A 57,671-nucleotide genomic window follows, 5' to 3' on the forward strand; every position below is an offset into this window, starting at 1 on the left:
TAGGGCACGCGCTTCGCTGACGCAGGGGAGTTAGGGCACGCGCTTCGCTGACGCAGGGGAGTTAGGGCACGCGCTTCGCTGACGCACGCGAATATCCCCGCTACCGACAGTCGAGCGCATAGTACCTACCCGTTCGGGTAGGTAATCACCTCTCCTTGGGTGGGTGTTTCCGATTCGATGCCCGCGTACTCTCGGACCCGGCGCCTGTTAGGCAGATCACAGTCTCGGCGTCCTGAGAGAGGAGAGTGGGAGCCGTGTCGGTGGACGCTCCGGACGCCGTGAACAGTCGTGACAGTTCCGGCCGTGCAACTAGTGCTCGCCTGGTGAAGTTTCATGCTCCCGAGATTGTGTTCGGTATCGGTTCGCTCGTCGAGGCGGCGCATGCAACTCTCCGTTTCGGCGGTTTCCGGCCGCTTCTCGTGACTGATCCGGGCCTGATCGAGGCAGGGTGGGTCGCGGAACTCGAGGCGCACCTGGCCGAACAGGGATTGCGTGCGTGCGTGTGGGCAGGGTTGACACCCAATCCCAAGGACTTCGAGATCGCAGCAGGCTTCGAGGTGTATCAGGAAGGCGAGTGCGACGTCATCATCGCGCTCGGCGGAGGCTCCGTCATCGACGCGGCCAAAGGTGTAGCTGTACTGGCGGCGAACGGTGGCAACATCCTCGACTACGAGGGTGTGGATCAAGCCACCAAACCGATTCCGCCACTGGTCATGGTGCCCACGACTTCGGGTACGGGTGCTGATGTCTCGCAGTTCTGTATCGTCACCGATACTGCCCGAGGTACCAAGATCACCATCATCGGCCGTGCTTTGGTCCCCGATGTCACGGTCATCGATCCTCGTTTGCTGACCACGATGCCGGAGTGGCTCAACGCAGCAACGGGATTGGATGCATTGACGCATGGAATCGAGGCTTTCGTCTCGCTTGCCCACAATCCGCTGACCGACCACCACGCGCTGCGAGCGGTCGGGTTGGTCACCGAGAACCTGGTGCGCACAATCCGTGATCCTCTGGAGATGGATGCCCGATCGGTAATGGCGCAGGCCAGCCTCGAAGCAGGATTGGCGTTCACCAACGCAATTCTCGGTGCGGCCCACGCGATGAGTCATCAGGTGGGCGGAATGCTCGACCTGCCGCACGGCGTCATCAACGGCATTCTGCTGCCCCATGTCATCCGCTTCAACTCGACGACGGACGCAGCGCCGTTCGTGGCAATTGCTGCCGCGCTCAATCTTCCGGAGCAACGCGGCGGTGCCGAGGAAGCAGCACTGGCGGTGGCAGATCGCGTCGAGCGACTTGCGCGGGAAGTCGGTGTTCCGAAAGGTTTGGCAGAGTTGGGCGTTCGTGAAGAAGACTTGAGCAGGCTCGCGAGCTTTGCGTTGCGGGATGCCTGCATGTCCACCAATCCGCGTGAAGCCACGCAAGAACAGATGGTGGCATTGTTCCGGGGCGCACTGTGAATCGGGTGCGAGGGCGCACTGTGAATCGGGTGCAGTCATGACCGCAGACCTGTCGCGGCTCACTGGATTGCGTTCGGGGAAAAGTTCCTTCTATCCCCAGTATCGCGGAGCGGCCGAGCGTCTCGAGCGCGTTGTGCATGCCTTGGAATTGATTTCGCGGGCGCTGGTTCGAACTGTCGACGGTCCGGAGACCCTGATTTGTGCTGTCGCGGAGGCTGCACGGGCTCACTTGAGTGCGCAGTGGATTGTGTTCGCGTTGGCCGACGGAACGCTTCCCGACGCCGGGCCGAGACGGTTGGTTCTCGGACCCGATGCCACTCCTTTTCTGGTGGGTAACGTGGAAGGTCCGCCGCTGCCCGACGACGTCGTCGGTTGTCTCGACGATATCCGCTGCGGCAGAATAGAATCCAATTCGGTGATCGACCCGCACTATGCGTTCGTTCCGATTGTCCTCGGGGGTGGGGTGGTTGGTGCATTTGCGGCCTGGACATCACAAGATCGGATTCTCGACACTACCGATGGTGCTGTCCTGAGTATTCTGGCCAGTCAAACTGCTGTCGCGCTCCAGAACTCGGCGCTGTATCAGCGAGGGCAGTTGCTCCTCGAACGAGCGGAAGACGCGTTTGCCGAGGCCAACAGGACTGCGGCTGACCTGGCGGTTCGAAACCGTGAGTTGGAATCGACTCAACGTCAACTCGGGGTGGCGCACCGCCATCAAGTGGTTGACGACGAACGCCATCGCATTGCTCGTGAACTCCATGACAGCGTGACGCAGGCCGTGTTGTCGGCGGGTATGCAGATCGAAGTGTGCCGCAGCGATATCCCGGAAGCCGAAAGAAGTGAAAGACTTGATTTAGCAAAGGATTTGACCAGGCGAGCGGTAGAGCAATTGCGGTCGGCGATCTATGCGCTCAATCATTCGTCGGACGAGGGTCGGACGTCGTTGCCGGAATTGCTCGAGCAACTGAGCGTGGTTCACATGCCCGACGAGTTGGCAGTGAGTCTGCGCGTCGGCGGCACACCGGCCGAGCTTCCCAGCGGCACGGAACATGCATTGTTGCGCATTGCCGGAGAAGCGTTGTTCAATGCTGCAGTCCACGCTCACGCCACTCGGGCGGTCCTACGGTTGACGTATCGACCTGATTCGGTGATTTTATCGATTTCAGACGACGGCGACGGCGATCCCGCGCGTATGAGATTGATCCTCAAGCTTGCTGCGAGCAACGACGTCGACGGACGGCACCGAGGTTTGGCCAACATGCAGTCTCGGGCACGCGAGTTGGGCGGCACGCTCGAGGTTCGGCGTGCGAGGATCGGGGGAGTTCAAATCATAGTGCGAGTTCCGTTTTCGGGGCAGTGAAATGACGAAGGTATCTGTCCCACAACCGAGATCGAGGAACGATGACATCTGCACGCCCCATCTCCGCCGACGTTCTCCGTCCTACCGAACGTAGTGTCATCCGCATCGTGCTGGTCGACGATCACGCGATGCTGAGGCAAGGTCTGCGGTCGGTGCTCGAACGCGAGAATGATCTACGCATCGTTGGTGAAGCATCGTCGTTGGCAGAGGCACTCGCGGTCGTAGATCGGGTCGGCCCCGACATCGTACTCATGGATTTGAAGCTCTCGGCCAGTTCGGACTACGAAGGTCTGACGTTGTGTGCGCAACTGTCATCGGCACATCCCGAACTCGGATTGCTGGTTCTCACAACCTTTCTCGACGACCACCTAGTGGTGCGAGCGGTTCACGCCGGGGCGCGCGGCTATGTCGTGAAAGATGTCGACACTACGGAACTGGTGCGCGCGATCCGTGCGGTGTCTCGGGGTGAAAGTGCTTTCGACTCACGCAGTGCCTCGGCGGTGGTGCGCTCGCTGAACCGACAGTCTTCGGCCAAGGATCGGTTGACGGACCGCGAACTCGAAGTTCTGCGATTGCTTGCAAACGGATTGTCCAACATCAAGATCGGAGAGAGGTTGTACATCTCACCGACTACGGTCAAGTTTCACGTCAGCAATATCATGCGCAAACTCGAGGTGAGTCGCCGTGCCGAGGCGGTGTATGCGGCGAGTAAGCAGGGGCTCATCTGAACGGAGAGGTATGAGGGTCACGGCGTTGGTCGACGGTCAGTTCGCCGGTCAACGCGTCGCCTGGACGCAGGGGGCGGAGGAATTGCACGTCGCGCATGCTCTTGCCGGCTATGACGTTCCAGTGGTCGTAGATGCTTTCGACCACGAGTTTCTGGCAGATCGCGAGTGTATGTATTCCGCTGCCGATCAACCCGCCGAAGACACCGGATTCGGCTGCTTCCTTGTCGGTGTGGAACCACTGGGGATCCCACCGCGCCGCGAACTCCAGGATTCTGTCGTATCTCCGGCGGGCGTGGCGTGATACTCGAAACATACGCCACGGGTACCTGGGGTTAGCTCGCCATTAGAATCGGAGCATGGTCAACAATGCTCGGGTCGATCCGAAAGCACTGGTCGGGGAGTGGAACTTCGAGCGAACAATCGTCGACCGCATCGGTGGGTCGACGAAGCGGGTCGTTGGGCAGACTGCCATCGAGGAAAAAATTGACGGTCGACTCCGGTGGTACGAGAGTGGCACGCTGTTCGACGGCGACCTCGAACTGGCGGTATTCCGGACATTGTTCATCGAGCAGCAAGACGGCAACTGGGCGGTGACGTTCGAGGACGGCCGCGAGTTTCACGAGTGGAATCCAGGTCAGGATGTCGAGCATCTATGCGGCGCCGACACCTACCGTGGACGGGTCGACATCGAGGCCGCAACTGAAGGGTGGTCCGTCGAATGGACCGTGTCAGGGCCGAGTAAGGACTACACGATGACGACGTACCTCACTCGGCACTGAGAATTTTGCTACTCGACGAATCTCGCTACTCGACGCCGATGGTGACTTCGGTGGATTTCACGAACACCGTCGCTGGTTGACGGTTGCCATTACGGTACCGAGGTTGACCGCGGTGATAGTGCCGGTCAACTGGTTTCGGGTGGGCAGTCGAATCGGCATCCCCCTGCTTTTCGGGTGTATCTCCTGAGAATAGGGGATTGCCGCAGTAGATTCCCGAGTATGAGTGAACCGGTGAAGGGCCCTGCGTCGTATTTCCCGTCGATCGAGAAGAAGTACGGTCGGCCGATCGGTGAGTGGCAGGCCATGATTCGCAGTTCCGAACTGACCAAGCACATGGAGTTGGTCGATTGGTTGAAGTCGGAACACAGCATGGGACACGGTCATGCGAATGCGCTTGTCGCGCATACTTTAAAGGAAGACGCGTAAGAATTCGCGCCTACTGTGCGTCGAGTACCAACCAACCGCCGTGGTGCTCGAAGACCTCGAATGGGGCCCCTGTCTTCTCGCCCACAACGCGCAGCGATTCGAGATCGAAAGTCCGAATGTGACCGTGGCAGGCAGTGGCCTCGTCCTCGAACGGCACAGCGATCACAACGCGCTGCCGGGCGATTCGCAACGCCTGGGCGATCACCTTCTCGCCCACAGTGTCGTCCACGTGTTCGAGGAGGTGGATTGCAGTGACGGTATCGACGCTCTTGTCCGGGGCAGGCACCTCGCCGGCATCGCAGATCAGAGTCTTGATGTCGATGCCGAGTTCGGGGGCCACTGCGTCGAGCAGAATCATGGTTCCGGGGTGAATGTCGGTGGCAGTCACGCTCATTCCGGCTTTCGCGAGCCGCAACGGGAAGAAACCGAAGCACGATCCGAGATCGAGGACGCTGCCCCGAACCCATTCCTGCGCTTTCTCGTGAATCGGTGCAAAATCGGCACTGCCGTCGAGTAGTTCGTTCAGCGAGTTCCGATAGTAGGTGGTCCAGGCTTCGAGGGCTCCGTCGACGGTGGAGCGAACCAGACCCACCATGGTGAGCTCGAATTCGTCTTGACCGAAGTCTGCGTCCTCGATCGACGCGGTGACGCCGGCAACGAGGCGCTCGCTCAGATCGGCGGCGGTCAGTGAATGCCGCACCAGCAGTCCGTCGCCGTTGCGGCTGAGCACCAGGGGGCCCGACTTCACGCGTTCGACGGTGACATGCCCGAACGACCATTGCCCCGGCGCCGAGGGTGCGAGTGAATCCATGACTGCGGGTGTCGAGGTAGCCATCAGTGTCTTTCGCTAGATGCTGATACCGGTGCGCAAGGCCTGCGTTCCGGTTCGCAGAAGTTCGGGTAGTTCCAGAGCGTCGTCGGTGAGCCACTGTTCGTACGCGGCCATCGCGACACCGAGCAGAAGGTAACCCACGGTACGTGGACCGTGGTCGGTCGGTTCGAGATTCATTCTCCGAGCTGCGTACTCGGCGACCACATGCCGCCAACCTTCGTGCATCACCACCGAGTATGCCTGAAGAGTGGGCACAGTAAGGATGAGTTCCATCCGTTTGCGGTGCACGGCAGTCTCTTCGGGCGGAAAAGTGTTGAAGGTCAGGAGTGCGGATTCGAGTGCGTCGACCAGTGGCAGTTCTTCGGGGAGCGAATCGAGGTGTGCACGCATCTCGTCGAGGTGGGCGTCGAAGTCGCCCCAGGGGACGGCGTTCTTGGAGGGAAAGTAGCGGAAGAACGTCCGCCGGGCGATGCCGGCGGCGTCGGCGATCTGGTCGACGCTGACGTCGTTGAAGCCGAGTGTGGAGAAAAGTTCGATGCCGATTTTGCTGATCCCCTCCCTGGTCGTGGAGGGGCGGCGACCTATCCGAGCGGACGGGTTTTTGCGGCTACGCATTCTTTTTTCGCTCCATGTCTGTCATTGTGCACTCGATGCCATTACAGTGGTGAACCGAGTCACAGTGAAACCCCACTCGTGACCACAGATTCAGGAGGAATCCATGTCCGATCGTGACAATAAGGCACTCGACAACGACCTGATCGAAGAATCGCTCGTTGAAGAGGTCTCCATCGACGGCATGTGCGGCGTGTACTGACCGTGCCTGCTCTTGATCTCGATGCGGGGTGGAAACTCCACCCGCAGGTAGCGCTTCGCCCCGAACCTTTCGGGGCGTTGCTCTACCACTTCGGAACGCGCAAGCTCTCGTTCCTGAAGAACACGACCATCGTTGCTGTGGTCAAGGCGTTGCCAGACCATCCTGATGTCCGATCCGCACTGCGTGCGCAGGGCATTGCAGATGACGCGGCTCCCCAATATGCCCGTGCGCTGAGCACTCTCGCCGATTCGCACATGATTGTGCCTGTCTGATCCAGACGATTCCTGTCTGATCGGTTTGCTCGCTCCACCGTGCGGAACAGCCCTTCTGCACGTTCGCCCGCTTCATACTTCGCGAGGACACAGCCATGACCTCAGTTCTTGAACATTCCTCCACGCCGGCACCGGTGGGTCGCCTTGTCGATCAGTTCGAACTCGGACTCGACGCACCCATCTGCCTGACGTGGGAACTTACCTACGCCTGCAACCTTTCCTGCGTGCATTGCCTCTCGTCTTCGGGTCGCCGTGACCCCAACGAGCTCAGCACCGAACAGTGCAAGGCCATCATCGATGAGCTGCAGCGCATGCAGGTCTTCTACGTCAACATCGGCGGCGGCGAGCCCACCGTGCGCTCCGACTTCTGGGAACTCGTCGACTACGCGACGGACCACCAGGTGGGAGTCAAGTTCTCCACTAACGGCGTCAAGATCGACAAGAAGGTCGCCGAGCGTCTTGCGGCCAGCGACTACGTCGACGTGCAGATTTCCATCGACGGCGCGACCGCTGAGGTCAATGATGCTGTGCGCGGACCGGGTTCGTTTGCCATGGCAGTGCGCGCGCTGGAAAACCTGAAGGAAGCCGGCTTCAAAGACGCCAAGATTTCGGTTGTCGTCACCCGCCACAACGTCAGTCAGCTCGACGAATTCAAGGCACTCGCGGACATGTACGACGCGACCTTGCGCATCACCCGTCTGCGTCCCTCGGGTCGTGGCGCGGACGTGTGGGACGATCTGCACCCCCGTCCGGAGCAGCAGCGTGAGCTCTACAACTGGCTGGTTGCCAACGGTGAAGGCGTCCTGACCGGTGACTCCTTTTTCCACCTCTCCGCTTTCGGAGATGCTCTGCCGGGTCTGAACCTGTGCGGTGCCGGTCGCGTTGTCTGCTTGATCGACCCGGTCGGTGACGTGTACGCCTGCCCGTTCGCTATTCACGAGCAGTTCCTTGCCGGAAACATCGTGAAAGACGGTGGCTTCCAGCATGTGTGGCAGCATTCGGATCTGTTCCAGGAACTGCGTTCACCGCAGACCGGTGGCGCGTGCGCAAAGTGCGACCACTACGACTCCTGCCGCGGCGGCTGCATGGCAGCCAAGTTCTTCACCGGACTGCCGATGGACGGCCCCGATCCCGAGTGCGTCATCGGTAACGGCGAGATGGCGCTTGCGGGTGCCGGTGAGGTTCCCAAGTCCAGCGTCGACCACTCGCGGTCCGGGCAGCGCAAGACTCCTCGCGCGTCGGTTCCCTTGACACTGATGATGCGTCCCCCTTCCAAGATCTGTGACGAAAACCCGCTTGCGGGAATGTAAGTAGCTTTTCGCTACTTGCGCTACGAGAGGTTTGTTTGATGGCTAAGAATGCTTTCTTCGAGACCGTCGCTGAAGCTCAGCGACGTGCCCAGAAGAGGTTGCCCAAGTCCGTGTATGCGGCGTTGGTGGCTGGGTCTGAAAAGGGCCTGACTGTCGACGATAACGTTGCTGCATACAGCGAATTGGGTTTCTCACCGCACGCGGCGGGTTTGCCGAACGAGCGCGACATGTCCACAACCATTATGGGGCAGGATATTTCGCTCCCCGTGATGATTTCACCGACGGGCGTGCAGGCTGTGCATCCCGACGGTGAGGTTGCTGTTGCGCGGGCCGCTGCGGCACGAGGAACGGCCATCGGACTGAGTTCCTTTGCCAGCAAGTCCATCGAAGAGGTTGCTGCGGCCAACCCGCAGACCTTCTTCCAGATGTACTGGGTCGGAAGCCGCGACGTGCTCCTTCAGCGCATGGAGCGCGCTCGCGCCGCCGGCGCCAAGGGCCTGATCATCACCACCGACTGGTCCTTCGCGTACGGCCGCGACTGGGGCAGCCCGTCCATCCCCGAAAAGATGGATCTCAAGGCGATGATCCAGTTCGCACCCGAGGGCATCATGCGCCCGAAGTGGTTGTTCGAGTTCGCCAAGACCGGCAAGATCCCGGATTTGACGACGCCGAACCTCGCCGCACCGGGCCAGGCTGCGCCGACGTTCTTCGGTGCCTACGGCGAATGGATGCAGACCCCGCTCCCGACATGGGAAGACATCGCGTGGCTGCGCGAGCAGTGGGGTGGCCCGTTCATGCTCAAGGGCATCATGCGTATCGACGACGCGAAGCGTGCCGTCGACGCCGGAGTCTCCGCGATCTCCGTCTCCAACCACGGCGGTAACAACCTCGACGGCACCCCGGCACCGATCCGCGTGCTCCCGGGTATCGCTGCAGCGGTGGGCGATCAGGTGGAAGTTGTTCTTGACGGCGGTATTCGACGCGGCGGCGACGTCGTGAAGGCACTTGCTCTCGGCGCCAAGGCCGTCATGCTGGGTCGCGCTTACCTGTGGGGCCTTTCGGCAAACGGTCAGGCCGGTGTCGAGAATGTTCTCGACCTTATGCGTATGGGTATCGACTCGGGCCTGATGGGTCTCGGACATGCCTCCATCAGCGAGCTCAGCCCCGCTGACCTGGTGATCCCGGAAGGTTTCACCCGCACGCTGGGCGCCTGACCCTCGCCTGGTGATCGAACTGTGAAGTGAGTATCGACGAACACACAACCCTGGCCGGACGCACAGTCCGGTCCAGGGTTGTTTTCGGTCCGCACGAGACCAATCTCGTTGTGGGACGGTCATTCTCGGATCGGCATCGTGGTTACTACCAGCGCCGGGCCGAAGGTGGCGCCGGGATCATCGTCACCGAAGTTGCCTCGGTTCTGGAGAACGACTGGCCGTACGAACGGGCGCCGCTGGCATCGTTGTGCGGTCCGGGTTGGCAGTCGATCTCGGCGGCATGCGCTCCGCACGGCACTCTGGTTCTTGCCGGGCTGGGGCACACCGGAATGCAGGGTTCGAGTGCCTACTCACAATCAGTGTTGTGGGGGCCGTCGCGGGTAGCTGATCCGGTGACACGCGAGTTGCCGATCGCGATGGAGCAGTCCGACATCGATGAGATGATCGCAGCTTTTTGTTCCTCCGCGGCGCTTGCAATGGCGTCGGGGATGGCCGGAGTCGAGATTGATGCCGGCCCTCGAAGCATTCTGCGGCAGTTTCTTTCAGGGCTGACCAATACTCGCACCGATCGATACGGAACCGATCGAGTGGCACTGCTGCGCGAGGTGGTTGCGGGGATTCGTGAGGCGGTGGGGCCTGCCGCAGTGATTTCCCTGCGGCTGTCCTGCGACGAGTTGGCGCCGTGGGCGGGCGTGACGCCGGAGTTGGCGGCTGGATATGTGGCTGAACTGGAGCAGTACCTCGATCTGCTCGTAGTGGTGCGCGGTGGTCTCTACTCGGTTTCGCAGTACCGCCCGGACTTTCACGAAGCGCCGAACTTCAATCTGGATTTGTGCTGCGGTGTGAAGGGTGCGGTATCGATTCCTGTTGTTGCACAAGGCAGTATCGTGGACGTCTCCGACGCCCGCGAGGCGTTGAGTGTGGCCGATTACGTCGAAATGACCCGGGCCCAGATCGCCGACCCGGACCTGGTTCTCAAATCTGTCCGCGGCGATCAGCCGCGGCCATGCGTGCTCTGCAATCAGACATGCCTGGTGCTCGACTCCCGCAATCCGGTGGTCACATGCGTCGGCAATCCCAGCGCAGGCTTCGAGACGGTGGATCCTGATGAGCGAGAGAAGGATCCGGTGTCGGGAGCCGCACTAGTTGTGGGCGGCGGACCAGCAGGGTTGGAAGCAGCAAGAATTCTGGCTGGGCGGGGTTGTTCGGTGACCCTCAACGAGCGGTCGTCAAGGTTGGGCGGCATGATCGGAAATTTTGCGCAGGGAGTTGGGCGAGCACGGTTCGGATTGCTGTCGAAGTGGCTCGAGGACGAATGCCGGGCGCTCGGGGTGGTCCTGTGGACCGAGACAGAGGCGGGATCGCAGGACATCGAGGATGCGCGCGCACAAGGTGAGTTGGTAGTGATTGCGACGGGTAGCGTTGTCAGGCCCCCGACGTACCCCGTGGATTCCTCGGTTCGCTGGATGGACGCGTCGGCGGCTCGGGAGCTAGTCGACGTGAAAGGCCCTGTCGTTCTGGTCGATCCACTGGGTGGGCCGATTGCAGTTGCCATCGCTGAGACACTTGCCGAGCGGGGCCTCGCTGTGTCGATAGTCACCCCCGACACGATCATCGGTTCGCGGTTGGGGATGAGCGGGGATCTGGTGGGCGCCAACACCCGAATCCAGCAGGCCGGAATTGTGCGGGTGTGTTCTTCTCGGGTTGTCGCGGTCTCCGACGGTGCTGTGGTTGTCGAGAATGTCTACACGGGCGTGGAGACGCAGTTGTCGTGCGCCGTGGTGGTCGACTGCTCACCCCGTCTGCCTGATGATTCCATCCAGAATTTCGCGAGTATGCACGTCGGAGATGCAATTGCTCCGAGAACTGTTCTCGAATCCATGCGCGAAGGACGCTCCGCAGGGTTTACTGCTAGAACAAGTTTCAATTCCGATGAGAGGGTCAACCCATGACACAGGCACGTTCACTCGAGGGCCGCGTTGCATTCATCACCGGCGCAGCGCGCGGTCAGGGCCGCTCGCATGCCATCCGCCTGGCTCGTGAAGGCGCGTCGATTATTGCCGTCGATGTGTGCGCGGCAGTCGCGGCCGACAACACCTATGAAGCAGCGACGGCAGACGATTTTGCCGAGACCGTGCGTCTGGTTGAAGCAGAAGGCTCAAAGATCTTTGCCCGTGAGGCCGACGTCCGAGACGGCGCGGCACTCGCAGCCGTCGTCAAGGAAGGCGTTGAGCAGTTCGGTCGACTCGACGTCGTCGTAGCGAACGCCGGTGTCTGCAACTGGAACCGCTTCTGGGAAATGTCGGACGAGCAGTGGGAAACCCTCATCGACATCAACCTGACCGGTGTCTGGAAGACGCTCAAAGCTGCGGTTCCCACCATGATCGAGGGTGGCCGCGGTGGATCGATCGTCGTGATCAGTTCCGTTGCCGGGCTCAAGGCCATGCCCGGCCAGGCTCACTACGGTAGCGCGAAGTTCGGTCTCGTCGGACTCACACAGGCTGCGGCAAAGGAACTGGGGGAGTACAAGATTCGCGTAAACTCCATCCATCCGTACGGCGTGAATACACCGATGGGCACCGATCAGGGTGCCCTGGCGATTTTTCAGAACTACCCGCAGTACCTGCCCAACTTTGCACCCATCCTCACCGACACCGCGTTCGCGGAGCCGGAGGAGATTTCCGATACCGTCGCGTGGTTGGCTGGCGACGGATCACGCACCGTGACGGCAAGTCATTTCGCGCTCGATCAGGGCAACTCCAAGGTCTGATGACGCCATACCGTCGACTCTTCGCGCCATTGCGCTTGGGCAACCTGACTCTGCGTAACCGGGTCGTGTTCTCCGCACACCTGACTAACTATGCCGCGGACGGTTTGCCTACAGCGCAGCACGCCGCGTATTACGGGGCGCGGGCAAAGGGCGGGGCCGGGCTGATCATCAGTGAGGAACATTCGACTCATCCGTCGGATCGACCGTACGAGAAGATGATCGAGGGCTATCGGCCCGAGGTGGTCGAGGGGTATCGCAGGATCACCGAATCTGTGCACGTGCACGGTTCGGTGATCCTGGCGCAGATCAATCACAACGGCGGGCAGGGAGCCGGAACATACTCGAGGCTCCCGCTCTGGGCGCCCAGCGCAATCGCGGATCCACTTTTTCGTGAAGTCCCCAAAGCTGTTGACGACGCAGACATTGCAGAGATTCTCGACGGTTTCTCACTGGTAGCGCGCAACTGCATAGCCGGCGGTTTCGACGGCGTCGAATTACAGGCGTCGCAGTCGTCGATAGTCCGCGCATTTCTGGCACCGTCCACAAACCGTCGCACTGATCGGTATGGCGGCACAACGGAGAACCGGGCGCAGTTTCTGCTGGAGGTCTTGCGTGTTCTCCGCGAGGCGATCGGACCGGACCGAGTGCTCGGGGTCAGGCTCAGTGGTTACGAAGGTACTCGCGGCGGCATCGAACTGGTAGATGCTGTCGAAACTGCGCGGCTCGTGGAGGCAGACGGTCAGGTCGACTACATCAATACCGCCATCGGGATGGCCACGGAGACACTGTATCTGATCGAGGCCTCGATGGCAGTGCCGGCCGGCTACGCGAATTTCATTCCGTCGGCGATCAAAGAGGTTGTCTCGCTGCCTGTGATCGGTGTGGGACGGTTCAAATCTGCGGAGCAGGCTGAGCAAGCGCTCGACGAAGGACTGTGTGATCTGGTGGGAGTAGTGCGCGGCCAGATCGCGGACCCGGATTTTGTGAACAAGGCTCGCGCTGGTGAATCGGGAACGGTGCGAACCTGCTTGTCCTGCAACCAGGAATGCGTCGGGCGGATGGGGCTCAACCGTTGGTTGGGGTGTACGGAGAATCCGACGGCCGGTCGAGAGTCAGTCCTGTTGCCGTTGCAGTTGTCACTGCCGCGACTACCTGGTCGAGATGTTGTTGTGGTCGGCGGTGGCCCGGCGGGTTTGCAGGCAGCGGCGACTGCCGCCCAGCGAGGGCATCGGGTAACCCTGTTCGAGCGTGACAGTGTTCTTGGTGGGCAAATCCGCACAGCGTCGGTGATGCCTACTCGCCGAGAGTTGGGTGACCTGATCAGAAACCTCGAATCTGAATGCCGCAGAAACGGTGTCGAGATATTTTTGGCAACGGATGTCACTTCGGCGATGCTGGCGGGTATGGCCGCTGATGTTGTTGTGATCGCAACGGGAGCGCGGCCCGTTCACCCACTCTGGGCGGGGGATTCTGAGCGCGTCGTCGGGGTCAGAGATGTGCTCGATAGGAACGTACTGCCGAGCGGATCGGTATTGGTGTTCGATGAACTGGGATTTCATCACGGACCCTCGGTTGCGGAGTTTCTGGCTGATCACGGCTGTGAGGTCACCATCGCGACCAACGGGATGGTGGTCGCTCAGGATTTGAGCATTACCTTGGATTTTGAGACCTGGAACCGTCGGGCACACGAGAAGTCGATCACGCAGCGCACGGATCTGATGGTGACGGCAGTGCATGGAGATAGTCCGTTGACCGTCGATTTGGTGCACCACCCAACCGGTGTGGCGGAGACCAGCGTTGTCGACTGGGTTGTGTACGCGACACAGCAGGAACCTGAAGATGATCTATGGAACATGTTGCGAGGAAGTTCCTTCGAAATTCATCGTATCGGTGACGCGTTGTCGCCGCGTCGGTCGCATGCCGCTGTAATCGAGGGTCACCGTGTGGCATCGGCGATCTAATCTGCGCTGCATAACGCCATGAACACCAACAACGTGTACACCAGGGCATGTTTCTTCCCCGTTGCACACGTTGACTATTCGGTTGTTCAAGCTGCTGTCGGTGGACTGTTTCCCGGTAGCGGAACCTGATACGGATCGACCGACATCGGCGGGCAGAACCGAGTTCTCCGATCGTCCCCGATCTCGACACTCCACTCGGTGTGGTGCAACAACCGGTGATGGTGACCGCACAAAAGTATGAGGTTGCCGAAATCGGTTGGGCCACTGTCTATCCAGTTGAAGGCCAAGGCTCGCCGCTGTGGGACTGTAGCAGTTCGCTCGTCGATTCCCGCGGAAAATGCCGTTTTGGTCGAGCAGGATTCGAGTGACCGTGCAATCGCACGCCAGCATGCGGGCGGTATCGAGACTGATCGGCCCAGTTGGTGATCGCATCCCCGAGTTCCTCGATGGGCGACAACAGATCTTTCAATGCCTGCAGATTCGTCAGGTCTTTCGCGGTGGCCGTGATCGTCAGGTGCGGTTTGACGCCACCTTCGACGGGCTCGAGGCCGGCCATCTCGTAGCGGCGCAACATCTCACAGAAACCGTCGGCACGCCGAAGTGCCGGAGTACGAGCATCTTTCACACCGTCGATTTCGGAATTCGGCTTCGAAAGCCCGGACAGTAGAACGATCAACCGGGCGCCGTTGACGGCGTCTAGGTTACCTTTGACGCTGACGTGACCGTACAAACCTTTGGATGCATAGAACTCGTTGCGCTGAAGAATCCTCCCCGACGGGGACGCCGTCGGCGCGGTTTGCCGTACTTCTTTTCGATGCGCCGGACGACGGCTCGGACTTCCGTCGCAGTCGGAAACCTTCTTCGAGGCGAGGTCCAGAAGGATTTCCCGGGCCTTTTCGACGTCGGCGATAGGCATGTTCTTGGATGGGTGTTGGCAGAACTGCGCCACCTGCCGCGCCTTCTGCATATCGATATCACCGTCGTGAAAGGACTGTGCGACTACAGGTTCAAGCATGAACAACCGCGCGAGCGAGACCAGTTGACTGTATTCGCCAATCTCGAGGTTGGTGGACCGATGCAGCCACTGGGCGATGGCCCGGAAGCCGGTGTCAGGGAGAGTGTCACGGGTGAACATTTTCGACAACGAGGTGCCCCAGGCGCGATTGCATGTCATGGCGGGCATAGACCAGGTCGAGAACCTCTATTTTGAGACCCTCGCAGTCCAGTCGCCACGCTTCCCGATTCCCCATGCGCTAATTCTCATCGAAACAGGAATTCGATTCCTAGGGATATTTCGGACAGTTTCGAAAAATATACTACTCGAGAGTTGTTGGTATACATAAATATTCGACATACCGGCAGAGGCAAGGTGGGCGGAGTTCGTGCACTTGACCGTTGGCGAATACCATCGGATGATGACCGAAGTCCGAGAGCTGTCCGCCATGCCGAGTCCTGATCTCGAAGGTACGGCCCTCACCGTCGTGGTCCCGGTCGGTTCGTTGGAGCAGCACGGTCCGCACCTACCTCTCGATACCGATACTCTAATTGCCCGAGCTGTCGCCGGCGCGCTTCCCGGCGTCGTGGTTGCGCCCGCACTCGAGTACGGTGCGAGCGGGGAGCATGAAGGTTTTGCGGGGACTATTTCTATCGGTGCCGAGGCCATGGAAATGGTGATCGTCGAATACGGGCGGTCGGCGTTTCGATGGGCAACTCGGGTGTTGTTCGTGAACGGTCACGGTGGAAACGGCCCGGCTTTGGCCAAGGCGGTGGCGCTACTGCGCTACGAGGGCCGTGATGCGGCCTGGATGCCCTGCGCAGTTCCGGGGGCCGACGCTCATGCGGGCAGGACAGAAACAAGCCTCTTACTGCATCTTTCGCCGGATTGCGTGGATATGGCCCGTGCAGTGGCCGGAAATATTTCTCCGATCGCAGACCTGATGCCAGGATTGCGTTCGGGCGGTATGGTCGCTGTGTCGGATAATGGAGTTCTGGGTGATCCAGTCGAGGCAACAGCCGTGGACGGCGCACAGATTTTCGGCGGGTTGGTGCAACGCGCGACGGATGGACTGGCTCGGTGGGAACCGGGTCCGGATGGGAGGCTTCGGTGATGATTGCAACCGATGGGGGGCGGGCGATCTACCCGAACCGATTCACGGTGCTTGCCGCGACGATCGCCTGATGCGACCCGCACGACTCCCCGATGGCTTCGGCATTCGGTTGGATCCCAAAGTTCGCACGTACTCGGGTGGCCGCGTGCTCATCGGCGGTTCGCCGACGCGCATGCTCAAGCTCGCTCCGACTGCGGCCGCGATGATCGGCGACGGTTTTCTCGAGGTCGTCGATCATCAGAGTGCGGCAGTGGCGCGCCACCTGCTCGATTCGGGAGTGGCAAATCCTCGACCCATGTCGACGCCGTCAGCGGCCGACGTCACTGTTGTGATTCCGGTGAAGGACAACAAGTCGGGTGTCGAACGGCTGTTACCCGCTCTCAAGGATCTGACTGTGGTTGTCGTCGACGACGGATCCGAGTTTCCTCTGGAACCCCGTCAGTGTACTCCAGGAACTGGCTCGATCACTGTCGTCCGGCACGAGAAGACGCGTGGTCCGTCGGCTGCTCGAAACTCGGGGTTGCGTTCGGCCCAAACACGTTTCGTGGCATTCCTTGATTCCGACGTCATTCCGCGGGCGGGTTGGCTCGAGCTGATGCTGGGTCATTTCAGTGACCCCGGAGTTGCATTGGTCGCGCCGAGGATTGTGGCTCTCGATCCGTACGGGACGGCGTTGGCTCGCTACGAGAACATGCGCTCCTCCTTGGACCTGGGACGCAAGGAAGCTGCGGTCAAGTCGGGTAGTCCGGTGGCTTACGTGCCCAGTGCAGCGCTGATCGTGCGCCGCGACGTGGCCCTCGAATGCGAAGGTTTCGACGAAAGCCTCGAAGTGGCCGAAGACGTCGATTTCTGTTGGCGTCTGCAGGCCGCCGGTTGGCGCCTGCGTTATGAACCGGTTGCGAATGTGGCCCACGATCACCGAGTGCAGTACGACAAGTGGTTCAGTCGCCGTGCCTTCTACGGAACCGGCGCGGCGCCGCTGGCCGCGCGTCATCCAGGGTCTGTGCCGCCGATGGCCATGTCGTTCTGGATGTTGTTCTCGTGCATTGCGGCTGCCACTCTCACCCGGTCCGGGCTGACCGGCGCAATCGGGGCCTTGCTGTTCACCACGTTCCGCTTGCGGAAGATGTTCACAGGGCTACGTCAGCCGACGCGCATCGCGGCCATTCTTGCTGCCCAGGGATTTGTGGGCGGGTTTTGGCAACTCGCGTCGGCGATGTGCCGTCACTATTGGCCGGTCACTCTGTTGGCGGTCATCAGTTCACGCAAGATTCGACGCTTGGCGCTTGCTGCAGCAGTCGGGGAGGGACTGGTGGATTGGTACCGGCACCGTGAACCCGGTGGGCTGGGACCCGTGCGGTACGTGTTGTTCAAGCGGGCTGACGACGTGGCGTACGGATTCGGCCTGTGGCGCGGTGCAATCGAGGCGCGCGACCTGGCTGCGTTGAAGCCTCGAATTACCAAGTGAGTGTTCCGGATTACGCCGATTTTGTGGTTGTCGGCGGCGGCACCACCGGTTGTGTGATCGCGGCGAGGCTCAGTGAAGATCCTGCAGCGAAGGTGTTGCTGCTCGAAGCGGGACCCGGCTATCGGTCGACGCTCGAACTTCCGGCGGTACTGAATGATCCATATCTTTTGCCGGTGGGGCCGACCAGTGAGCATACGTGGACGTACCCGGTTGAGTTGACGCCTGATCGCCTTTCGACGATCTCGCGCGGGCGGACGTTGGGAGGTTCGGGGGCTGTCAACGGTGCATATTTTGCCCGAGCCACACGCGCGGATTTCGAGAGCTGGCCACAATCGTGGAGCTACGAGAAGGTATTGCCGTACTTCCGTCAGTCGGAGACCGATCACGATTTCGGCGGGCCGTATCACGGTGAGCGCGGCCCGATTCCGGTTCGTCGGCGGCAATTGGATCACATGCATCCGCTGAGCGGACAGTTTCACCAAGCGGCTGCCGAGGCAGGTTTTCCCGTCGACCTCGACAAGAATGCTCCGGACTCGGTCGGCGTCGGCCGCGTCCCGCTCAATATTTCCGAGCATCGCCGAATCAGCACTGCGCTCGGCTATCTGATGCCGGCTTTGGGCCGCGCAAATCTGAGCGTCGACGTCGGTGTCGTGGTCGTTCGTATTGTCTTCTCGGGAACCCGCGCCATTGGGGTCGACGTCCTCGACGGCACACAGCTTCGACGTATTCGTGCCGCTCATGTCGTGGTGTGTGCGGGCGCGATTGCGACACCGCATCTGCTGCTCAATTCCGGTCTCGGATCAGCCGAGCACCTTGCTGCCCACGCAATTCCCGTCGTAGTCGATCTTCCCGGAGTTGGACAGGGGTTCGTAGATCATCCGGAAGTTCTGATCCCGTACCGATATTCGACGCCCGAGTTGCTGCGATACCGAACGCCGGTTCTGGAAGTGACGCTCAATGATCCGGATCTCGAAGTCCGTCCGTACACAGCATCATTCGCGGATCTTGTGCCCGGCGTAGCGCCGATGGATCACGGTATGGGTGTTGTCCTCATGGCACCCCACAGTCGTGGAAGCGTCGAGCTCGTCGCGATGGCTCCGGCGGGCGCGCCGCGGATTCGGTACAACTATCTGGAATCGGGCCACGATCGCGCGACGATTCGTCGGGGCATGCGATTGGCCGAGAGCCTGCTGGAATCAATCGCCGCTACCGGACTGATCGAGCGACCGGACATCGACTACTCGGACGAGTGGATCGAGTCGAGGCTGGGAACGTCGCTGCATATGAGCGGCAGTTGTGCGATGGGGGTGGTGGTGGACGAGCAGTGCAGCGTCTTCGGCGTCGACGCACTCAGTATCGTCGACACCTCGATCTTTCCCGCTATCCCTAGTCGTGGTCCGCACGCAACTGCGGTCATGGTGGCGGAGCGTGCGAGCGAATTGGTCAAGGGAGCGGCCGGATAAAGGAAACCGCATGGTCGGCTTCAGCATTGACTTGTGATCGGCATTACAGTGGCAGGGGAGCGGAGGAACGCAGAATATGGCACGTGAACAGGCTGTGTACGGCAACCCGTGGGTGGCAGTACGGCCAGGAGATGACGTGGCGGTGCTGGCACGTCGACTCTCCAGCGCTCACCAGTCATTCATCGATGCCCAGGACGGGCCGGGGCATGGCCTTCCAGACGACTCGCACGTACGTTCCGTCGTGCTCGAATCCTGGATGCGCAGCCGGAACAAAGGTGTAGATCCCGACGTCGTCGGAAATCCTGAGATGCTCGAAGGTTTCGAACTCGAGAACTACCGATCGACGCATCCCATGTCGCTCATTCGTCCGGTGATCCGAAAGTTGCTGGTAGAAGATGCTGCCGAGACCGGGTTGTTGATCGCGATCAGTGACGCACACGGCCGATTGCTCTGGGTGGAAGGCGACAGTTCGGCCAAGGACAAAGCGTTGTCGATGAACTTCGTCGAAGGTGCCGACTGGAGTGAGGATCGTGTCGGTACCAATGCGCCGGGCACTGCACTTGCAATCGATCACTCGGTGCAGATCTTCGGCTCGGAGCACTTTAATCGGACGGTTCACGATTGGAGTTGTTCGGCGGCGCCGGTCCATGACCCCACTACGGGGCAGATTCTGGGTGCCATTGATATCACCGGCGGGCCACGCGTCGCTGTTCCCGAGGTGTTGTCGTTGATCCGTGCAACCGTGGCAGCCGCGGAATCGGAACTGCGGTTTCACCTCCTCAACTCGCCGATCCCGCTGACGGCCTCAGCGCCCCGGTTGGAGACGTTCGGCGGCGGACGGCCCACACTCGTCCGTGGGGGCGAGCGGATCCAGATCTCGCAACGTCATGCCGAAATCTTGCTGTTGCTCTCCGAGCATCCCGAGGGCCTGAGTGCAGATCATCTTGCGGTTCTCCTTGACGAAGGTGAGCTGGACGGTGTCACCATCCGCGCTGAAATGTCTCGCCTACGTAAGGTTTTCGGTGCCGACAGGTTGGCGTCGAGGCCGTATCGCATCATTGCCGAGTTCACTACCGATATCGACGACGTTCGGAGTGCCTTGGATCGAGGTGACGCGGCGACTGCCATGCGCCTGTACACGGGACCGGTTCTGGGCGGATCTGCCTCTCCGGGCATCGACGCCATCCGAGATGAACTCCGCACGCGCGTTCAGGCAGCCCTGCTTCGCGGCGGCGATGCAGCTCTGTTGGCGCGCTGGACTACCTCCGTCCACGGGCGCGAAGATTCCGTCGTTTGGGAGGCGTACTTGTCGACGCTCGATCCAAAATCTGCACTGTATTCCCAGGTCAAAGCCAAGATTCACGTCCTCGACCGCCAGTTGGGCCTCTGAGCGCAACGTACATGCAACGTTGCCGCTCCTAGTGTTGTGAATCACACCCCGCCGGGGGTGGGGCTGTGGTCATGATTTCGATGGTCACAGGCGAAGATCCGTTCACAGAGGAGCTTGCAAATGACCGTGTACGCCCGCCCAGGTACCGCCGACGCGATCATGTCCTTCCAGTCTCGTTACGACAACTGGATCGGAAACGAGTGGGTCGCACCAGTCAAGGGCCAGTACTTCGAGAATCCGACTCCGGTAACGGGGCAGAACTTCTGCGACGTGGCTCGCTCCACTGCAGAAGATATCGAGCTCGCACTCGACGCGGCACACGCAGCCGCTCCGGCTTGGGGCAAGACCTCCGTTGCCGAGCGTGCCATCATCTTGAACAAGATCGCCGATCGCATGGAAGAGAACCTCGAGTCCATCGCACTCGCCGAGTCCTGGGACAACGGCAAGCCGATCCGCGAAACCCTCAACGCCGACATTCCCCTTGCCATCGATCACTTCCGCTACTTTGCGGGAGCTATTCGCGCACAGGAAGGTTCGCTGTCCGAGATCAACTCCGACACCGTTGCCTACCACTTCCACGAGCCACTCGGTGTGGTCGGCCAGATCATTCCGTGGAACTTCCCGATCCTGATGGCGGTCTGGAAGCTTGCCCCCGCACTTGCCGCCGGTAACGCAATAGTCCTCAAGCCCGCGGAGCAGACCCCCGTCTCGATCCTGCACCTCATCGGCATCATCGGCGACTTGCTGCCGGCCGGTGTTCTCAACATCGTCAACGGATTCGGTGTCGAAGCCGGCAAGCCGTTGGCGTCGAGCCCCCGCATCAAGAAGATCGCCTTCACCGGTGAGACCACCACCGGACGCTTGATCATGCAGTACGCGTCGCAGAACCTCATTCCGGTCACTCTCGAGCTCGGCGGGAAGAGCCCTAACCTGTTCTTCTCCGATGTCCTCGCATCCAACGACGATTACCAGGACAAGGCCCTGGAAGGCTTCACGATGTTCGCCCTCAATCAGGGTGAGGTCTGCACGTGCCCGTCCCGTGCCCTGATCCAGGAAGACATTTTCGACGACTTCCTCGCGATGGCAGCTATCCGCACCAAGGCAGTGCGCCAAGGCAATCCGCTCGACACTGAGACGATGATCGGTGCGCAGGCCAGCAACGACCAGCTCGAGAAGATCCTGTCCTACATCGAAATCGGCAAGGCCGAAGGCGCCAAGGTCATCACCGGTGGTGAACGCGCTCAGTTGGGCGGCGACCTCGCCGGCGGCTACTACGTGCAGCCGACGATCTTCACCGGGAACAACAAGATGCGCATCTTCCAGGAAGAGATTTTCGGACCGGTCGTCTCCGTCACGTCATTCAAGGATTACGACGAGGCTATCGAAATTGCCAACGACACCCTCTACGGCCTCGGTGCCGGTGTCTGGTCACGTGACGGTGGAACTGCCTACCGCGCGGGCCGCGATATCCAGGCGGGCCGTGTGTGGACCAACACGTACCACCAGTACCCGGCACACGCTGCGTTCGGCGGATACAAGCAGTCCGGTATCGGCCGTGAGAACCACTTGATGATGCTCTCGCACTACCAGCAGACCAAGAACCTCCTGGTCAGCTATGCGCAGAAGGCTCAGGGGTTCTTCTGATCCGGCGATTGCACTAGGTCAGTTCGAGTAACAAACACACGGAGGTTGGAATGGACGCCACGGATCTTGCTACGTCGGATGGCAGCCCGGTCGGCGTCGTTCCACCCCGTCTCGTGACCACCGCTGGGGCGGCCGATCTCTTGCGCCGCCTCAGTGGGAATCACGGTGAACTCATGATGCATCAGTCCGGTGGATGCTGCGACGGCAGTGCGCCGATGTGTTATCCCGCCGGCGAATTCATTGTCGGTGACCGCGATGTACTGCTCGGTGTCATTGACCTTCGGCTCGGGGTCGGAGACATTCCGGTAGACCTGCCGACGGGAATCGACTCCGTTCGGGTGTGGATCTCCGGCTCTCAATTCGAAGCCTGGAAGCACACCCAGTTGGTTCTGGACGTCGTGCCCGGCCGCGGTGGCGGATTCAGCTTGGAAGCTCCTGAAGGATATCGATTCCTCAGTCGAGCAAGGGCTTTCACGCCCGAAGAAAATGCGTCCCTGAACTTGTCGACCATTCTGGTCGGTGCGGACTGGGAGGCCGGAGTACGGCCGAACCCGCCCACTGTTCCTCAGGTTGTCGCCGAAGCGGTTGACGCCTGCCCCGTTCCCGGCGCAGTCGGTCGAGCCTGAGCGGCTACGCCGCGAGCGATTAACAGCGGCGTAATCGCGCGGCGATCGCCCCCTTAACTTCACAGCCATAACGTTCACTTCACACGGCGCCTGCCACAGTGCGCCGCTGCATTCTTGACAGATCCAGGGGGATTGACATGGCTCTTTCCGAGCAGGTGCCCGGCAATTCGGCCGGTGCCCAGGCCGGCAGTCATCACGATGGCGCCGACTTCCACGCCGAAGACAATTCGTATCTCGAAAAACGAACACTCCGAAAAGGCACCGCCGGATGGGTGCTGCTGGCCGGGTTGGGTGTCAGCTACGTAATTTCCGGGGACTACGCCGGATGGAACAACGGATTAGCTGAAGGCGGATTCGGTGGTCTGCTCATTGCGGCCGTTGTCATCGCTGGTATGTACCTGGCCATGGTGCTGGGAATGGCGGAGATGTCGTCCGCGCTTCCGGCGGCCGGCGGCGGGTACACCTTTGCACGACGTGCATTGGGCCCTTGGGGTGGATTTGCCACGGGCACAGCAATTCTCATCGAGTATTCCATCGCGCCGGCAGCGATCGCGACGTTCATCGGAGCCTACGTCGAGTCCCTGAACCTGTTCGGCATTACCGACGGGTGGTGGGTGTATTTGGCGGTGTATGCAATCTTCATCGGGATTCATCTGACCGGCGCCGGTGAGGCACTCAAGGCGATGTTCATCATCACCGCCATCGCACTGGTGGGATTGATCGTCTTCGCGGTTTCTGCTGTGGGACTGTTTGATTCGTCCAATCTGACCGACATCGCCGTTGATTCCACCGCTGTGGGGTCGTCATCCTTCCTGCCCTTCGGGCTGCTCGGAATCTGGGCTGCAGTGCCTTTCGCAATCTGGTTTTTCCTTGCGGTGGAAGGTGTTCCGCTCGCCGCCGAAGAAGCACGTGAGCCGGAAAAGAACGTTCCGCGCGGCATCATCATCAGCATGCTGATCCTGATCGTCACCGGTGCAGCCGTTCTCTTCCTCGCAACCGGAGCGGTTGGCGCCGACGCATTGGCTACCTCGGGAAACCCGCTGGTCGAAGCACTCGGCGACAGCGGCGCAGCCAAGGCAGTCAACTACATCGGACTCGCCGGACTGGTCGCAAGCTTCTTTTCCATCATGTATGCGTACTCTCGCCAGACGTTTGCGCTCTCTCGCGCCGGATATCTGCCCAAAAACCTCTCGATCACCAATAAGCGCAAGGCTCCGACACTGGCACTCGTCGTTCCCGGCATCATCGGATTTGCTCTCTCGCTCACCGGTGAAGGTGCCATGCTGCTCAACATGGCGGTATTCGGCGCAGCCGTGAGTTACGTGCTGATGATGGTGAGCCACATCGTGCTTCGTAAGCGCGAGCCGAACATGCCCCGCCCGTACCGGACTCCCGGCGGGATCGTTACAACCTCGTTTGCCCTCGTCATCGCCGCTGTATCGGTGGTCGCAACGTTCCTGGTCGATCCTGTTGCAGCACTTATTACATTGGTCGCATTCGGTGTCCTAATGGCATACTTCGGTCTCTACAGCCGTCATCACCTTGTTGCCAACTCACCCGATGAGGAGTTTGCTGTACTTGCACAGGCGGAAGAGGAACTGGGATGAGCACGTATCACCAACAGGTATCCGGAACCACCTACTCGTTCGACGGTCTCGTCGACCTCATGGCCAAGGCGACACCGCTGCGATCAGGTGACGAGTTGTCCGGATGCGCTGCGCAATCCGATGCGGAACGTGCTGCTGCCCAATGGATTCTGGCAGATCTACCGTTAAAACTCTTTCTGGAAGACCTACTCGTTCCGTACGAGGACGACGAGGTCACCCGGCTCATCATCGACAGCCACGATCGTCTCGCGTTCCAATCGGTTGCGCATCTGACCGTCGGCGGATTTCGCGACTGGCTGCTCGAGATCGCGTCGGCGCCGGGCGCTGCGGCCGTACTCGCGGCGGTGAGCCCGGGCCTTACCCCGGAGATGGTGGCAGCGGTCAGTAAGATCATGCGCAATCAAGACTTGATCGCCGTCGCCAAGGCGATCACCGTGACTGCCGCGTTCCGGACCACCATCGGACTGCCTGGGCGGCTCAGCACTCGGCTGCAGCCCAACCATCCCACCGACGACCCACGCGGAATTGCGGCAGCCACACTCGACGGTCTTCTGATGGGCTGCGGTGACGCCGTCATCGGTATCAACCCCGCGACGGACTCTCCGCAGGCGACGTCGGATCTCCTGCATCTTCTCGACGACATCCGGCAGCGATTCGAAATCCCGACACAATCCTGCGTGCTTTCACATGTGACGACCACGATCGGGCTGATCGAATCCGGTGTTCCGGTGGATTTGGTCTTCCAGTCGATTGCCGGTACCGAAGGTGCCAATTCGGGTTTCGGAGTGAACATTCCGCTGCTTCGTGAAGGCAACGAAGCCGGACGGTCTTTGAACCGTGGGACCGTCGGAAACAATGTCATGTACCTCGAGACCGGGCAGGGATCAGCTCTCAGTTCTGGACATCATCTCGGTACCGGGGGAGCGCCGGTAGATCAACAGACACTCGAGACACGGGCCTACGCGGTAGCCCGCGATCTCGAACCACTGCTCGTCAATACGGTGGTGGGCTTTATCGGGCCCGAGTATCTGTACGACGGCAAGCAGATTATTCGGGCCGGTTTGGAAGATCACTTTTGCGGAAAGCTTCTGGGCCTGCCGATGGGTGTCGACGTCTGCTACACCAACCATGCCGAGGCTGATCAGGATGACATGGATAACCTGCTGACGTTGCTCGGAGTGGCCGGCGCAGCCTTTGTGATCGCTGTTCCCGGCGCAGACGACGTGATGCTGGGCTATCAGAGTCTCGCGTTCCACGATGCGCTGTATGTGCGCCGCGTACTCGGCTTGCAACCTGCCCCCGAGTTCGAGGCGTGGCTACACGGTTTGGGGATGACGGACGACAACGGGCGGGTGCTGCCCATCGATGCCGGATCATCGCCACTGCGCGCGCTGGCGGTGCGCTCATGATGCAGCGTGAGCTGGCGGTGAAGTCATGACCGACAACAACGCGCCCGTCTCCGATTTCTGGGGCCCGCTTCGTAAGACCACCCAGTCCCGGATCGGGTTGGGGCGCACCGGAGATTCCTTGCCCACCAGTCGAGTTCTCGAGTTCAAGGCTGCTCATGCCGCGGCCCGCGACGCGGTTCATGTTCCACTTGATTCACAGACTCTCGCTCAGCGTGTCGAAGCTGTCGGCATCGGAGCGCCTGCGATGGTGACCAGCGCGGTGTCCTCGCGTAGTGAGTATTTGCGTCGACCGGATCTGGGGCGACGGCCGGCAGACCTGCGTTCGATCGAGTGCTCCGACAAGGAGGTCGGATTCATACTGGCCGACGGACTTTCGCCGCGCGCCCTGATGGATCACGGTGAGCAATTGCTTTCCGCGCTGGTTGCGGTATTGGGGGAGCGCTATTCCCTTGCGTCGCCGGTCATTGCGACCAACGCGCGGGTTGCGCTCGGTGATCACATAGCGTCGGCGATGGGAGTGCAGACCGCTATCGTTCTGATCGGCGAACGCCCCGGCCTGTCCGTCGCAGACAGCGTCGGAATCTATCTGACACACCTCCCACGCGTCGGATGCACCGATGCCGATCGAAACTGCATCTCCAATATCCATCCGCCGGAGGGGCTGGGTTACGAACAGGCTGCCCGCGTCGTTGCGAGTTTGGTTTCCGGCGCCCGAAAATTAGGCCGCTCAGGTGTACACCTCAAGGACACCTCGCGCACAGACGAGTTGTCCGCGGGCGAGGTGCTGACGCTCGAATAGCTCTCAGACGTACAGGACGCGATGTTTGATGCTGCCCTGGATTTTTCCGACCAAATTTCCCGCGTGAACAAACCAACGGCCACGTGGCATCGGGCAGATCCGTTGGGGGACTACAGGGTTGAAGATGAGTAGCGCGAGTACGGTTGTTGCGAGCTCCCGTGGAGGCGTCCTTTTCTGGCCGTGATCACGGAAACGTGAGTACAGCTGCGCCGTCGCAATTCCGTAGGCGCGCGTTTGATTCCACGTTCCGCGATAGGTGCCGCGTAAGCGGTACGCAACCACAGCATCCGGAGCGTGCGCCAGTGTCATTCCGGCCAATTGCAGGCGCCAACTCAGGTCGATGTCCTCGCCTGAGGTGACGTAACGGAGGTCGAATCCGTCGATCGCGTCAAAAGCTGTGCGCCAGATCCCGAAGGTGCAGGTAATGCCGTAGGGAAGGAAATCCTGGCTGCCGAACTGTGTTTCGGTGGTGAACCGGCGCCACGTGGCGACCTCGGGGGAGTTGATCGACGTAGTTTCCACGACGCCGCCAACAGCATCGGAGTTTTCGGCAGCTCGCGTGATGGCGGTCAGCCACGATGGGTGCACGCGGTCGTCCGCATCGCAGAATGCGATGAAATCCCCGCGGGATGCTGCAACTCCGATGTTGCGCGCGTAGCCGCCTCCTCGCGCATCAGCGGCATTCACGAGCTGGAGGGACAAGGCATCAGTGGAGGGGTGGTTCGCAATGAACTGTGCAAGACCGTCCGTTGAGCCGTTGTCGCTGACGATGACTTCGAACTCGCCGTCGTAATCTTGTGAGGCGAGAGCTGTCAGCTGTTCGTCGATGTGATCCATAGCGTTGTACGCCGGGATCACCACGGACACGAGGGTGGGTTTCACGCGCCAAAGGTACCGTATGTCCGGTAGGTCGCTCGCGTCGGTTAGTTTCCTGGTGACAGGCAGCAGCGCTACGGCCGGGCTCGTTGTGATGAGATTGGGTTGCCCGTCGGAGCAGATTGATTTTGCCCAGTGGCGCAGCGAGCTCTCGGGTGGAGTTCGCGTCGAATGCAGAGCCGCCCTGGCGGCACGTAATGAGGAGAATGCGATGGCCTTTGCCGGCAATGTGGACGAGTTGGCGCTGCTTCAGTCGGTGCGGCTCAAGGGCCGGGTTGGATCTTCCGTCCTTGCCGAGCATTTGGGAGTCAGCGCCGCGTCCGGTCAGGCCGCGTACGACGCCCTGATCGCGCAGGAGAAGGCACTCGAGAGTGAGGGCATGATCAGCCTGACCGAGAAGGGTCTCACTGAGCTGAACGATCAACTGGACGCCGAGCGCGTCTCGATCGACGAGGATTCGATTCTCGATGTGCTCGAGGCGTTCCTGCCGCTGGACGAGGAATTCTCTGCCCTCGTTGCCCGTGCCGACGCAGACTCTCTCGCAGACCTGGACCGTCGCGCGGCCAACGTGTTCGATGATCTGTCGGCATTCGTTCCGCGCTTGTCTCGCTACCAGGACCTGTTCTCCGACGCGTTGACGAAAGTTCAAGCGGGAGAGTTGAAGTGGATGGCGGAGACGGGTATCGACTCGTACGCCACCGTCTGGGTGGAGATTCGCCAGGAGTTGTGTGAGGCTGCCGGCAAGACCCAGAACTGACGGCAGTATCTGAAAGCGGCCGCTCAACTCGGTGCGAGTTGGGCGGCCTTCTTTTGTCTGGATGCAAGGTGAAACCCGTTACCTTTGCGTATGAATCGTGATGCAAGTCACGATCACCCACTTTCGGGGGTGGTGCAGGGGTGAGCCGCATCACTACCTTTCCTTCTATCGACGGTGACACCCACAGGGAGCCACCACCGGACCACGGAGGAAACGAGTGACAACAGTCTCTCCATCAGGGGAAACCAGTGCCGCCGGCATTGCAGCAGTCCCCGCCAACAAGACGAGCGTGCGGCGAGTTGCCATCGCCAGTTGCATCGGCACGACTATCGAGTTCTATGACTTCTTCATCTACGGAACTGCTGCGGCACTTGTGTTTCCGACGGTGTTCTTCCCTGCGTTGGGTGCTACTGCCGGCACGGTTGCCTCGTTCGCTACCTTTGCCGTTGCGTTCATCGCACGCCCCGTCGGCGCAATGTTGTTCGGGCACTTCGGCGATCGCATCGGCCGCAAGAAAACGCTGATTTCCACGCTGCTGCTGATGGGCATCTCCACGCTCCTCATCGGTCTGCTCCCGGGCGCCGCCACTATCGGTATTGCGGCACCGATCATCTTGGTGGTTTTGCGATTCGGGCAAGGTTTCGCGGTCGGCGGTGAGTGGGCCGGCGCGACCTTGCTGACTGCCGAATACGCTCCACCGGGTAAACGCGGCTTGTATGCCATGTTCCCGCAGTTGGGCCCGGCCATTGCGTTCATTCTCTCCAGTAGCACGTTCCTCATTACCGGCGCGGTTCTCGGCGACACCAATCAGGCGTTCCTCGACTACGGCTGGCGTATTCCGTTCCTGTTCTCCATCGTTCTGGTCGGCATCGGGCTCTACATGCGCCTCGCTATCGAAGAAACTCCGGTGTTCAAGGCCGAGCAGGCCGATCGCGTTGCGGCACAGAAGGACGAGGCTCCTCGCACACTGCCGTTCCTGGATGCCTGGCGCTTTCAGTCCAAGGAAATCCTGCTCTCGGCAGGCGCTCTGGCTTGTCTGTTCGCCTTCTTCTACATGGGCACTGCCTTCTTGACGAGCTACGGCACCAAGACACTCGGCTTCTCACGGCCGTTCGTCTTGACGGTCGGCATAGCCTCCGCATTTGTCTTCGGCGCCGCAATCATCGTCTCGGCGCTGTATTCCGACAGGATCGGGCGTCGCAAGGTCATCATGATCTCGTGTGGCATGGCCGTCGTGTGGGCGCTGGTGCTTTTCCCTCTTCTCGACACCGGATCGCCCATGGCGTTCGTTCTCGGAATGTTCGGAACGTTGATGATCTTCGGAATCGCCTACGGTCCCTGCGGCGCCCTGCTTCCGGAGATGTTCCAGACGCGCTACCGCTACACCGGGGCCGGCCTCGGCTACAACCTTGCGGGCGTCCTCGGCGGCGCTGTACCGCCGCTGATCGCAGCGCCGCTTGCTTCGGCATACGGGAGCATGGCTATCGGCATCATGCTGGCCGTCCTCGGTGTGTTGAGTTTCGTCTGCACCTGGGCTCTGGTGGAAACCAAGGACCACGCACTGTAGTCATGGCAAACTGCTTGGATTGTCCGTGGGTCTGTGTCACGACGAGGGTGGTGTCGGGATTGGTGACCGGTGCCCCGCGCGTTCGGACGATTCGAGGTGCTGAGTTTCGACCTTTGAACTTAGCCAGATAATAACTCGCCTCGATTCTGGTCGGTGTCCACGGGGTCGCCGTGGGCCGAGAGTTCCGGATATGTCTCGGTCGATCGGTACATTGGCCGAATTCGGACCTTTGCCACTATTCACGTCTCTCCTGTTTTGAGAAGATCGCCGTACGAAGCGTAATTGCGCTTCGTACGGCGATTTGTTCGTTCGCGGGGGCGGTGCTCGCTTGCAGCTTTCCGAAAGTGGAACCGCTCGACCGCGCCGCGGGGGAGGCAGTAGCGTTGGAATTGACACGTGTTCACTGCGGCGGCAGTGGTGAGAGGTCGCAACAAAACTGCAGTTCGAAGCAGATATGCGCTGCGGTCAGCCGATTGGATTGGACGATCGTCCGACACGTGATTCCATTTTGAAGTAATCGACGTTCCCGTCGCCTAATCTGTCGGTTGCACATCGGCAGGATGCAGTTGTTGTGGTGGTTCCAAAAGGAATGAGGTGGCTCGGTGAATTCAACGGGCAACGAAGCTGTGAACGGTATGTCTGGGTCGTCGGATCTAGAAGCGACGGGTTCCAATTCAGACATATTTCCGCTATCCACTGCGCAACGTGGCATGTGGTTCGCTCAGCATCTGCTGGGTGACGTTCCGGTCAACATTGCCCAGTACGTCGAGATCCTTGGACCACTCGATGTGCAGTTGCTATCCGATAGCGGATACCGGGCGGCTGTAGAACTCGGCTCGGGACTACTTCGCATAGTCGAGATCGACAACGAGCCATTTCAGATGATCGATACCGAGCGTCCGGGGGAGATCGCCCGGATGGACTTCAGCAATCATCCCGATCCCGTTGCAGCTGCCACCGAATGGATGCAGGCCGACTTTCGGGCTCCCGTCGACATGGTCACAGGCTGGTTGAATCGGTCGGTCACTCTGCGCCTCGCTGAAAACCATTACTTCTGGTACACGAGAATGCACCACATCGTACTCGACGGTTTCGGTGCGATGACGTTCATGAATCTGATCGCGCAGCGCTATACCGAGGCGATCGAGGGAACCCCTGCAGCCCCCGCAAATTTCAGTGACCTCCGGGAGATCCGCGAATACGAGGACAAGTACCGCGGATCGCGCCGTTTCGAGACCGACCGCGCGTACTGGGCCGACGTCACCCGAGACTTCCCGCATCCCATCTCTCTGGCCGGACGCACCGCGCCCGTAGGTTCGCAGTCCGTAGTCGTCAGCGATCACATGTCCGTCGACACCGAGGACGCGGTGCTGGCGATGGTGGCGAGGACGCCGGGAGCTTCCTTCGCGACAGTCGCGATCGCCGCAGTCGCAGCATTCCTGTCCCGGTTGACCGGAGAAGACGACATAGTCCTCAGCCTGCCGGTCTCGGCTCGAACAACAGCCAGGCTCCGCCGGTCCGGCGGCATGATGTCCAACGTCGTACCGATCAGGCTTTCGACTGCCGGGCACAAGGACACCGGCACCTTGGTGCGTGAAGTCCAGTTGGGATTGACTGGTGCCTTGCGGCACCAGCAGTTCCGTCACGAGGACATTCGCCGCGAGGCCGGCGTCGGAAGTGCGCAGCGCGGTTTCTTCGGTCCGGCGATCAACATCATGATGTTCCACAGCGAGATTCGACTCGGCTCGAGCCTCGGCCGGCTCAACGTGCTCTCGACCGGTCCCGTGGACGATCTATCGATCAACATCTATCCCGCGGTAGTAGGCAGTCATGCCCACATCGACTTCGAGGCCAATGCCAACCTCTACACGCGCGACGACCTCGCCGCGCACCACGCGCGGTTCAGTGAGTTCCTTCGTGATTTCGCCAGAAGTGGTGACGAAGAGCAGATTTCGTCGATCGACGTTCTGCATGAAGATGAATACCGCGACTTGGTTCCGGCAATGGGAGCGCCGGCCACACAGCCGCGCCTGTTCGCGGACCTCCTGCTCGACGGGGTAGTGGCCAATCCTGACGGAATAGCGGTGTGGTCGGCCGGCCATACCCTCACCTATCGTGAACTCGATCAGCGATCGAATCAGCTTGCGCGCGTTCTGATCGACGCCGGCACCGGCCCCGAGACGCTGGTCGCGCTCGCTCTCGATCGTTCGGTCGACGCCCTCGTCGCGCTCTGGGGAGTGGCCAAGACAGGCGCCGGGTTCGTTCCGGTCGACCCCAAGCTTCCACAGGCGCGAATCATCCATCTGCTCAGCGATTCCGCCGTCCGGTTCGGGATCACCGCGGTCCGAACGATGGACGCCCTTCCCGGTCTCGTCAGCTGGATGGTCCTCGATTCCGACCAGACCCGCGTGGATATCGACTCCCGTTCCGTATCCGCAATTTCCGCTGACGAACAGCTCTCCACACCGTCGATCGACAACGTGGCCTACGTGATCTACACGTCCGGATCCACCGGACTACCGAAGGGTGTCGTCGTCACCCATCGTGGACTCTCGCAGTTCGCGGCATCAGCTCGACCGGAACTCCGCATCACCGCGTCCTCCCGGGTTCTACGTTTCTCCTCTGCCAGCTTCGATGCATCGGTATTCGAGATGCTGCAGGCTTTCAGTGCCGGTGCAGCCATGATCGTCACACCGCCCGACGTCTACGGCGGCGAAGAGCTCGTAGACCTCTTGCGCGAGCAGCGGGTGACCCACATACTTTCCGCCCCTACACTTTTGAACACGGTTGACCCCGAAGGTTTGCCCGATCTCGAGGCCGTCATGGTCGGCGGCGACGTGTGTACTCCGGATCTGGTCGAAAGATTCGGTCCAGCATGCCGTTTCACCAACAGCTACGGGCCCACCGAAACCACGATCGTCATCACCACGAGTGAGCCGATCACGCCAGGCCTCCCCGCGACGATCGGAGGCCCGATTCAAGGCGCGTCCGTGGTCGTGCTCGATCGTAAGCTTCGACCCGTCCCGGTGGGCGTTGTGGCGGAGCTGTATCTGAGTGGCCCCGGACTTGCGCGCGCATATCACGGACGCCCCGATACCACCGCAGAACGCTTTGTTGCCAACCCTTTCGGTGAACCAGGGTCGCGGATGTACCGCTCGGGCGACGAGGTGCGGTGGACGCCTGACCATCAACTCGAGTTCATCGGTCGATCGGACTTCCAGGTCAAGATTCGTGGATTCCGCATCGAACTCGGCGAAATCGACGCGGTCCTTGCCGCTCAGGATTCGGTCGACTTTGCGGTCACCGTCGCACATGAGGCCACGGCCGACAACACAGTGTTGGTCTCCTACCTTCGACCGGCTCCGGGTTTCGACTTCGACTCCGCGGCGATTCTCGCTGCCGTAGCCGAGCAACTGCCGGCACACATGGTCCCGACCACCGTCATTCGGCTTGAACACGTACCGCTCACGCCAACCGGCAAGCTGGACCGCCGCGCTCTGCCGGCGCCGGTGTTCACCGCCCCGGAAGACGAATACCGAGCGCCCACCACCGAGGCCGAGGAAATCGTCGCCGGAGTATTCTCCGAACTGCTGGGCATCGACAGAATCAGTGTCGACGTTTCGTTCTTTGCGCTCGGCGGCAACTCCCTGATCGCGACCAAGGTGATCGCGCGGGTCAATACGGCTCTTGACGCCCATCTCGGCGTGCGCGATATCTTCGACGACCCGACGGTATCCGGTATCGCCGCGAAGGTCATGGCGCACAGCGGTATCGCTACGGGTCGCCCGCCGCTCATCGCCTGCGTGCGACCCGAGCACATACCGCTCTCGGCCGCGCAGCAGCGCATGTGGTTCGTCAACCAATTCGACACCAGCTCAGCGGCATACAACGTGCCGATGATCGTGCGGCTCACCGGTGAACTCGACGTGCCGGCTCTCAGCGCTGCACTTCTCGCCGTGATCGAACGGCACGAGTCGTTGCGAACGATGTTCCCGGACACCCCGAGCGGCCCGCATCAGGTTGTACTGGCGGCCGATGAAGTGCACACCGACCTGGCTCCGGTTGTCGTTTCCGACGAAGCCGACCTGCGTGCACAGCTACGTGAGTTCTCACTTGCCGGTTTCGATGTCACCGCGGCAGTGCCGTTGCGAGCGAGACTGTTCGAAGTTCACAGCGGTGATTACACCTTGGCGATCGTGGTCCACCACATCGCGACCGACGGATTTTCGCTCACCCCGTTGGTGCGCGATGTCATGGTGGCCTACAGTGCGCATCTGGCCGGACACGTACCGACCTGGAGTCCCCTGAACATCCAGTACGCCGATTACACCTTGTGGCAACGCGAACTACTCGGTGACGAGAAAAATCCCGAGAGCCTCGCTTCGGAGCAACTCGGTTACTGGTCGTCCACGCTGACCGGACTTCCTGACTTGCTGGAACTGCCCACCGATCGACCTCGCCCGAATCAGCAGTCCCGTGGCGGTGCCCGCGTCGAGTTCCACATCGACGCCGACGTCCACGGCGCTATCGTAACTACTGCGCATCAACATAATTCAAGCGTCTTCATGGTCATGCACGCGGCGTTGGCCGTGTTGCTGGCGCGGTTGTCCGGAACCTCGGACATCGTGGTGGGCACCCCGGTCGCCGGCCGTGGCGAGCCGGAGCTCGACGACTTGATCGGTGTTTTTGTCAACACTCTGGTGCTACGCACCCAGGTGGACTTGCAGACACCCTTCTCCGACTTGCTCGAACAGGTTCGCGAGATCGACCTGGGTGCCTTCGGCAACGCCGACGTTCCCTTCGAACAGTTGGTAGAAGTGCTCGCGCCCGCCCGCTCGACGGCTCACGCTCCGCTGTTTCAGGTGCTCTTGGAATTTCAGAACAACGCGGCAGTCCGCTTGGAATTGCCGCACATGACCGTCGAGCCGGTGCGATTCGATCTCGAGATGTCGAAGTTCGACCTACAACTGACCGTTGCCGAAGTTCACGATGCCGACGGCGTCCCGGCTGGAATGACCGCCGGATTCGTCTTTGCCACAGATCTTTTCGATATCAACACCGTTGAGGTTTTTGCTCAGCGTTTCCAGCGCATTCTCTCTGCGGTGGCGACAGATTCGTCCGCGGCTGTCGGTGACATCGGTCTTCTCGAGGTCGCCGAGCGAGAGCTCATGACCATCGGATGGAATGACACCTCACACGAGTTCTCGTCGGTTACTCTTTCGGATCTGGTTTCGGACCAGGTGGCGCGGACACCGGACGCCGTAGCAGTGACATTCGACGGCGAATCGCTCACCTATGCGGAGTTCGACGCTCAGGTCAGCAGACTTGCTCGAGAACTGATAGCGCAGGGTGTCGGGCCGGATTCGATCGTCGGTGTTCTGCTGGCAAGGTCGACGGAGTTGCTGGTCGCTGTGCACGCAGTCCTGCGAGCCGGTGGCGCGTATGTGCCGCTGGATCCCGAGCATCCGTCGGAACGCATTGTGTCGATAGTGAAGTCGGCCCAACCGCTGCTGGTGCTCACTTCTTCCGAGCAGGGTACGGCCGCGACGGAATTTGACGGAGTTCCGTGTCTCGACCTTGCAGTTGTGGATCTCTCTGGTTGGAAGAGTGCGCCGGTAACCGATGCGGATCGATGTGCTCGCCTGGTTCCTGCCAATACGGCATACGTCATCTTCACGTCAGGTTCGACGGGTGTTCCCAAGGGTGTTGCGGTGCCGCACTCGGCAATCGTCAACCAGTTCCTGTGGCGCCAGGAAGTGTACGGACTTGACCACTCCGACGTAATTCTCGTCAAGACGCCGGCAACGTTCGACGTCTCGGTCTGGGAGATGTTCTGGTCCTTCATGTCTGGGGGACGGGCCGTGATTGCGGAGCCGGACGGGCACCGGGATCCGCACTATCTCGCGTCGCTGATCGAGCGCGAAGGCGTCACCGTGACGCACTTCGTTCCGGCTATGTTGGAACTCTTCTTGTTGGAAGATGTCGCCGAGCGCTGTGATTCGTTGCGATTGGTGTTCTCCGGCGGTGAGGCGCTCAAAGCGTCAACTGCGGTGCATTTCCGCGGGGTGATGAACGCACGCTTGCAGAATCTGTACGGTCCCGCTGAGACCGCGGTGGACGTGACCTATCACGCAGTCACCGAAGAAGACTCGGTGCTCGTGCCGATGGGCGTACCGGTCTCGAACACCCAGGTCTACGTTCTGGATCCACGACTCAATCCGGTACCGGTCGGCCTTGTCGGCGAACTGTACGTCGCGGGCGATCAGTTGGCCCGTGGGTATGTGGGGCGTCCGGATCTGACCGCAGACAGGTTTGTGGCAAATCCGTTCGGAGCAGGTGAGGATTCGTCGCGTCTGTATCGGACCGGTGACCTGGTTCGGTGGACCGAGCGCGGCGAGTTGGTATACGTCGGTCGAGTCGACTTCCAGGTCAAACTGCGCGGTCAACGGATCGAACTGGGAGAGATCGAGGCTGCGCTGCTCGGTCACCCCGCGGTGACGCAGTCGGTGGCGCTCGTTCGCAATGATTCCGCGACGGGGGATTACCTTGCCGCGTACGTCGTGCTGGAGGCCGGGACCGAAGTCGACGAGCGTTCACTACTCGAATCCGTCGGCAAGGCGCTGCCCCGTTACATGGTGCCGTCGGCGTTGTCGATCCTCGAGGCCTTGCCGCTCAACGCAAACGGCAAGCTCGACCGGAAGATGTTGCCGAAGCCGACATTCGAGCGGCTCACCGACTACGTGGCACCCCGCACCGACACCGAGGCAATGGTGGCGGAGATCTTCGCCGAGATCCTGGGGGCCGGCGTCGATGCAACGGGAAGATTCGGCGTCTACGACAGCTTCTTCGACCTCGGCGGTAACTCGCTGGTCGCAACCCGAGTTCTGGCGCGGATCAACGAAGCACTGAATGTGCACGTGAGCGTGCGAGAGTTGTTCGAGACCCCTACGATCGGTGGATTGGCAGCACTGGTCGACGGCGCGGAATCTTCGGCTTCCGATCGCCCGGCGCTGACGGCTTCGGTGAGGCCGGAACACATTCCGCTCTCGTCTGCGCAATCGAGGATGTGGTTTCTCAATCGCTTCGACCCCACTTCCGGTGCCTACAATGTTATTGCGGCGCTGAAGCTTTCGGGATCGCTGAACGGCCCTGCGCTGACCGAGTCGGTGTCGGATATCACCACCCGCCACGAGGCATTGCGGACGATATATCCGGAGTCTTTGCAGGGGCCGCACCAGGTGGTATTGCCTGCGGCAGAAGTAGTTCGAGATCTGACACCGCAGCAAGTCGATGCAGCCGAACTAGAAGCCCGTATCCGTGAGGCCGTGGCCACCGGATTTGACGTGACCTCGCAGGTTCCCGCCGCATTGACCTTGTTGAGTGTGGCGGAAGACGAGCATGTTCTGCTGATGGTGGTCCATCACATCAGCGTCGACGGCTGGTCGATGCGTGTTCTGGCCCGAGATCTGGTGCAGGCCTATGCGGCGCGGATCGAGGGCAATGCACCCGGTTGGCGCGCGCTCGAGGCGCAGTACGCGGACTATGCACTGTGGCAGCGTCAGGTCTTGGGATCGGAAGACGATCCGGCATCGTTGATCTCGCAGCAGGTCGGCTATTGGAAGGGCAATCTCGACGGCCTTCCGGACCAGCTCGATCTGCCGGCGGACCGTCCACGTCCGGTGGTCGCGTCCAACCACGGCGCAGATTTTGCATTCACCATCGACAGCAAGACCCATGACGGTTTGAACCGATTGGCCCGGGCACACAATGCGTCGCTGTTCATGGTTGTGCATGCGGCGCTGACAGTCCTTCTCGCCCGGCTTTCCGCCACGTCCGACATCGCTGTGGGCACACCGGTCGCGGGTCGCGGAGACGCGTCACTGGACCAGTTGGTAGGCATGTTCGTCAACACGCTGGTGTTGCGGACACAGGTCGACGGCGCAGCTCCCTTCTCCGAGTTTCTCGGACAGGTGAAGCAGTCCGATCTGCGCGCTTTCGAACATGCTGACGTGCCTTTCGAGCGACTGGTCGAGGTGCTGAACCCGGCACGTTCGCAGGCTTGTCATCCGCTCTTCCAAGTGGCACTGTCCTTCGAAAACCTCGAACGGGCCGAGCTGGAACTGTCGGGTCTGACCGTGTCCACGATGGAGTTCGACACGGCCTCGGCTAAGTTCGATCTGCAGCTGACGTTGTCGGAGGGGCCGGCCGCGAACGGCGTGTCTGCGGGAATGCCGGCAACCTTCACTTACGCCACCGATCTCTTCGACGAATCGACCGTGGCTGAGTTCGCAGCGGGACTGACGCGGATACTGCGTTCGGTGGTCGCGGATGCGTCTGTGGCCGTAGGCGATCTGGAGTGGATGTCGCGCGGTGATGTTGCAGCGCTGACGACGGTCGAGAGCGACGACGCGATGCCTTCGGCTCTTCTGGTCGACATTCTCACTGCCGGGTGCGCGATCGATCTGGATGCCATCGCGGTGCGTTCGGAGGGTCGTTCGGTGACCTACCGTGAGTTGGACGAGGCGTCCTCGCGGTTGGCTCGGGTTCTGATCACACGCGGTACGGGTCCGGAAACAATTGTGGCACTGGCATTCCCGCGTTCATACGAGATGGTGGTTGCGGTGTGGGCAGCCGCGAAGTCCGGTGCGGCGTATGTACCGGTGGATCCGAATTATCCGGCGGATCGTATTGCGCACATGCTTTCGGATTCCGGTGCAGTGCTGGGTGTGACGGGGTCGGAATTTGCCGGGCAGCTGCCTGTGTCGAGTTCGTGGTTGGTTCTGGATGTGCCGGACACGCAGGTTCTTCTGGCGGCGTCGTCTGCGGCTGCGGTTACCGATGTTGATCGTCTGGGTGTTCTGCGTGCGGAGCATGCGGCGTACGTCATCTACACCTCGGGTTCGACGGGTAAGCCGAAGGGCGTGACGGTCACGCATACCGGTTTGCGGGGGTTGTTGGAGTCGGCGACAGCGCGGTACAGGGTGAGCGCGGAGTCGCGGGTGCTGCAGAACTGTTCGCCGAGTTTTGATCCTTCGGTGCTCGAGTGGATGGTCGCGTTCCATGCGGGGGCGACGTCGGTGATCGTGCCGCCGTCGATCATCGGTGGCCACGAGTTGACGGAGTTGTTGCGGGTCGAGCGGGTAACGCACGGGCTGATCACGCCGGCTGTGCTGGGGACTTTGGATCCGTCGGTGTTGGTGGATCTCGAGATGGTGTCCATCGGTGGTGATGTGACGGCGCCGGATTTGGTGACGCGGTGGGCTCCAGGACGGACCTATTTCAATGCGTACGGTCCGACGGAGACGACGATCATCTCGACGTATGCGCAGTTGCGGGCAGGTGATCGGGTGACGATCGGTTCGCCGATCGAGGGTGTGTCGGCGTTGGTACTCGATGAGCGTCTACATCCGGTGCCGGCGGGTACCAGGGGCGAGTTGTATTTTGCGGGCGCAGTGTTGGCTCGTGGCTATCATGATCGGCCGTCGTTGACGTCGGATCGTTTTGTGGCGAATCCGTACTCGGTGGATGGTTCGCGGATGTATCGCACGGGTGATGTGGTGCGGTGGATCGGCGGTACCTCGGGTACTGCGGGTGAGTTGGAGTATCTGGGGCGCAGTGACTTCCAGGTGAAGGTGCGTGGTTTCCGCATCGAGCTCGGTGAGATCGATGCAGTGTTGTCGGGCCATCCCGATATCGAGTTCGCGGTGACGGTGGGGCGTGAGTCGCCTTCAGGCGCTACCACTTTGGTGTCCTACGTCGTCGTTCCTGCAGGATTTGACGGTGAGCTCGACGTCGAAGCGCTGGCCAAACATGTCGGTGCAAGTCTTCCCGCGTACATGGTGCCGTCCGCGATCGTCGTGCTCGATGAGGTGCCGCTGACGCCGGTCGGCAAGCTCGACCGAAACGCGTTGCCGGATCCTGTTTTCGAGGTGCGTGAGTTCCGGGCACCGGTCACGCCGGTAGAGGAAATTGTGGCGGGAGTTTTTGCCGAGATCCTCGGAGCCCCTCGAGTAGGCCTCGACGACGACTTCTTCGAGCTCGGTGGCAACTCGCTGATCGCGACGCAGGTCGTCTCGCGACTGGCTGCCGCACTCGAGACCCGAATCCGGGTGCGAGACCTGTTCGAAGCTCCGACTGTCGAATCGCTGGCTTCGCGGATCGAATCACAGGTTGGAGTCGGCGGGCGGGCGGCGCTGACGGCACAAGTGCGTCCTGAGCGGGTGCCGTTGTCCTTGGCGCAGCAGCGGATGTGGTTCCTCAACCGCTTCGACTCGGTATCGAGCGTGAACAACATCCCCGCCGCGATACAGCTCACCGGCACACTGGACCACTCAGCTCTGCAAGACGCGATCGCAGATGTGATCGAGCGTCACGAAATCTTGCGCACCATCTATCCCGAACACGACGGCACCGGCTACCAGTGCGTGCTCACAGCCAACGACGTTGCCGTGGCCCGAGGCATAGACCTGACGGTCGAAACGATCGCTGTGTCGGATACCGTCGACCGCATTACCGCGATAGTCTCGCAGGGGTTCGACGTCACCTCGTCGGTGCCACTGCGCGTGCGACTGCTCCAGGTCGCCGACGACGCGTGGGTGCTGGTCTTGGTGGTGCATCACATTGCAGCAGACGGTTTCTCGGTCGCACCGTTGATACGTGACCTGATGGTGGCGTACTCGGCTCGCACTCACGGCGAGGCCCCGGGTTGGGCGCCGCTTGCCGTGCAGTACTCCGATTTTGCACTGTGGCAGCACCAAATTCTCGGCGTCGCGGACGACACCGAATCTGTTATGTCGCAGCAGATCAACTTCTGGACGAGTGCGTTGGCGGGGCTCCCGGATCAGTTGGATTTGCCCACGGATCGGGTGCGTCCGGCGGTGGCGTCGAACCGTGGTGCGACGTATTCGTTCGCTCTCGATGCGGAGTTGCATTCGGCGTTGAATGTGTTGGCGCGTAGTCGTAATGCATCGTTGTTCATGGTGTTGCATTCGGCGTTGGCGGTTTTGTTGGCGCGTTTGTCGGCTACCTCCGATATTGCGATCGGTACGCCGGTTGCGGGGCGTGGTGAGCAGGCGCTCGATGATCTGGTGGGTATGTTCGTCAACACGTTGGTGTTGCGTACCGATCTTGATCCGGCGTGGACGTTTGCCGAGTTGTTGGATGCGGCTCGGGAGGTGGATCTGCAGGCTTTCGGTCATGCGGATGTGCCGTTCGAGCGTTTGGTGGAGGTGCTTAATCCGGCGCGGTCGCAGGCCCGGAATCCGTTGTTCCAGGTGGCATTGTCGTTCCAGAACCTGGCAAAGACCAGCCTGAAACTGCCTGGAATGTCAGTGAATATGGTCGAAATCGACAGTGGCACTGCAAAGTTTGATCTTGCCCTCACGTTGGTTGAGTCCATTGGAGAAGCGGGTGAGCTGGGCGGTATGGCCGCGCAATTCTCTTACGCCACAGATCTGTTCGATGAGGCGACGGTGCGTGGTTTCGCGGATCGGTTGGTGCGGATTCTCGAGGCTGCGGCGGTTGATCCGTTGGTGGTGGTCGGTGATGTGGAGGTGCTCTCGGAGGCGGAGTGGGTGTCGTTGACTCAGGTTTCCGGTGGTCCTGCGTCGGTGGTGGGGACGTTGTCGGATGTGTTTGCGGCTGCGGTGGCGGTTGATCCGTCGGCGGTGGCGTTGGTGTTCGAGGGTGCGTCGTTGTCGTATGCGGAGCTTGACGATCGGTCGTCGCGGTTGGCTCGGGTGTTGATCGATCGTGGTGTGGGTATTGAGGATCGGGTGGCGGTGGCGGTGCCGCGGTCGTTGGAGTCTGTGGTGGCGTTGTGGGCGGTGGTGAAGTCGGGGGCGGCGTTTGTGCCGGTGGATCCGGCGTATCCGGCGGATCGTGTTGCGCACATGGTGTCGGATTCGGGTGTGGTGGTGGGGTTGACGTCGGCGGAGTTCGTGTCGGTGTTGCCGTCGGGTGTGGATTGGATTGTGTTGGGGTCCGGGGTGTGTGCGGATCTGATGGCGGGGGCGTCGGGGGCGCCGGTCTCGGATGTGGATCGGGTGGGGCTGGTGCGGCCGGATTCGTCGGCGTATGTCATTTACACGTCGGGGACGACGGGTGTGCCCAAGGGTGTGGTGGTGACGCATCGGGGTGTGTCGAATTTCTGTGCGGAGCAGGTGGATCGGTACGGGTTGACGGGGGCTTCGCGGACTCTGCATTTTGCGTCGCCGAGTTTCGACGCGTCGGTGTTGGAGTTGTTGTTGGCGGTCGGTTCGGGGTCGGCGATGGTGATTGCGTCGCCGTCGGTGTATGGCGGTAGTGAGTTGGCGGGGTTGCTGCGCGGCGAGCGGGTGTCGCATGCGTTTGTGACGCCGGCGGCGTTGGGTTCGGTGGATCCGGCGGGTCTTGATGATCTGCGGGTGGTCATTGTGGGTGGTGAGGCGTGTTCGCCGGAGTTGGTGAGTGCGTGGACCGGTGTGGGTTCGGGTGGGCGCCGGTTCTTCAATGCGTACGGTCCGACGGAGGCGACGGTCGCGACGAATATCAGTGGTGTGTTGTCGGCGGGTGATGTGGTCACGATCGGTGGTCCGATTCGTGGGATGTCGGCGTTGGTGCTTGATGAGCGTTTGCGTCCGGTTCCGGTGGGTGTGGCGGGTGAGTTGTATGTCTCGGGTGTTCAGGTGGCTCGGGGGTATTGGGATCGTTTCGGTTTGACGGCGGAGCGGTTTGTGGCGAATCCGTTTGGATCCACTGGCTTCGGTGGTGTGCGGATGTATCGCACGGGTGATGTGGTGCGGTGGACTTCTGATCGAGCGATCGAGTATGTGGGTCGTGGTGATTTCCAGGTGAAGATTCGTGGTTTCCGGATCGAGCTCGGTGAGGTCGAGTCGGCGTTGTTGGCGCATGGTTCGGTGGATTCTGCGGTGGTGGTGGGTCGGGAGTCGGCTGCGGGTGTCACTGTGTTGGTGGCGTATGTGGTTGCTGCTGTGGGTATTTCGGTGGATACGGCTGAGTTGGCGGAGTTTGTGGCGGGGGTGTTGCCGGGGTATATGGTGCCGTCGGCGGTGGTTGTTCTGGATCGGTTGCCGTTGACGGGTGCGGGTAAGTTGGATCGGAAGTTGTTGCCGGAGCCGGTGTTCGAGGCGAGGGAGTTCCGGGCTCCGGTGACGGAGACGGAGCGCGCTGTTGCGTCAGTCTTTGCCGATGTTCTGGGCGTCGAAGAAGTGGGTCTCGACGATGATTTCTTCGATCTGGGTGGCAACTCTTTGGTTGCGACGCAGGTGGTTTCGCGTTTGGGTGCTGCGTTGGATATGTCGGTGCCGGTGCGGGTGTTGTTCGAGGTTTCCTCGGTGGAATCTCTGGCTGCTCGATTGAGTTCGGGTGTCGGTGAGGGTGGCGGTCTGGCTTTGGTGCCGATGGTTCGTCCGGATCGGGTGCCGTTGTCGTTGGCGCAGCAGCGGATGTGGTTTTTGAACCGCTTCGACCCGGCGTCGCCGGCGTACAACATTCCGGTTGTGGTCCGGTTGACCGGCAACGTGGACGTACAGGCTCTGGCACTGGCTGTGAGCGACGTCATGACCCGGCACGAATCGCTCCGCACGGTGTTCCCGGACTCGGAGGAAGGCCCGTACCAGCTTGTTCTGGAAACGGAGAGTGTCCTGCTGGACCTCGACCCGATTGCGGTGGCAGACGAGCAGGAGTTGAAGTCCGCGGTGTACGCGGTGGCGGGCAGCGGCTTCGACGTCACTACCGAAGTTCCGTTGCGCGCCGCTATCTTCCGAATCAGCGAACACGAATACACGCTTGCCCTGGTGGTTCATCACATCAGTGCCGACGGCTTCTCGATGGCCCCGTTGGCTCGGGATGTGATGGTGGCGTACACGGCTCGGGTTTCCGGTACGAAGCCGGGTTGGGTGCCGCTCGAGGTGCAGTACGCGGATTACGCACTGTGGCAACGTGATCGTTTGGGTAGTGAAGCCGATGCGGATTCTCCGGCCGGCACCCAGCTGGCCTTCTGGAAGCGTCAACTCGCATCGGCCCCGGCAGTCATCGATCTGCCCACGGATCGTAGTCGACCGGCTACGGCCTCGATGGCCGGTGCGAGTGTCGAATTCACCGTCGACAGGACGGTGCGTGAGAAGCTGAGTGTGGCTGCGCGCGAGCATGAAGCCAGCATCTTCATGGTGATCCATGCCGCGCTTGCCGTTCTGTTGTCGCGGCTCAGCGCCAACTCGGACGTCAGCGTCGGAACCCCGATCGCGGGCCGAGGTGAGGCAGCACTCGACGCGTTGGTCGGTATGTTCGTCAACACCTTGGTGTTACGTACCGAGATCGATCCAGCGGCCAGCTTCTCGGCAGTGCTCAGTGATACGCGTGCGGTAGATCTGGATGCGTACGAGAATGCGGATATTCCGTTCGACCGCGTTGTCGAAGCTCTCGATCCGGTGCGTTCGCAGGCTCACACACCGCTTTTCCAGGTGTCGCTGTCGCTGCACGAATCCGCTATCGGTTCTGTTGAGTTGCCCGGTGTGGTCGTGGATTTCTACGAGACGGATGCCGGCGCCGCGAAGGTCGACCTCGAACTGACGATGAGCGTAAATGTCGACGGCGGATACACCGGGAGACTGACATACGCCACAGATCTCTACGATGCCGGAAGCGCCAGGACATTCGCGCGGCGCTTCACTCAGGTGCTGACGGCCGTAGCCGAAGACTCCGATCGGATCATCGGAGAAGTACCGATCCTCGACGCGGAAGAAATATCCGAGTTGGCGTTGTCGACCCGTGAGACGGCGCCCGCACCGCGCGTGCTGGCCGAGATCCTCACTTCCGGCGTTGCGATTGATCCCACGCGCGTTGCTGTTGTCGCCCAGACTGGGAACCTGACCTACGCCGAGTTGGACGCCGAATCGAACCGCCTGGCCCGAGCGCTCATCGCTCGCGGCGCAGGACCGGAACAGTTTGTCGTTCTCTCGTTCACCCGTACTGCGGAATCGATTGTCGCGCTGTGGGCAGTGGCGAAAACCGGTGCCGCATTCGTGCCGGTGGACCCGGCCCTGCCGGCTGACCGGATCGAGCACATGGTGCGTGACTGCGGCGCAATCCTCGGTCTGACCACTTCCATTGTGTCCGCGACGCTGCCGGGAGATCTGGACTGGCTCGAGATCGACGGAACCGCTGATGCCGCCGTCTCTCGCGGGTTCTCGGATCAGGCTCTGTCAACGTCGGATCTCTCCTTGCCGACTGCGCTGTCCAATCCGGCTTACATGATTTACACCTCAGGCTCCACCGGACTGCCCAAGGGCGTTGTTGTCACACACAGTGGCCTCGCGTCGTTCACCGGTGACGCTCGCACCGAGTTGGCGGTTACGGATTCCTCACGGGTGCTGCGCTTTGCCTCATCCAGCTTCGACGCCTCCGTCATCGAAATGGTGGTGACGTTCAGCGTCGGCGCAACCCTGGTGGTAGCCGATCCGTCGATCATCGGCGGCGACGAACTGGGTGCGCTCGTCCAGGCGGAACGCATCACGCACATCCTCAGTGCACCGGCCGTGCTCGGCACGGTGGACACCGAGGCGTTTGCCGGTGTCGAGACTGTCATCGTCGGTGGCGACGTGTGCCCGCCCGAACTGGCAGCGCGGCTGGCGCCGGGACGACGGTTCTTCAACAGTTACGGTCCGACCGAGACCACTATCATCATCACCGTCAGTGAGGATCTCACCGCCGGCCAGTCGATCGACATCGGACGCCCGATCGCCGGGGCCGGGGCCCGGGTACTCGACGCACGTTTGGGGCCTGTCCCGCGCGGTGTCGTCGGCGAGCTCTACTTGAGTGGACCCGGCTTGGCTCGTGGATACCACGCTCGCAGCGCTCTGACAGCGGAGCGTTTCCTGGCCGATCCGTACGGTGCGCCGGGGGAGCGGATGTACCGCACCGGCGACCTGGTTCGCTGGAGCGCTCGCGGCACTCTCGACTTTGTGGGTCGCAGCGACGATCAGGTTCAGTTGCGTGGCCTGCGCATCGAATTGGGAGAGATCGAGGTTGCGCTCTCGCAGATCACTGGTGTGGCGCAGAGTGCGGTTCTGCTGCACCGTGATTCCCGTACCGGCGATCGCCTTATCGCCTACGTGGTCGGGGAACAGGATGTGGAACTCGTCGACGCAGACCTGAAGACGCAGTTGGGGCTCTCGTTGCCCAACTACATGGTTCCGACGCAGTGGGTTGTGCTCGAAGAATTGCCGGTCACTACCGCCGGCAAGCTGGATCGGCGCGCGTTGCCGGTGCCAGGTTTCTTGTCCGAGAGCGTATTCCGTGCGCCGTCGAACCCGATCGAAGAGACTGTCGCGGGGGTCTTTGCCGACCTGTTGGGGATCGAGCGGGTGTCGGTCGACGACAGCTTCTTCGCGCTGGGTGGAAACTCGTTGCTCGCGACCAGGTTGGTGGCGCGGGTGAATACTGCGCTGGGAACTTCTCTGGCTATTCGCGACATCTTCGACTACCCGGATTCCGCTTCGCTTGCACGGGCAGCTGAAAGCAGTTCGCGCTCCGCTGATCTGCCGAAACTGGGATCAGTGCCGCGGCCGGAACGAGTGCCGTTGTCGTTGGCGCAGCAGCGGATGTGGTTTTTGAACCGCTTCGACCCGGCGTCACTGGCGCTCAACATTCCTGGGGCAATTCGACTGTCCGGTGAATTGGATGTCACGGCGATGGCGCGCGCCGTCTTCGACACTGTCGACCGGCATGAGGTTCTCCGAACGATCTATCCGGAACACGACGGAGTCGGTTATCAGAAACTGATTCCTGCTGGTGATTGTGCGCTCGAACTTGTACCGGTTCCGGTTTCTGAGTCAACGTTGACCGAACAATTACTGAGTTTTGCGTCCATCAGCTTTGACGTCACCACCGAGACTTCGTTCCGGGTTCGATTGTTCTGCTTGTCGGAAACAGAGCACGTCTTGATGTTTGTGGTGCATCATATCTCCGCGGACGGTTTCTCGTTGGCACCTTTGTCGCGGGACGTGATGATTGCTTACTCGGCTCGCATGAACGGTCGGGCCCCGTCCTGGACGCCCCTGCTGGTGCAGTATGCAGACTTCTCGATTTGGCAACGACTGACACTCGGAGACGAGAACGACGAGCAGTCTGCGATGGCGAAACAGACTGCTTATTGGACACATGCACTTTCCGGTACACCCGAACAACTGGTACTTCCGAACGATCGACCGCGTCCTCCTGTGGCCACGAACCGAGGTGCGCAGTACCACTTCTCGATTCCTGAGGCGATGATCGACGGGCTCGAACATCGTGCGAGTGCCATCGGGGCAACCCCGTTCATGGCTGTGCATGCGGTGCTGTCGATTCTGTTGGCACGAGTCAGCGGGACTGACGACATTGCGATCGGAACACCCATCGCGGGTCGAGGTCAAGCTGAACTCGACGACATAGTCGGTATGTTCGTCAATACCTTGGTGCTGCGTTCCTCGGTTGACACTTCGTTGAGCTTCGACCGGTATCTCGAGTCGATCCGTGCGACTGATCTCGCCGCCTTCAGCAATGCGGATGTGCCGTTCGAGCGTTTGGTGGAGGTGCTCAATCCGAGTCGTTCGCAGAGCAGGCATCCACTGTTCCAGGTGATGCTGACCTTCCAGAACCTGGAGCGCGGTGAATTCGAACTGCCAGGACTGGCGATCGGCGCAGTCGACATCGCAGTGGACATGGCGAAATACGATCTCCAGCTCACGGTCTCGCCCGGAAATCGCGCCGGCGGGGATACGGATGCGAGTTTCACGTATGCGACTGATCTGTTCGACGAGTCGACGGTTCGTGGTTTCGCGGAGCGGTTGCAGCGGATTCTTGTTGCTGTGGTGGCGGATTCGTCTGTTGTGGTCGGTGACATCGATGTTCTCGGCGCGGGAGAGCGGGATCTGGTTGTGTCGCGGTGGAACAACACGGCGGTCGAACTGGAGCCGGCGACATTGGTGTCCTTGTTCGATGAGCAGGTGGCGAGGACGCCGGACGCTGTGGCGTTGGTTTTCGAAGGTGAATCGCTGACCTACCGTGAGCTTGATGCCCGGTCGAATCGGTTGGCGCGCAGGTTGATCGCCGAGGGTGTGGGTCCGGAGTCGTTGGTGGGGTTGGCGATGCGGCGCAGTGTGGAATTGGTGGTCGGGATGTATGCGATCGTCAAGGCCGGTGGTGCGTATCTTCCGATCGATCCTGATCATCCGTTGGCTCGTACCGAGTACGTGCTCGAGTCTGCGGCGCCGGTGTGTGTGTTGAGTACCGCGCGAGCCGGCGTTGTGTTGCCTGCGGGTGTGCCGGTGTTGACGGTGGACGCAATGGATGTGTCGGGCTTCGACGACGCTCCGGTTACGGATGCGGATCGGATCCGGGTGCTGGATCCGGCGTCGGCGGCGTATGTCATCTATACCTCGGGTTCGACGGGTCGGCCTAAGGGTGTTGCGGTTTCGCACAGCGCGATTGTGAATCGGTTGTTGTGGATGCAGGCGGAGTACGAGTTGACTGCGGCGGATGTGGTGGTGCAGAAGACACCGGCGACGTTCGACGTGTCGGTGTGGGAGTTCTTCTGGCCGTTGCAGGTTGGTGCTTCGTTGGTGGTGGCGAAGCCGGACGGGCATCGCGATCCGATGTATTTGGCGCAGCTCATGTTCGACGAATCCGTGACGGTTGCGCACTTCGTGCCGTCGATGCTGTCGATGTTCACGGCGGTGGCTCCGGCGGATCAGTGTGTGTCGTTGCGGCAGGTGTTCTGCAGTGGTGAGGCATTGCCGGCGAGTTCGGCGGCGGCGTTCCGGGCTCTTTCGGATGCGCGGTTGCACAATTTGTACGGGCCGACGGAGGCTGCGGTGGATGTGACGTTCCATGAGGTCACTGCTGCCGATGCCCTGAGTGTTCCGATCGGCGCGCCGGTGTGGAATACGCAGGTGTACGTCCTGGATGCGCGTTTGCAGCCGGTGCCGGTGGGTGTTCCGGGTGAGTTGTATCTGGCGGGCACCCAGTTGGCGCGAGGTTATGTCGGTCGTGCTGATTTGACGGCGGATCGGTTTGTGGCGAATCCGTTCGACCTGGGTGCGCGGTTGTATCGGACGGGTGACCTTGTGTCCTGGAACAGTGTTGGGGAGATCGAGTACATCGGTCGTACTGATTTCCAGGTGAAGTTGCGTGGGTTGCGGATCGAGTTGGGGGAGATCGAGGCTGCGTTGCTGGCGCAGGAGTCGGTGGCGCAGGCGGTGGTGTTGGTTCGGGAGAGTGTGCTGGGTCAGCAGTTGGTGGGGTATGTGGTGCCGGCTGCCGGTGTGGTGGTTGATGTCGATGCGGTGAAGGGTGTGGTGGCGCAGCGGGTTCCGGGTTATATGGTTCCGGATGTTGTGTTGGTGTTGGATGCGTTGCCGTTGGGTGCGTCGGGTAAGTTGGATCGGAAGTTGTTGCCGGAGCCGGTGTTCGAGGCGAGGGAGTTCCGGGCTCCGGTGACGGAGACGGAGCGCGCTGTTGCGTCAGTCTTTGCCGATGTTCTGGGCGTCGAAGAAGTGGGTCTCGACGATGATTTCTTCGACCTGGGTGGCAACTCGCTGATAGCGGTCCAGGTGGCAGCTCGGATTAGGGTGATACTCGGCCGGGATGTCCCCGTTGCGTTGATGTTCTCGAACTCCACTGTCGAGGTACTCGCGCAGCGCCTCGACACTGACGTTGAGGGCAGCCGTGACAACGGACTCGGCGTCTTGTTCCCGATCCGCGAATCCGGAACTGCGTCACCGGTGTTCTGCGTGCACCCGATCGTGGGACTGGGTTGGTCCTATGCCGGACTCGCCAGGCACCTCGATTCGGAAATCCCGATCTACGCTCTGCAGAATCCTGCGATTCGCGAAAGTGACTTCGCTCCCGAAACTCTGGAAGAGGTTGCCGTTCGCTACGTTTCGGAGATCAGGAAAGTGCAGGCCTCTGGTCCGTACCGTCTGCTCGGGTGGTCGTTGGGAGGCGTCATCGCTCACGCGATGGCGGTTCAGTTGCAGCATGCCGGAGAGGAAGTGGAACTGCTTTCGATGATGGACAGCTTCACTTCGTCGAGCCGCCCGGTCGAGGACTCCTCGCCTGCCGTCACGATGAATGACGTGCTGGGTGGACTCGGGCTAGATCTGTCGGAGACTGAGACTGAGACTGAGACCGATGCCGCGGGAGTGCTCGATGAGCGGAGCATGGCCGGACTGCTTGCCGGGGTGACTGGACAATCGGCGGAAGAGGCCGCCGCGACAATCGAACGGATGTTGCAGGGCGCTGCACGAAATTCCCGAATGATGTGGGAGTACCAACCTGAACCGTTCGACGGCGACGTGGTGTTCTTCACCGCGGAGTCCGACGATCCGAGCGGCCGAGTGGCTGTGTCCGGATGGGAGTCGGTCGTGACCGGGAACGTCTGCAACCACGGCGTGCCCACGACGCACTGGCGCATGACCTCTCCGGAAGTCCTGCACATGGTGGGACCGATCGTGGACGACATGCTCCGGTCTGTGGGGGTCACCAAGCATTGACGAGCTGGCGCCACACGGCTCCGAGGCCGTGCGGCGCGATGTTCAGGTGGTCCCTTTCCAACCCTGGAACCAGGAGAATTTCACCCCTTTGTGGGGGTAACGAGGCAGTGGGGCAGATCACTAAAGTCTGTCCCGTTGCGGTTGGCACACTCGGTGATGGTGTCCGAACTCTGCACAGTTACAGTCACTCCACAGCGTGCACTATGTCGTAGATCACAGTGGAGCGGGTAAATTCGTCGGTGTGAGGGTCCGCCCACTGTGGACTCTTGCAGAGGTGCCTGGATGGGCGCCTGGAGAGGACACAAATATGAGCGCGTCCCTACCCAGTTACACCTCAGGCGTCTGGGATGGCCCGATGTTGGGTGACACCATCGGGGACAATCTTGATCGCACAGTTGCTGCACACGGCGACCGTGATGCCTTGGTGGATCACGCGAGCGGGCGACGCTGGACGTATTCCGAGTTCGGGGCCGCGGTGGATGCGCTGGCGGCCGGGTTAATCGGGCGAGGCGTGCATAAGGGCGATCGGGTGGGCATCTGGGCTCCGAACTGCCCGGAGTGGACGTTCGTGCAGTACGCCACTGCGAAGTTGGGTGTGATCCTGGTGAACATCAACCCCGCCTATCGCTCACACGAGTTGCAATACGTACTCGAGCAGGCCGCGATCTCGGTACTGGTATCTGCTCCCAGTTTCAAGACCTCCGACTACGCGGCGATGATCGACACGGTCAGGCCGCAGTGTCCGGACTTGACGTCGGTGATCCTGCTGGGCTCGTCGGATTGGAATGACCTGCTCCAGGAAGGCGCCGCAGCGCAGGCCGTGGACCCGGGTCGGCTCGCCTCCGCTCAGGATGCTCTCTCGGCCGACGATGCAATCAACATTCAATACACCTCGGGCACTACGGGTTTCCCCAAGGGCGCGACGCTCAGTCACCACAACATCCTTAACAACGGCTACTTCGTCGGGGAGCTGTGCCACTACACCGAGAATGATCGGGTTGCGATCCCGGTGCCGTTCTATCACTGCTTCGGGATGGTGATGGGTAACCTTGCCTGCACCAGTCACGGTGCAGCCATGGTGATTCCGAGCCCGGCCTTCGATCCGCGCGCGGCACTCGAAGCGGTACAGGTAGAAAAGTGCACGTCGTTGTACGGGGTGCCCACCATGTTTATCGCGGAACTGGCGCTGCCGGACTTCGAGTCCTTCGACCTGTCGAGCCTGCGGACCGGCATCATGGCCGGTTCGCCGTGCCCGGTCGAGGTCATGAAGCAGGTCATCGAACGGATGGGGATGACCGAGGTGTCGATCTGCTACGGCATGACCGAGACGTCGCCGGTGTCACTCCAGACTCGTTCCGACGACACCATCGATCAGCGCACCGCCACTGTCGGCCGGGTCGGTCCGCACCTCGAGATCAAGATCGTTGACCCGGCAACCGGATTGACGGTTCCGCGTGGCGAACCCGGTGAATTGTGCACGCGTGGATACTCGGTCATGCTCGGGTATTGGCAGAACCCCGAGAAGACGGCCGAAGCCATTGACGCTGCGCGTTGGATGCATACCGGAGACATCGGTGTCATGGACGATGCCGGGTACGTCGCGATCACCGGACGGATCAAGGACATGGTGATCCGCGGCGGCGAGAACGTGTACCCGCGCGAGATCGAAGAATTCCTGTACACCCATCCCGACATCCTCGACGCCCAAGTGATCGGTGTGCCCGACGCCAAATATGGCGAAGAACTGATGGTGTGGATTCAGATGCGCGAGGGCGCCGCCGAACTCGATGCCGATTCTGTACGCGCATTCTGCACGGGGAAGTTGGCGCACTACAAAATTCCGCGTTATGTCCACGTAGTCGACGAGTTCCCGATGACTGTCACAGGAAAGGTGCGCAAGATCGCGATGCGCGAGTTGGCAATTGAACTGATCGGGCAGGGCTGAGTCATGCCTGACATTTCAGGAGAGCGAGGTCCGGTTCGTCCCGAGATTGCGCTCTCCTGGAAGCGGTCGAGACTGAGTGGAGTGGACCCGTCCGCAGCCATTGCCGTGGATGCCGCAGACCAGGACAGCGAGAGTCGACTACTGCGAGCAGCGACCCCGGTTCTCGACGAGGTATCACTGCAGATCGCCGGTACCGGATTCTGTGTCCTGCTGGCAGATCGGGAATGCCGCGTCGTTGCTTCGGTGTACTCGAATAGTTCTGTCCAGCGGACGATCGAAGAATTGGGTGTGGTCAACGGATCACGGTTCGGTGAGGAACATGCCGGCACCAATGCGCTCGGTACTCCGCTGGAAATGGGTCGCAGCATCGTCATCCACGGAGACGAGCACTTTCTGGATAGCCTCAAAGGATTGAGTTGCTACGGTCAGCCGATCCTGCATCCTGTCACCCGCCGGGTAGAAGGCATCCTGGATATGACGGGTGTTGTTTCCCAAGCGAATCCACTGTTCGCACCCTTTCTGGCCCGGGCGGCAGCAGACATCGAGAAGCGACTGTTGGAAGGTTCCAAGGCCTCGGAACAGCGCTTGGTCGATGCCTTTCAGCGTGTGTCCCATCAACGTCACGTCGCAGTTGCAGCAATTGGTGACGACATTCTGCTGAGTAACAGGACTGCGCTGGACCTGCTGGAGGCGGCGGATCACGCGTCGTTGCGTTCCTTGGTTGCCGACCTGCGCCCGGATCAATCTCGATTGGTCACAGTCGAATTGGCTTCAGGTGCGCTAGCGCGTGTCCAGGCCGACAGGATTTCGGGCGCCGACGGCGGAGCGGTCTTCCTGGTGGAGCCGGTTGCGCGCGAGCGTATGCCTATCAGGCGGACGCAGAAACGGGCGCCGTCTCCCGGTGAAAGGGTGCGCCGAGATCTGTTGCGTGCGCGCGGGTCGTCTGCGGCAGTTGCGATCTCGGGCGAGGCAGGTTCCGGCCGCACATCAGCGGCTGCTGATGTGGCTGGAAATGTCGACGTGAGATGGCTCGATGCCACGAGTGCCGCAATCGAGGGTCGTGAACAATGGATCACCAATCTGGTGCAGGCTACGCGTCGGCGCACCGGCGTAGTGGTAATCGAACAGGTTCAGTTGCTGCCGGATTCGGTGGTGCCCTTGGTTGCCGACCTGATCGATTCGAGCGTCGACGGTCTTCGAATCCTGTTGACCAGTGGGCCTGCGCCTGAACTTCCACCGACAACAGCCGCGCTGATGTCACGTTGCGCATTCAGGATAGGCATTGCGCCACTGCGTGATCGGCGCTCCGAGGTACCTGATCTCGCCCAGGCGATACTCGACGGAATCCAGCCGGATCTACGACTCACGGCCAGTGCCGTCGAAGCACTGTCGGCAGCCGATTGGCCGGGCAACCTCGCCGAGCTGCGAGTAGTGCTGACACGCGCCGTGGAGGAACGTTCGAGCAATCGCATCGACGTGGCCGATCTTCCGGAGGAATACCGCACGACGGCCAAGGTTTCGCGCTTGGCGGGCCGTGAGAAGGCGGAGCGGCAAGCGATCATCGGGGCGCTGAAAGACTGTGGAGGCAACAAGGTTCACGCATCGGCGCAACTCGGCATCAGTCGCAGCACGCTGTACACGCGAATGCGGGCGCTGGACATCACCACCTGACTGCTATGCGTCGGTTCCCTTGGCAGACCAAGAGCGGCACGATGTATGGCTTTGGGGGAACACGATCGGCTCCTGTGTCGGGCTGGTACCCAGCGAATGCTCGTCGGTGCCATCACGATCGCAGGGTTCGATCACCAAGACCGGAAACGGTCACGTATGTCGATTATTGGTCGAGGCTCCCCGGGCATCATCGCAGGTCAGCTGTCATGGCAGAGACATTTCGCGAAGCGGGGTGAGTGTGGCGGTCGGCCAGTTGTGGCGGAGAGTGGCTCTCAGTCCTGATGCGGTGCGCGGTCTGACTGGTGGTGTCAACCCTGCGGTGTGGTCCCACGCGGTTGTCGGCGTGATGTGCGCGGCGGCAAAAGCGTGTTCAAGGGTAGGTCAGGTGCGGCTTGTCCACTCGATCGGCGTCGGCGTGCGCAGGTGCCGCGACCGGTCCGGTAAACCGCTGTGTCTCCCCATGCGAGTGGGGAGACACAGCGATCTGGATTCGACTATTCAGGTGTTTCCGGAGTCTCCGACGAGAACCCGTCGAGGAATGCGATCAGCTTTTCGAGCATTGTTGCAATATCAAAATCTTCCAAGCTACCCATTGTGTTCGTCCTTTCGTTGCTCTGTCGATGACGTGTAGGCCCTACGGAAACCAACATAGGGCACACAGTGCATTATTTCTCCTGACCTAGGGGGTTGATGGGGAATCGTGCCGTTTAGCAAAATCTGGGCAATTAATGAATAATTAGCATGCTCACCGGCAAAATGTTCAGAATTTTCCGGCGCTATCGAAGGGTAAATAAGTCGTGGGGCAAATCTTGAGAAATATTTTCACCATATTAATTCACTGGGGTTCTTCTGTCGTGGAGACTCCGATGCGAGGTGGTGCAGCAACAATCAATGACGCCAAAGTAGTTAGATTTTCAATTAGTATTTCGTCGCGCGCTGTCCTGATTGTCGACTCTTCGGATATATTTTCGTTAGAGTCAGTCTGTCGAGCCACGCGGCTCCGATGCTGATTCATATGCACACGTAGCCCGGAAATGGCCAAAGCAGATTTGAGCAACAGGACAATTTGAGGTGAGGAGGCTGTTCTTCGACTTCAAAATTGCTGGTAATCCGCTGTTCTACCCCCTTGGTTTGGGTAGGCGGGTTGCCACTCGAGCGCGTGTCTTCTCTGGGGCATCGCGCACGTAATATCTAGCGAGGAGGGCAAAATGTGAGGCAGAGGCAGCAGAGTGCCGTTTTTATGTGCGGAGAAAACGACGTCTATCTCCGTACGTCTGGAGAAAGCTCGGGAAAATCCCTCATTCGCTCACTGAATATTTCGAGCGAATTTTAAACGAAGTGTGCTAGGCGACTTATTTGACGTTATTTGACGGTCAGATTTGGCTAAAATTCGATCAGGAGTTTCGTCCAGACAAGGCTGATCAGGTGGTTCGCATCGTCGATGCAGCGCCGGTTCAGCTCAATCGGACGAGGAATGGATCTCTTCGCGTTCTTCGGTTTTCCCGGTCGCGCCTGCGCGTTCGTTGGTGCGAACTCTTTAGCAAGAGATTGAAGCACAAATCCCACAGATGGGGATAGGCGGCACGGGCACCGGGCGTGGAGAAAGTTGTTGGGTGGTTCAGGTGCGGTGAAGGCGCGGCGTGCGCTTTTGACTGCGGTGATGCTGATTCCTGCACGGGTGGCGATGGTGTGGCGGCGACGGCGAATGTGCTCTTTGTTAACCGCGGGGGCGGCAAAGGCTCACGGTGTGTGCAAACTTCGGACAGTTAGGGCCCTCGGAACCGAGGAAGTATGGCGTGCATCACATTCGCACGTGACTACTTCAGAGGAGTTCCCGATGACGGCTGTAGCCGAACACACCATCAGTCCCGCGGTTCAGGGTTTCCTGAACGGACCGAAGAAGCTCTATATCAACGGCGAATTCGTCGACGCAGCAACGGGAAAGACCTTCGCAACCTACAATCCGGCCGACGGTCAGAAGCTCGCCGATGTCGCTCACGGGCAGGTCGAGGACATCGACCGGGCAGTACGTGCCGCGCGCAACGCCTTCGAGGACGGCCCCTGGTCACGAATGAAGGCAAACGAGCGTGAGCGGATGATCTGGCGCGTCGGTGACATCCTCAGTGCACGCGCTGAGGAGTTCGGCCAACTCGAGGCGCTGGACAACGGAAAGTCCGTCGCGATTGCGACCGCCGTCGATGTTGCTTGGGCTGCAGACGTTTTCCGCTACTACGCGGGTTGGGCAACCAAGATCGAGGGCAGCACGGTCAACGTGTCCATGCCGTTCTCGCCCGGTGGAGAGTTTCACGCATACACGCTGCGTGAGGCGATCGGCGTGTGCGGTCTGATCGTGCCGTGGAACTTCCCACTCTTGATGTCCTCGTGGAAGCTTGCGCCCGCACTCGCAGCCGGTAACACCGTCATCCTCAAGCCTGCCGAGCAGACACCTTTGACTGCACTGCTTTTGGCCGAGGTTTTCGAAGAAGCCGGCTTCCCGCCAGGCGTCGTCAATATCGTTCCCGGTTTCGGTGACGCCGGTGCAGCCCTGTCCGGTCACGACGATGTCGACAAAGTCGCATTCACGGGTTCGACCGAGGTGGGCAAGAAGATCGTCGACGCGGCCAAGGGCAACCTCAAGAAGGTGACTCTCGAACTCGGTGGCAAGAGTCCCAACATCGTGTTCGCCGACGCCGATTTTGATGCAGCGGTGGAGGGTTCGCTCAATGCGTGGCTGTTCAACCATGGCCAGTGCTGTGTTGCCGGCACGCGTCTGTACGTTGAGGATTCGATCTTCGAGAAGTTCACCGAAGCCGTCGCGCACGCCGCGAGTCAGGTAAAGATCGGACCGGGACTCGATCCCACCACCCAGCTCGGACCACTCGTTTCGCAGGAGCAGTTCGACAAGGTTACCGGTTACCTCCGCGAGGGAATAGCTGACGGCGCCCGCGCTCTCACCGGCGGTAAGCGTTGGGGCGATCAGGGCTACTTCGTGGAGCCGACCGTCTTCGTCGACGTCAAGCCCGAATTCTCGATTGTCCAGGAGGAAATTTTCGGACCAGTTGTCGCGGCCCTTCCGTTCAGCGCAGACGACGGACCGATCACTGCTGCAAACGATTCCATCTACGGCTTGGCGGCCGGCATCTGGACTCGCGATATCTCCAAGGCCCACCGCACGGCAAAGCGCCTGAAGGCCGGCTCGGTGTGGATCAACCAGTACAACGGATTCGATACCGCGATGCCGTTCGGTGGATACAAGCAGTCCGGTTGGGGCCGCGAACTGGGTGCTTCCGCCATCGACCTGTACACCCAGACGAAAGCCGTCAACATCGCTCTCTGATCGACCCGCATTTCACCTTCGCACGTCCGACAATCAAGGAGATCACCAGTGAAGACCAAAGCTGCTGTACTGCTCGAGCCCGGAAAGCCTTTCGAGATCATGGAACTCGACCTCGATGGTCCGGGTGTCGGCGAGGTACTGATCAAGTACACCGCTGCCGGACTGTGTCATTCGGATCTGCATCTCACCGACGGCGATCTCCCGCCGCGCTATCCCATCGTCGGCGGTCACGAAGGTTCGGGAATCATCGAAGAGGTGGGACCCGGTGTCACCAAGGTCAAGCCGGGCGATCACGTCGTGTGTAGCTTCATTCCCAACTGCGGTACGTGCCGCTACTGCTCGACCGGTCGCCAGAATCTCTGTGACATGGGTGCCACAATCCTCGAAGGTTCGATGACGGATGGTTCCTTCCGGTTCCATGGCAACGGACTCGATTTCGGCGGAATGTGCATGCTCGGCACCTTCTCCGAGCGGGCAACGATCTCGCAGCACTCGGTAGTGAAGATCGACGACTGGCTCCCGTTGGAGACGGCGGTAGTTGTCG

At 60.8% G+C, this 57,671-nt stretch carries 33 protein-coding genes and 1 pseudogene (1 of these 34 cut by a window edge); 29 read left to right on the forward strand and 5 right to left on the reverse strand.

Annotated features, from left to right (window positions below):
• Positions 1-260 precede the first annotated feature (260 nt).
• Genes QM600_RS14190 through QM600_RS14200 form a run of 3 tightly spaced genes read left to right on the forward strand, consistent with a single transcriptional unit; the run spans position 261 to position 3,551 of the window.
• Positions 261-1,463 (forward strand): iron-containing alcohol dehydrogenase, encoded by a 1,203-nt coding sequence (locus tag QM600_RS14190; RefSeq protein ID WP_283262117.1) that lies wholly within the window; start codon positions 261-263, stop codon positions 1,461-1,463.
• A gap of 37 nt (positions 1,464-1,500) precedes the next feature.
• Positions 1,501-2,823: a MadS family sensor histidine kinase gene (locus QM600_RS14195; protein ID WP_283262118.1), complete on the forward strand. Its 1,323-nt coding sequence runs from the start codon at positions 1,501-1,503 to the stop codon at positions 2,821-2,823.
• A gap of 41 nt (positions 2,824-2,864) precedes the next feature.
• Positions 2,865-3,551 (forward strand): MadR family response regulator transcription factor, encoded by a 687-nt coding sequence (locus QM600_RS14200; protein WP_283262119.1) that lies wholly within the window; start codon positions 2,865-2,867, stop codon positions 3,549-3,551.
• Here the strand turns inward: QM600_RS14200 and QM600_RS14205 are convergent.
• The gene (locus QM600_RS14205) at positions 3,544-3,864 is read right to left on the reverse strand and encodes a MaoC/PaaZ C-terminal domain-containing protein (protein ID WP_502942978.1); all 321 of its coding nucleotides are present in this window, start codon (positions 3,862-3,864) and stop codon (positions 3,544-3,546) included. The genes QM600_RS14200 and QM600_RS14205 overlap by 8 nt on opposite strands.
• Positions 3,865-3,907: 43 nt before the next feature.
• Between QM600_RS14205 and QM600_RS14210 the strand changes: the two genes are divergently transcribed.
• Positions 3,908-4,330: a DUF6314 family protein gene (locus QM600_RS14210; RefSeq protein WP_283262120.1), complete on the forward strand. Its 423-nt coding sequence runs from the start codon at positions 3,908-3,910 to the stop codon at positions 4,328-4,330.
• A gap of 219 nt (positions 4,331-4,549) precedes the next feature.
• Positions 4,550-4,756 (forward strand): DUF4287 domain-containing protein, encoded by a 207-nt coding sequence (locus tag QM600_RS14215; protein ID WP_283262121.1) that lies wholly within the window; start codon positions 4,550-4,552, stop codon positions 4,754-4,756.
• 10 nt (positions 4,757-4,766) lie between these two features.
• On the opposite strand, the gene mftM is transcribed toward QM600_RS14215, so the two are convergent.
• Positions 4,767-5,591: a mycofactocin oligosaccharide methyltransferase MftM gene (gene mftM, locus QM600_RS14220; RefSeq protein ID WP_283262122.1), complete on the reverse strand. Its 825-nt coding sequence runs from the start codon at positions 5,589-5,591 to the stop codon at positions 4,767-4,769.
• Positions 5,592-5,603: 12 nt separating this feature from the next.
• Positions 5,604-6,203, reverse strand: a complete 600-nt coding sequence (gene mftR, locus QM600_RS14225) for a mycofactocin system transcriptional regulator MftR (RefSeq protein ID WP_283262123.1) — start codon at positions 6,201-6,203, stop codon at positions 5,604-5,606.
• 103 nt (positions 6,204-6,306) lie between these two features.
• Here mftR and mftA point away from each other — a divergent pair, with 103 nt between their 5' ends.
• From mftA to QM600_RS14260, 7 genes are all read left to right on the forward strand, one after another.
• Complete coding sequence (gene mftA / locus QM600_RS14230) at positions 6,307-6,402, forward strand: mycofactocin precursor MftA (protein ID WP_072782308.1); 96 nt, start codon at positions 6,307-6,309, stop codon at positions 6,400-6,402.
• Positions 6,387-6,674 (forward strand): mycofactocin biosynthesis chaperone MftB, encoded by a 288-nt coding sequence (gene mftB / locus QM600_RS14235; RefSeq protein WP_094271863.1) that lies wholly within the window; start codon positions 6,387-6,389, stop codon positions 6,672-6,674. Before mftA ends, mftB begins: the two co-directional genes overlap by 16 nt.
• 95 nt (positions 6,675-6,769) lie before the next feature.
• A complete protein-coding gene (gene mftC, locus QM600_RS14240; protein ID WP_283262124.1) occupies positions 6,770-7,984 on the forward strand; it encodes a mycofactocin radical SAM maturase in 1,215 nt (404 codons plus the stop codon).
• Positions 7,985-8,022: 38 nt separating this feature from the next.
• Positions 8,023-9,198: a pre-mycofactocin synthase MftD gene (gene mftD / locus QM600_RS14245; RefSeq protein ID WP_283262126.1), complete on the forward strand. Its 1,176-nt coding sequence runs from the start codon at positions 8,023-8,025 to the stop codon at positions 9,196-9,198.
• Positions 9,199-9,224: 26 nt separating this feature from the next.
• Complete coding sequence (locus QM600_RS14250; protein ID WP_283262127.1) at positions 9,225-11,150, forward strand: mycofactocin system FadH/OYE family oxidoreductase 1; 1,926 nt, start codon at positions 9,225-9,227, stop codon at positions 11,148-11,150.
• Positions 11,147-11,968: a mycofactocin-coupled SDR family oxidoreductase gene (locus QM600_RS14255; protein ID WP_283262128.1), complete on the forward strand. Its 822-nt coding sequence runs from the start codon at positions 11,147-11,149 to the stop codon at positions 11,966-11,968. Before QM600_RS14250 ends, QM600_RS14255 begins: the two co-directional genes overlap by 4 nt.
• On the forward strand, positions 11,968-13,929 hold the full coding sequence (locus tag QM600_RS14260) for a mycofactocin system FadH/OYE family oxidoreductase 2 (RefSeq protein ID WP_283262129.1): 1,962 nt from the start codon (positions 11,968-11,970) through the stop codon (positions 13,927-13,929). The genes QM600_RS14255 and QM600_RS14260 overlap by 1 nt, the downstream gene beginning before the upstream one ends.
• Positions 13,930-14,197: 268 nt before the next feature.
• Here QM600_RS14260 and QM600_RS14265 read toward each other — a convergent pair whose 3' ends face one another.
• Entirely contained in the window at positions 14,198-15,112 is a 915-nt protein-coding gene (locus QM600_RS14265) for a DUF222 domain-containing protein (RefSeq protein ID WP_283262130.1), read from the reverse strand.
• A 232-nt stretch (positions 15,113-15,344) separates the two neighbouring features.
• Between QM600_RS14265 and mftE the strand changes: the two genes are divergently transcribed.
• The 9 genes from mftE to eutC all read left to right on the forward strand — a co-directional run bounded on the left by mftE (position 15,345) and on the right by eutC (position 26,443).
• Positions 15,345-16,037: a mycofactocin biosynthesis peptidyl-dipeptidase MftE gene (mftE, locus tag QM600_RS14270; protein ID WP_283262132.1), complete on the forward strand. Its 693-nt coding sequence runs from the start codon at positions 15,345-15,347 to the stop codon at positions 16,035-16,037.
• A 70-nt stretch (positions 16,038-16,107) separates the two neighbouring features.
• Positions 16,108-17,505 carry a mycofactocin biosynthesis glycosyltransferase MftF gene (gene mftF / locus QM600_RS14275; protein ID WP_283262133.1) on the forward strand — a complete coding sequence of 466 codons (1,398 nt, stop codon included), beginning with the start codon at positions 16,108-16,110 and terminating at the stop codon, positions 17,503-17,505.
• Entirely contained in the window at positions 17,502-18,968 is a 1,467-nt protein-coding gene (gene mftG, locus QM600_RS14280; RefSeq protein WP_283262134.1) for a mycofactocin dehydrogenase MftG, read from the forward strand. Before mftF ends, mftG begins: the two co-directional genes overlap by 4 nt.
• A gap of 76 nt (positions 18,969-19,044) precedes the next feature.
• Positions 19,045-20,358: a sigma-54-dependent transcriptional regulator family protein gene (locus tag QM600_RS14285; RefSeq protein WP_283262135.1), complete on the forward strand. Its 1,314-nt coding sequence runs from the start codon at positions 19,045-19,047 to the stop codon at positions 20,356-20,358.
• A 120-nt stretch (positions 20,359-20,478) separates the two neighbouring features.
• Positions 20,479-22,002, forward strand: coding sequence for an aldehyde dehydrogenase (adh, locus tag QM600_RS14290; RefSeq protein WP_283262136.1), 1,524 nt, complete (start codon positions 20,479-20,481; stop codon positions 22,000-22,002).
• Between the two features lie 50 nt (positions 22,003-22,052).
• Positions 22,053-22,628, forward strand: a complete 576-nt coding sequence (locus QM600_RS14295; protein WP_283262137.1) for a DUF779 domain-containing protein — start codon at positions 22,053-22,055, stop codon at positions 22,626-22,628.
• A 137-nt stretch (positions 22,629-22,765) separates the two neighbouring features.
• Positions 22,766-24,235 (forward strand): ethanolamine permease, encoded by a 1,470-nt coding sequence (gene eat / locus QM600_RS14300; RefSeq protein WP_283262138.1) that lies wholly within the window; start codon positions 22,766-22,768, stop codon positions 24,233-24,235.
• On the forward strand, positions 24,232-25,644 hold the full coding sequence (locus tag QM600_RS14305; protein ID WP_283262139.1) for an ethanolamine ammonia-lyase subunit EutB: 1,413 nt from the start codon (positions 24,232-24,234) through the stop codon (positions 25,642-25,644). Before eat ends, QM600_RS14305 begins: the two co-directional genes overlap by 4 nt.
• A gap of 25 nt (positions 25,645-25,669) precedes the next feature.
• The gene (gene eutC, locus QM600_RS14310) at positions 25,670-26,443 is read left to right on the forward strand and encodes an ethanolamine ammonia-lyase subunit EutC (RefSeq protein WP_283262140.1); all 774 of its coding nucleotides are present in this window, start codon (positions 25,670-25,672) and stop codon (positions 26,441-26,443) included.
• A gap of 3 nt (positions 26,444-26,446) precedes the next feature.
• On the opposite strand, the gene QM600_RS14315 is transcribed toward eutC, so the two are convergent.
• A complete protein-coding gene (locus tag QM600_RS14315) occupies positions 26,447-27,325 on the reverse strand; it encodes a glycosyltransferase family 2 protein (protein WP_283262141.1) in 879 nt (292 codons plus the stop codon).
• A 205-nt stretch (positions 27,326-27,530) separates the two neighbouring features.
• On the opposite strand from QM600_RS14315, the gene QM600_RS14320 reads away from it, so the two are divergent.
• The 8 genes and pseudogenes from QM600_RS14320 to QM600_RS14355 form a co-directional block, all read left to right on the forward strand.
• Complete coding sequence (locus tag QM600_RS14320) at positions 27,531-28,076, forward strand: hypothetical protein (protein WP_283262149.1); 546 nt, start codon at positions 27,531-27,533, stop codon at positions 28,074-28,076.
• Positions 28,077-28,293: 217 nt separating this feature from the next.
• Entirely contained in the window at positions 28,294-29,643 is a 1,350-nt protein-coding gene (locus QM600_RS14325) for an MFS transporter (protein ID WP_502942979.1), read from the forward strand.
• 602 nt (positions 29,644-30,245) lie between these two features.
• Positions 30,246-50,174: a non-ribosomal peptide synthase/polyketide synthase gene (locus QM600_RS14330; protein WP_283262142.1), complete on the forward strand. Its 19,929-nt coding sequence runs from the start codon at positions 30,246-30,248 to the stop codon at positions 50,172-50,174.
• 307 nt (positions 50,175-50,481) lie between these two features.
• Positions 50,482-52,119 carry an AMP-binding protein gene (locus QM600_RS14335; protein ID WP_283262143.1) on the forward strand — a complete coding sequence of 546 codons (1,638 nt, stop codon included), beginning with the start codon at positions 50,482-50,484 and terminating at the stop codon, positions 52,117-52,119.
• A 3-nt stretch (positions 52,120-52,122) separates the two neighbouring features.
• Positions 52,123-53,790: a sigma-54-dependent Fis family transcriptional regulator gene (locus tag QM600_RS14340; protein WP_283262144.1), complete on the forward strand. Its 1,668-nt coding sequence runs from the start codon at positions 52,123-52,125 to the stop codon at positions 53,788-53,790.
• Positions 53,791-53,845: 55 nt separating this feature from the next.
• A pseudogene (locus tag QM600_RS14345) lies at positions 53,846-53,968 on the forward strand (IS110 family RNA-guided transposase); the annotation flags it as partial.
• A gap of 1,659 nt (positions 53,969-55,627) precedes the next feature.
• Positions 55,628-57,127, forward strand: coding sequence for an aldehyde dehydrogenase family protein (locus QM600_RS14350; protein WP_283262145.1), 1,500 nt, complete (start codon positions 55,628-55,630; stop codon positions 57,125-57,127).
• Positions 57,128-57,175: 48 nt separating this feature from the next.
• Positions 57,176-57,671 carry the beginning of an NDMA-dependent alcohol dehydrogenase gene (locus QM600_RS14355; RefSeq protein ID WP_243619810.1) on the forward strand. It continues 617 nt past the right edge of the window, so the window shows 496 of its 1,113 coding nt (coding positions 1-496); its start codon is at positions 57,176-57,178; its stop codon lies off the right edge, out of view.

Origin of the sequence: Rhodococcus sp. IEGM 1379, from assembly GCF_030056815.1 — a bacterium.
GTDB lineage: Bacteria > Actinomycetota > Actinomycetes > Mycobacteriales > Mycobacteriaceae > Rhodococcus_F.

Bases quoted from the DNA above. Each gene is read 5' to 3' on its own strand.
- QM600_RS14195 (WP_283262118.1), top strand. From the start codon at position 1,501: ATGACCGCAGACCTGTCGCGGCTCACTGGATTGCGTTCGGGGAAAAGT.
- QM600_RS14200 (WP_283262119.1), top strand. From the start codon at position 2,865: ATGACATCTGCACGCCCCATCTCCGCCGACGTTCTCCGTCCTACCGAA.
- QM600_RS14205 (WP_502942978.1), bottom strand. From the start codon at position 3,864: ATGTTTCGAGTATCACGCCACGCCCGCCGGAGATACGACAGAATCCTG.
- QM600_RS14210 (WP_283262120.1), top strand. From the start codon at position 3,908: ATGGTCAACAATGCTCGGGTCGATCCGAAAGCACTGGTCGGGGAGTGG.
- QM600_RS14215 (WP_283262121.1), top strand. From the start codon at position 4,550: ATGAGTGAACCGGTGAAGGGCCCTGCGTCGTATTTCCCGTCGATCGAG.
- mftM (WP_283262122.1), bottom strand. From the start codon at position 5,591: ATGGCTACCTCGACACCCGCAGTCATGGATTCACTCGCACCCTCGGCG.
- mftR (WP_283262123.1), bottom strand. From the start codon at position 6,203: ATGCGTAGCCGCAAAAACCCGTCCGCTCGGATAGGTCGCCGCCCCTCC.
- mftA (WP_072782308.1), top strand. From the start codon at position 6,307: ATGTCCGATCGTGACAATAAGGCACTCGACAACGACCTGATCGAAGAA.
- mftC (WP_283262124.1), top strand. From the start codon at position 6,770: ATGACCTCAGTTCTTGAACATTCCTCCACGCCGGCACCGGTGGGTCGC.
- mftD (WP_283262126.1), top strand. From the start codon at position 8,023: ATGGCTAAGAATGCTTTCTTCGAGACCGTCGCTGAAGCTCAGCGACGT.
- QM600_RS14255 (WP_283262128.1), top strand. From the start codon at position 11,147: ATGACACAGGCACGTTCACTCGAGGGCCGCGTTGCATTCATCACCGGC.
- QM600_RS14260 (WP_283262129.1), top strand. From the start codon at position 11,968: ATGACGCCATACCGTCGACTCTTCGCGCCATTGCGCTTGGGCAACCTG.
- QM600_RS14265 (WP_283262130.1), bottom strand. From the start codon at position 15,112: ATGCCCGCCATGACATGCAATCGCGCCTGGGGCACCTCGTTGTCGAAA.
- mftE (WP_283262132.1), top strand. From the start codon at position 15,345: ATGACCGAAGTCCGAGAGCTGTCCGCCATGCCGAGTCCTGATCTCGAA.
- mftF (WP_283262133.1), top strand. From the start codon at position 16,108: ATGCGACCCGCACGACTCCCCGATGGCTTCGGCATTCGGTTGGATCCC.
- QM600_RS14285 (WP_283262135.1), top strand. From the start codon at position 19,045: ATGGCACGTGAACAGGCTGTGTACGGCAACCCGTGGGTGGCAGTACGG.
- adh (WP_283262136.1), top strand. From the start codon at position 20,479: ATGACCGTGTACGCCCGCCCAGGTACCGCCGACGCGATCATGTCCTTC.
- QM600_RS14295 (WP_283262137.1), top strand. From the start codon at position 22,053: ATGGACGCCACGGATCTTGCTACGTCGGATGGCAGCCCGGTCGGCGTC.
- eat (WP_283262138.1), top strand. From the start codon at position 22,766: ATGGCTCTTTCCGAGCAGGTGCCCGGCAATTCGGCCGGTGCCCAGGCC.
- QM600_RS14305 (WP_283262139.1), top strand. From the start codon at position 24,232: ATGAGCACGTATCACCAACAGGTATCCGGAACCACCTACTCGTTCGAC.
- eutC (WP_283262140.1), top strand. From the start codon at position 25,670: ATGACCGACAACAACGCGCCCGTCTCCGATTTCTGGGGCCCGCTTCGT.
- QM600_RS14320 (WP_283262149.1), top strand. From the start codon at position 27,531: ATGGCCTTTGCCGGCAATGTGGACGAGTTGGCGCTGCTTCAGTCGGTG.
- QM600_RS14335 (WP_283262143.1), top strand. From the start codon at position 50,482: ATGAGCGCGTCCCTACCCAGTTACACCTCAGGCGTCTGGGATGGCCCG.
- QM600_RS14340 (WP_283262144.1), top strand. From the start codon at position 52,123: ATGCCTGACATTTCAGGAGAGCGAGGTCCGGTTCGTCCCGAGATTGCG.
- QM600_RS14350 (WP_283262145.1), top strand. From the start codon at position 55,628: ATGACGGCTGTAGCCGAACACACCATCAGTCCCGCGGTTCAGGGTTTC.